General features: G+C 64.9%; 52 protein-coding genes and 1 pseudogene (1 of these 53 cut by a window edge). 27 read left to right on the forward strand and 26 right to left on the reverse strand.

Going from position 1 to position 57,671, the window contains the following annotated elements; all coding sequences use genetic code 11:
- Positions 1–19: 19 nt before the first annotated feature.
- The 9 genes and pseudogenes from W823_RS42600 to W823_RS42640 all read right to left on the reverse strand — a co-directional run bounded on the left by W823_RS42600 (position 20) and on the right by W823_RS42640 (position 10,916).
- The gene (locus W823_RS42600; protein ID WP_023958055.1) at positions 20–622 is read right to left on the reverse strand and encodes a hypothetical protein; all 603 of its coding nucleotides are present in this window, start codon (positions 620–622) and stop codon (positions 20–22) included.
- A gap of 100 nt (positions 623–722) precedes the next feature.
- Entirely contained in the window at positions 723–2,906 is a 2,184-nt protein-coding gene (locus W823_RS42605) for a malate synthase G (protein ID WP_023958057.1), read from the reverse strand.
- Between the two features lie 46 nt (positions 2,907–2,952).
- Positions 2,953–3,870, reverse strand: a complete 918-nt coding sequence (locus tag W823_RS42610; RefSeq protein ID WP_023958059.1) for a hypothetical protein — start codon at positions 3,868–3,870, stop codon at positions 2,953–2,955.
- Positions 3,867–4,943 (reverse strand): hemolysin family protein, encoded by a 1,077-nt coding sequence (locus W823_RS42615; protein ID WP_023958061.1) that lies wholly within the window; start codon positions 4,941–4,943, stop codon positions 3,867–3,869. The genes W823_RS42610 and W823_RS42615 overlap by 4 nt, the downstream gene beginning before the upstream one ends.
- On the reverse strand, positions 4,936–6,324 hold the full coding sequence (locus W823_RS42620) for a hemolysin family protein (protein WP_023958062.1): 1,389 nt from the start codon (positions 6,322–6,324) through the stop codon (positions 4,936–4,938). Before W823_RS42620 ends, W823_RS42615 begins: the two co-directional genes overlap by 8 nt.
- A gap of 170 nt (positions 6,325–6,494) precedes the next feature.
- Positions 6,495–7,937, reverse strand: a complete 1,443-nt coding sequence (locus W823_RS42625) for a GuaB1 family IMP dehydrogenase-related protein (protein WP_023958064.1) — start codon at positions 7,935–7,937, stop codon at positions 6,495–6,497.
- Positions 7,938–8,057: 120 nt separating this feature from the next.
- Positions 8,058–9,501: pseudogene (gene gndA / locus W823_RS42630) on the reverse strand (NADP-dependent phosphogluconate dehydrogenase).
- 42 nt (positions 9,502–9,543) lie between these two features.
- Entirely contained in the window at positions 9,544–10,491 is a 948-nt protein-coding gene (locus tag W823_RS42635) for a M56 family metallopeptidase (RefSeq protein WP_023958070.1), read from the reverse strand.
- Positions 10,492–10,499: 8 nt separating this feature from the next.
- On the reverse strand, positions 10,500–10,916 hold the full coding sequence (locus tag W823_RS42640; RefSeq protein ID WP_023958072.1) for a BlaI/MecI/CopY family transcriptional regulator: 417 nt from the start codon (positions 10,914–10,916) through the stop codon (positions 10,500–10,502).
- Between the two features lie 337 nt (positions 10,917–11,253).
- Between W823_RS42640 and W823_RS42645 the strand changes: the two genes are divergently transcribed.
- From W823_RS42645 to W823_RS42680, 8 genes are all read left to right on the forward strand, one after another.
- On the forward strand, positions 11,254–11,652 hold the full coding sequence (locus W823_RS42645; protein ID WP_031332262.1) for a PaaI family thioesterase: 399 nt from the start codon (positions 11,254–11,256) through the stop codon (positions 11,650–11,652).
- 11 nt (positions 11,653–11,663) lie between these two features.
- Positions 11,664–12,920 carry an aldolase/citrate lyase family protein gene (locus W823_RS42650; protein WP_023958076.1) on the forward strand — a complete coding sequence of 419 codons (1,257 nt, stop codon included), beginning with the start codon at positions 11,664–11,666 and terminating at the stop codon, positions 12,918–12,920.
- A 105-nt stretch (positions 12,921–13,025) separates the two neighbouring features.
- Positions 13,026–13,328, forward strand: coding sequence for an urease subunit gamma (locus W823_RS42655; protein WP_031332263.1), 303 nt, complete (start codon positions 13,026–13,028; stop codon positions 13,326–13,328).
- 10 nt (positions 13,329–13,338) lie between these two features.
- Entirely contained in the window at positions 13,339–13,665 is a 327-nt protein-coding gene (locus tag W823_RS42660) for an urease subunit beta (protein ID WP_023958082.1), read from the forward strand.
- Complete coding sequence (locus W823_RS42665; RefSeq protein WP_023958084.1) at positions 13,666–15,387, forward strand: urease subunit alpha; 1,722 nt, start codon at positions 13,666–13,668, stop codon at positions 15,385–15,387.
- Positions 15,387–16,073: an urease accessory protein UreF gene (locus W823_RS42670; protein WP_023958085.1), complete on the forward strand. Its 687-nt coding sequence runs from the start codon at positions 15,387–15,389 to the stop codon at positions 16,071–16,073. Before W823_RS42665 ends, W823_RS42670 begins: the two co-directional genes overlap by 1 nt.
- A 66-nt stretch (positions 16,074–16,139) precedes the next feature.
- Positions 16,140–16,838: an urease accessory protein UreG gene (gene ureG / locus W823_RS42675; protein ID WP_023958086.1), complete on the forward strand. Its 699-nt coding sequence runs from the start codon at positions 16,140–16,142 to the stop codon at positions 16,836–16,838.
- Between the two features lie 16 nt (positions 16,839–16,854).
- A complete protein-coding gene (locus tag W823_RS42680; protein ID WP_023958087.1) occupies positions 16,855–17,532 on the forward strand; it encodes an urease accessory protein UreD in 678 nt (225 codons plus the stop codon).
- A gap of 7 nt (positions 17,533–17,539) precedes the next feature.
- On the opposite strand, the gene W823_RS42685 is transcribed toward W823_RS42680, so the two are convergent.
- Together W823_RS42685 and W823_RS42690 are read right to left on the reverse strand one after the other, a co-directional pair.
- Complete coding sequence (locus W823_RS42685; protein WP_023958088.1) at positions 17,540–19,042, reverse strand: NAD(P)/FAD-dependent oxidoreductase; 1,503 nt, start codon at positions 19,040–19,042, stop codon at positions 17,540–17,542.
- A gap of 132 nt (positions 19,043–19,174) precedes the next feature.
- Positions 19,175–19,828, reverse strand: a complete 654-nt coding sequence (locus tag W823_RS42690; RefSeq protein ID WP_023958091.1) for a GNAT family N-acetyltransferase — start codon at positions 19,826–19,828, stop codon at positions 19,175–19,177.
- 353 nt (positions 19,829–20,181) lie between these two features.
- On the opposite strand from W823_RS42690, the gene W823_RS42695 reads away from it, so the two are divergent.
- From W823_RS42695 to recD, 4 genes are all read left to right on the forward strand, one after another.
- A complete protein-coding gene (locus tag W823_RS42695) occupies positions 20,182–20,640 on the forward strand; it encodes a thioesterase family protein (RefSeq protein WP_235189519.1) in 459 nt (152 codons plus the stop codon).
- Positions 20,641–20,711: 71 nt separating this feature from the next.
- Entirely contained in the window at positions 20,712–24,047 is a 3,336-nt protein-coding gene (gene recC, locus W823_RS42700; RefSeq protein ID WP_023958095.1) for an exodeoxyribonuclease V subunit gamma, read from the forward strand.
- Between the two features lies 1 nt (position 24,048).
- Positions 24,049–27,348, forward strand: coding sequence for a UvrD-helicase domain-containing protein (locus tag W823_RS42705; protein ID WP_023958097.1), 3,300 nt, complete (start codon positions 24,049–24,051; stop codon positions 27,346–27,348).
- On the forward strand, positions 27,345–29,195 hold the full coding sequence (recD, locus tag W823_RS42710) for an exodeoxyribonuclease V subunit alpha (protein WP_081729741.1): 1,851 nt from the start codon (positions 27,345–27,347) through the stop codon (positions 29,193–29,195). Before W823_RS42705 ends, recD begins: the two co-directional genes overlap by 4 nt.
- 1 nt (position 29,196) lies before the next feature.
- Here the strand turns inward: recD and W823_RS42715 are convergent, their stop codons facing one another.
- Positions 29,197–29,973 carry a PIG-L family deacetylase gene (locus W823_RS42715; RefSeq protein WP_023958100.1) on the reverse strand — a complete coding sequence of 259 codons (777 nt, stop codon included), beginning with the start codon at positions 29,971–29,973 and terminating at the stop codon, positions 29,197–29,199.
- A gap of 160 nt (positions 29,974–30,133) precedes the next feature.
- On the opposite strand from W823_RS42715, the gene W823_RS42720 reads away from it, so the two are divergent.
- From W823_RS42720 to W823_RS0129105, 3 genes are read left to right on the forward strand one after another with little or no spacing between them, the layout of a single operon-like run.
- On the forward strand, positions 30,134–30,727 hold the full coding sequence (locus W823_RS42720) for a sulfite oxidase-like oxidoreductase (RefSeq protein WP_023958102.1): 594 nt from the start codon (positions 30,134–30,136) through the stop codon (positions 30,725–30,727).
- Positions 30,724–31,440 (forward strand): ferredoxin reductase, encoded by a 717-nt coding sequence (locus tag W823_RS0129100; RefSeq protein WP_255326152.1) that lies wholly within the window; start codon positions 30,724–30,726, stop codon positions 31,438–31,440. Before W823_RS42720 ends, W823_RS0129100 begins: the two co-directional genes overlap by 4 nt.
- 24 nt (positions 31,441–31,464) lie before the next feature.
- Positions 31,465–32,511: a low specificity L-threonine aldolase gene (locus W823_RS0129105; RefSeq protein WP_031332271.1), complete on the forward strand. Its 1,047-nt coding sequence runs from the start codon at positions 31,465–31,467 to the stop codon at positions 32,509–32,511.
- A gap of 18 nt (positions 32,512–32,529) precedes the next feature.
- Here the strand turns inward: W823_RS0129105 and W823_RS42725 are convergent, their stop codons facing one another.
- The 3 genes from W823_RS42725 to W823_RS42735 form a co-directional block, all read right to left on the reverse strand.
- On the reverse strand, positions 32,530–33,876 hold the full coding sequence (locus W823_RS42725; protein WP_023958105.1) for a TIGR01777 family oxidoreductase: 1,347 nt from the start codon (positions 33,874–33,876) through the stop codon (positions 32,530–32,532).
- A gap of 9 nt (positions 33,877–33,885) precedes the next feature.
- On the reverse strand, positions 33,886–34,632 hold the full coding sequence (locus W823_RS42730) for a class I SAM-dependent methyltransferase (RefSeq protein ID WP_023958106.1): 747 nt from the start codon (positions 34,630–34,632) through the stop codon (positions 33,886–33,888).
- A gap of 68 nt (positions 34,633–34,700) precedes the next feature.
- Positions 34,701–35,207, reverse strand: a complete 507-nt coding sequence (locus W823_RS42735; RefSeq protein ID WP_023958109.1) for a glyoxalase/bleomycin resistance/extradiol dioxygenase family protein — start codon at positions 35,205–35,207, stop codon at positions 34,701–34,703.
- A 35-nt stretch (positions 35,208–35,242) separates the two neighbouring features.
- Between W823_RS42735 and W823_RS42740 the strand changes: the two genes are divergently transcribed.
- Positions 35,243–36,091 (forward strand): helix-turn-helix transcriptional regulator, encoded by an 849-nt coding sequence (locus W823_RS42740; RefSeq protein ID WP_023958111.1) that lies wholly within the window; start codon positions 35,243–35,245, stop codon positions 36,089–36,091.
- A 14-nt stretch (positions 36,092–36,105) separates the two neighbouring features.
- Here the strand turns inward: W823_RS42740 and W823_RS42750 are convergent, their stop codons facing one another.
- Entirely contained in the window at positions 36,106–36,489 is a 384-nt protein-coding gene (locus W823_RS42750) for a hypothetical protein (RefSeq protein WP_023958113.1), read from the reverse strand.
- 147 nt (positions 36,490–36,636) lie between these two features.
- Between W823_RS42750 and W823_RS42755 the strand changes: the two genes are divergently transcribed.
- Positions 36,637–38,298: an FAD-binding dehydrogenase gene (locus tag W823_RS42755; protein WP_023958115.1), complete on the forward strand. Its 1,662-nt coding sequence runs from the start codon at positions 36,637–36,639 to the stop codon at positions 38,296–38,298.
- Positions 38,299–38,336: 38 nt separating this feature from the next.
- Here W823_RS42755 and W823_RS42760 read toward each other — a convergent pair whose 3' ends face one another.
- On the reverse strand, positions 38,337–39,440 hold the full coding sequence (locus tag W823_RS42760) for a hypothetical protein (RefSeq protein WP_031332274.1): 1,104 nt from the start codon (positions 39,438–39,440) through the stop codon (positions 38,337–38,339).
- A gap of 126 nt (positions 39,441–39,566) precedes the next feature.
- Between W823_RS42760 and W823_RS42765 the strand changes: the two genes are divergently transcribed.
- The 5 genes from W823_RS42765 to W823_RS42785 all read left to right on the forward strand — a co-directional run bounded on the left by W823_RS42765 (position 39,567) and on the right by W823_RS42785 (position 44,130).
- A complete protein-coding gene (locus W823_RS42765) occupies positions 39,567–40,031 on the forward strand; it encodes a cupin domain-containing protein (protein WP_023958119.1) in 465 nt (154 codons plus the stop codon).
- A 19-nt stretch (positions 40,032–40,050) separates the two neighbouring features.
- Entirely contained in the window at positions 40,051–40,869 is an 819-nt protein-coding gene (locus W823_RS42770) for an SDR family oxidoreductase (protein WP_023958121.1), read from the forward strand.
- A 76-nt stretch (positions 40,870–40,945) separates the two neighbouring features.
- Positions 40,946–42,169: an acyl-CoA dehydrogenase family protein gene (locus W823_RS42775; RefSeq protein ID WP_023958123.1), complete on the forward strand. Its 1,224-nt coding sequence runs from the start codon at positions 40,946–40,948 to the stop codon at positions 42,167–42,169.
- Positions 42,166–43,197: a phosphotransferase family protein gene (locus W823_RS42780; protein WP_023958125.1), complete on the forward strand. Its 1,032-nt coding sequence runs from the start codon at positions 42,166–42,168 to the stop codon at positions 43,195–43,197. The genes W823_RS42775 and W823_RS42780 overlap by 4 nt, the downstream gene beginning before the upstream one ends.
- A gap of 42 nt (positions 43,198–43,239) precedes the next feature.
- Positions 43,240–44,130, forward strand: a complete 891-nt coding sequence (locus tag W823_RS42785) for an SDR family oxidoreductase (RefSeq protein ID WP_023958127.1) — start codon at positions 43,240–43,242, stop codon at positions 44,128–44,130.
- Here W823_RS42785 and W823_RS42790 read toward each other — a convergent pair whose 3' ends face one another.
- Entirely contained in the window at positions 44,131–44,820 is a 690-nt protein-coding gene (locus tag W823_RS42790) for a helix-turn-helix domain-containing protein (RefSeq protein WP_023958129.1), read from the reverse strand.
- Positions 44,821–44,979: 159 nt separating this feature from the next.
- Between W823_RS42790 and W823_RS42795 the strand changes: the two genes are divergently transcribed.
- The gene (locus W823_RS42795) at positions 44,980–45,816 is read left to right on the forward strand and encodes a class I SAM-dependent methyltransferase (RefSeq protein WP_023958131.1); all 837 of its coding nucleotides are present in this window, start codon (positions 44,980–44,982) and stop codon (positions 45,814–45,816) included.
- A 7-nt stretch (positions 45,817–45,823) separates the two neighbouring features.
- Here the strand turns inward: W823_RS42795 and W823_RS42800 are convergent, their stop codons facing one another.
- Both W823_RS42800 and W823_RS42805 read right to left on the reverse strand, forming a co-directional pair.
- Positions 45,824–46,783 (reverse strand): S9 family peptidase, encoded by a 960-nt coding sequence (locus W823_RS42800; protein WP_023958133.1) that lies wholly within the window; start codon positions 46,781–46,783, stop codon positions 45,824–45,826.
- A gap of 38 nt (positions 46,784–46,821) precedes the next feature.
- Entirely contained in the window at positions 46,822–48,033 is a 1,212-nt protein-coding gene (locus W823_RS42805) for a hypothetical protein (RefSeq protein ID WP_023958135.1), read from the reverse strand.
- Between the two features lie 239 nt (positions 48,034–48,272).
- Here W823_RS42805 and W823_RS0129115 point away from each other — a divergent pair, with 239 nt between their 5' ends.
- Complete coding sequence (locus W823_RS0129115) at positions 48,273–48,713, forward strand: SRPBCC family protein (protein ID WP_031332278.1); 441 nt, start codon at positions 48,273–48,275, stop codon at positions 48,711–48,713.
- A gap of 73 nt (positions 48,714–48,786) precedes the next feature.
- Here the strand turns inward: W823_RS0129115 and W823_RS42810 are convergent, their stop codons facing one another.
- The 3 genes from W823_RS42810 to W823_RS0129120 form a co-directional block, all read right to left on the reverse strand.
- A complete protein-coding gene (locus tag W823_RS42810; protein ID WP_023958137.1) occupies positions 48,787–48,981 on the reverse strand; it encodes a hypothetical protein in 195 nt (64 codons plus the stop codon).
- Positions 48,982–49,086: 105 nt separating this feature from the next.
- Positions 49,087–49,770: an HAD family hydrolase gene (locus W823_RS42815; RefSeq protein ID WP_023958139.1), complete on the reverse strand. Its 684-nt coding sequence runs from the start codon at positions 49,768–49,770 to the stop codon at positions 49,087–49,089.
- A gap of 117 nt (positions 49,771–49,887) precedes the next feature.
- Positions 49,888–50,493, reverse strand: a complete 606-nt coding sequence (locus tag W823_RS0129120) for a QsdR family transcriptional regulator (protein WP_023958141.1) — start codon at positions 50,491–50,493, stop codon at positions 49,888–49,890.
- A gap of 60 nt (positions 50,494–50,553) precedes the next feature.
- On the opposite strand from W823_RS0129120, the gene W823_RS42820 reads away from it, so the two are divergent.
- Together W823_RS42820 and W823_RS42825 are read left to right on the forward strand one after the other, a co-directional pair.
- Positions 50,554–51,786 carry an acyl-CoA dehydrogenase family protein gene (locus W823_RS42820; RefSeq protein WP_023958143.1) on the forward strand — a complete coding sequence of 411 codons (1,233 nt, stop codon included), beginning with the start codon at positions 50,554–50,556 and terminating at the stop codon, positions 51,784–51,786.
- Positions 51,786–52,934, forward strand: coding sequence for an acyl-CoA dehydrogenase family protein (locus tag W823_RS42825; protein ID WP_023958145.1), 1,149 nt, complete (start codon positions 51,786–51,788; stop codon positions 52,932–52,934). Before W823_RS42820 ends, W823_RS42825 begins: the two co-directional genes overlap by 1 nt.
- A 113-nt stretch (positions 52,935–53,047) precedes the next feature.
- Here W823_RS42825 and W823_RS42830 read toward each other — a convergent pair whose 3' ends face one another.
- Entirely contained in the window at positions 53,048–53,332 is a 285-nt protein-coding gene (locus tag W823_RS42830; protein ID WP_023958147.1) for a 4a-hydroxytetrahydrobiopterin dehydratase, read from the reverse strand.
- A 68-nt stretch (positions 53,333–53,400) separates the two neighbouring features.
- The gene (locus W823_RS42835; RefSeq protein WP_023958149.1) at positions 53,401–54,855 is read right to left on the reverse strand and encodes an MFS transporter; all 1,455 of its coding nucleotides are present in this window, start codon (positions 54,853–54,855) and stop codon (positions 53,401–53,403) included.
- A gap of 130 nt (positions 54,856–54,985) precedes the next feature.
- On the opposite strand from W823_RS42835, the gene W823_RS42840 reads away from it, so the two are divergent.
- Positions 54,986–56,227, forward strand: coding sequence for an alpha/beta fold hydrolase (locus W823_RS42840; protein WP_031332283.1), 1,242 nt, complete (start codon positions 54,986–54,988; stop codon positions 56,225–56,227).
- Here W823_RS42840 and W823_RS42845 read toward each other — a convergent pair whose 3' ends face one another.
- Positions 56,228–57,671, reverse strand: partial view of an NAD(P)/FAD-dependent oxidoreductase gene (locus W823_RS42845; protein ID WP_023958153.1) — the 3' portion only. It continues 44 nt past the right edge of the window; only the last 1,444 of its 1,488 coding nucleotides appear in the window; the start codon falls outside the window, past its right edge; the stop codon is at positions 56,228–56,230.

A 57,671-nucleotide genomic window follows, 5' to 3' on the forward strand; every position in this document is an offset into this window, starting at 1 on the left:
GCATCAGCACGAACCCAGGTCAGGACAGTGCGACGGTGCAGACGATCTTTTTGCGTTCGTCGTAGGTGTAATAGGTCTCTGTCTCTGCGGGGCAGTCGGTCTCGTCCACGGTGTTGGGCAGGACCGCGAGGATGCGCGCGCCGGTGGACCCGGTACAGGGCACCTGGACGGTGCTGTCCGACGCGGTGCCCATCTCGAAGCACTTGCCGACAACCCAGTCGATGTCGAGACAGAGCACCCCGGTCGTGGAGCCGTTCAGCTCCTCGTAATACGTCTGATCGACGTCCGACGGGCAGCTGTTCTCATCGGCGACCTTCGCCACGACGGTGTAGTGGGAGTCGACGGCACCGCAGGTTGCCGGGGCGATCTTCGCGTCGAGCATCGTGCCCGTGAGGTTCACGCAGTCACCGACCTCGGCGTCGATCTCGGTGATCTCACCGCTGTCCTCCGAAGTGGTGGAGGGGACCTCGGACGTCTCCGAAGGGTCTGCGGTGGACACAACCGCAGAACTGGAAGCAGTTGTGGCTGTGCCGGTCTCGTCGCTGGTGCAGCCCGCGGCCGAGAAGGTGAGGGCTGCAGCGGCAACGGCCAGCAGGGCGAGTTTACGGACGTCGGAAAGCACGGTGCTCGACTTTCGGTGAGAAATGCCTTGTGGCCCGAGCACAGTGCTCGGGCCACAAGGAAATTATCAGACGGCGACGCCCTGCGCCGCGCTTCGGAGGTCAGGCGTTGGCGGCCTTGAACTCGCGCCGACGCCGGTGCAGGATCGGCTCGGTGTAGCCGTTGGGTTGCCGGCCGCCTTCGAGGATGAGTTCCTTGGCTGCCTGGAAGGCGATGGATGCCTCGAAGTCGGCGGCCATCGGCCGGTAGGTCGGGTCGCCGGCGTTCTGCTTGTCGACCACCGGTGCCATCCGCTCGAGAGCTGCAACGACGTCTGCTTCGGACACGATGCCGTGGCGGAGCCAGTTTGCCAGTAGTTGGCTCGAGATCCGAAGTGTCGCACGGTCTTCCATCAGTGCGACGTCGTGGATGTCGGGCACTTTGGAGCAGCCGACGCCGTGATCGATCCACCGCACCACGTACCCGAGGATGGACTGGCAGTTGTTGTCGAGTTCTTCACGCTTTTCCTCGTCGCTCCAGTCGGTGCGGGGAGCGAGGGGGATGGTGAGGATGTCCTCGACCGACGCCGGATCGCGTTTGGCGATCTCGTTCTGGCGTTCGAACACGTCGATCTGGTGGTAGTGCAGCGCGTGCAGGGTCGCGGCGGTGGGAGAGGGCACCCATGCGGTGTTCGCGCCGGCCTTGGGGTGACCGATCTTCTGCTCGAGCATGTCGGCCATCAGGTCGGGCATGGCCCACATCCCCTTACCGATCTGCGCTTTGTGCTGCAGGCCCGCGTGCAGGCCTGTGTCGACGTTGAAGTCTTCGTAGGCCTTGATCCAGGTCTGCGCCTTCATCTCTGCCTTGCGGACGACGGCTCCGGCTTCCATAGAGGTGTGGATTTCGTCGCCGGTGCGGTCGAGGAAACCGGTGTTGATGAACACAACGCGGTCGGCAGCTGCCTTGATGCAGGCCTTGAGGTTCACCGTGGTGCGGCGTTCCTCGTCCATGATCCCGACCTTGAGCGTGCCGGTGGGCAACCCCAGGACCTGCTCGACCCGGCCGAACAGCTCGACCGTGAAGGCGACCTCGTCCGGGCCGTGCATCTTCGGCTTCACGATGTAGATCGAACCGGTCCGCGAGTTCTGCAGCCCGTCGGCTTTGAGGCCGTGGCTACCGATCAACGAGGTGAACAGCGCATCGAGGATGCCCTCGGGGACCTCGCTGCCGTCCGCGGCGATGATCGCGTCGTTGGTCATCAGGTGGCCGACGTTGCGCACGAACAACAGCGACCGCCCGTGCAGGGTCAATTCCGACCCGTCAGGGGCGGTGTAGGTGCGGTCGGGATTGAGCACGCGGGTGAAGGTCTTACCGCCCTTGGTGACCTCTTCGGCCAGGTCGCCCTTGTTCAGGCCGAGCCAGTTGCGGTAGCCGGTGACCTTGTCCTCGGCGTCGACGGCGGCGACAGAATCCTCGAAGTCCATGATCGTGGTGACCGCAGACTCGACCAGCACATCTTTGACCCCGGCCGGGTCTGTCGACCCGATGGGGGAGTCCGCGTCGATCTGGATCTCCAGATGAAGTCCGTTGTGGCGCACGAGGATACCGCTGGGGGCAGCTGCGTCACCGGAGTATCCGGCGAACGCGGCGGGATCGGCGAAGCCGGTGGTGGAACCACCGGAGAGGGTGACCTGCACCTGCTGGTCGACGACGGCGTAACCGGTGGCGTCGGCGTGCTTGCCGGACTCCAGAGGTGCGGCAGTGTCGAGGAAGTCCTTGGCGAACGCGATGACCTTGTCGCCGCGGACCTTGTTGTACGACTTGCCCTTCTCGGCGCCGTCGGACTCGGGGATGACATCGGTCCCGTACAGCGCGTCGTAGAGCGATCCCCAACGGGCGTTCGACGCGTTCAGGGCGAACCGGGCGTTGAGGATGGGCACCACCAGCTGCGGTCCGGCGGTGCTGGTGATCTCGTCATCCACGCCTGATGTGGTGATCTGAAAATCGTCGGGGACCGGGGCGAGGTAACCGATGTCGGTCAGGAACGCCTTGTAGGCGTCGGAATCGAACGAAGCGGGGTCCGAGACCGGGTTGTCGCGGTGCCACTGGTCGACCTTGGCCTGAAGGTCGTCGCGGATGGCGAGCAGCTCACGGTTGCGTGGGGTGAGGTCGGTGATGACCGCCGCAGCGCCTGCCCAGAACGCATCCTGGTCTACGCCGGTGCCGGGCAACGCCTCGTTGTTGATGAAGTCGTAAAGAACGGACGCAACCTGCAAGCCGCCGTCGACGGTGACGCGCTGAGCCATAACCGGCCTCACTTTCTTTCGATCCAGGTCAATTTCGACCTCTATGTTACTCATGGGTAGGAAGAGGCTCTTGGCCGGTCAGCAGCGCACTGCATCGGTCGATGAGCCGGGTACGGACAATCTGGGCGTGATGGGTCAGGACCGACTGCGCCCGGACGTATTCGCTACGGCCTGCGGCCTCTTCGATGGCGATGGGTTCGAATCCGAAGGCCGTCAGGTCATAGGGGCTTGCCCGCATGTCGAGCTCGCGAAAGCGCAGTGCCATCTCGAATGCATCCACCACGAGCTCGGAAGGTAAAAGCGGCGACAGCTTGTACGCCCACTTGTACAGATCCATTCCGGCATGGATGCACCCTGGTTGTTCTGCGTCCTGTTGAGTCGTCCGGTCCAGCACCGTCAGGTTCAGTGGCCGAGCAGGTTCGGTGAAGAACCGGTACGCGTCGTAGTGGGTGCATCGCAGCGGCAGAGAACGGACCACTGCGTCGGTGTCGGCGGATGACAGTCGCAGAGGAACGCCCGCGTGCCTCATCTGCTCGGAAGGGGCGGCGTACACCATCGCCCACTCATGCAGACCGAAGCAGTTCAGCCGGGCGGGGCGCTCGCGGGTTGCCGACAGCAGGTCGTGCACGTACTGGACGGTCTCGCGTCGCTTGGCGAGGTGGCGTGAATCCACGGTGACCACCCCGCTGACCTCTGCGTATCCGGAGTAGTCGAGGTAGCGGCGAGCGGCGGGACCGCTGATCGGGTGTCCGAAACCGGGGTGCCAGCGGCGCAATTGAGCGGGGCGATAGCTGTAGTAGGTGAACAAGAATCCCCACACGGGATGAACGACCTCGCCCCGGGTGGCGTCTTGAAGTCGTGCCGGGTGCCGGCTCAGCAGGGAGTCAACCCGCTCACGATGTGCCTGCGCGGCAGCCTGCCAGTCCTGGGCGACAGGGGACTGGACGGCCACGATCCCACTCACACGCGGTGCGTTTCGTCGCGCACCGTTCCCACGAACTCCTCGACGAGATCCTCCAGGGCAACCACCGCAACCGTGCGACCGTTGTCGTCGACCACGGCGGCGAGGTGTGAACTGGTGCGCCGCATGGCCGAGGTGGCCTCGTCGAGCGCTGTGCGGTCCGCCAGGACCGGCAGGGGATGGATCTTGTCGACACCGATGATGCTGTCGGGACCCACCGATTCGTCGAGGATCTCGTCGAGGACATCCTTGAGGTGTAGGTAACCGGTGTAGGTGCCGTCGGTGCCGCGCACCGGGTAACGCGAGAAGCCGGTGTCGGTGACTGCTTGCTCGATCGAGCCGAGAGTTGGCCCGACACGGCCGGTCTCGGCGTCCTTGGTGACCTGCACGCTGCGCAGTTCGCTGAGCGGGATCGCCACTTCGAGTACCGTCCGACCAGAGGTCTGGAGTGCACGCGTGAGCCTGTCGTGCTCTTCTTCGTCGATGAGGCCTTCTTGCCGTGACTCGCCCAACATCTGCGACAGCTCGTTGGCCGAGACGGTCGCGTCCAGTTCGTCTTTCGGCTCCACCCGCATGATGCGCAGCGAGACGTTCGCCGACCAGTTGTAGAACGCGATCAGCGGTCGGGCGATCTTGATGAACAGCAGGTGCACCGGCACCAGGAGCATCGCCGAACGTTCCGGGCCGGCAAGCGCGATGTTCTTCGGGACCATCTCGCCGAGGAGGATGTGCAGGACGACCACCAGCGACAACGCGAGCGCAAAGGCGATCGGGTGCAGGAGGCCGTGAGGTACGTGGACGAGTTCCAATGGCTTTTCGATGAGGTGAGCGATCGCTGGTTCACCGACCCGTCCGAGCAGGATCGAACAGATCGTGATGCCGAGCTGGGCCGCGGCCAACATCAGCGACAGATGTTCGCCTGCCTCGATGACCGTGCGCGCCCGGCGCTTGCCTTGCTCCTCGAGTGCCTCGAGGCGGTCGCGACGAGCAGAGATCAGTGAGAACTCGGCAGCGACGAAAAAGGCGTTGCCGCCCAGGAGGAACACAGTCAGGACAACACCGAAGAGATCACCCATCGGAATGCTCCACATCTGACCCGGACAGCGGAGTCAATGCGACGACGTCGATCCGGCGACCTTCCATCCGGACCACGCGCGCCTGCCACCGTTGATCCGACTCCGTCTGCGGCGAATCCTCGTCGTCCTCGGATGCGGTTGTACGGACGGGGAGATCGATCACGTCACCTTCTCTGGCGATGCGGCCGAGCTGGAACATCAACAGCCCGCCCAAGGTGTCGTATTGGCCGTCCGGTGCCCGGTATCCGATCGCATCCAGCAACTCGTCGATACGCAGCAGTCCATTGCAGATGTATCCGTCCCCATCGCGCTGGACGTCGGCTTGCTCGTCGTCGTGTTCGTCGGTGACGTCGCCGACGATCTCTTCGATCAGGTCTTCGGTGGTGACGATCCCGGCTGTGCCGCCGTACTCGTCGACGACCACGGCCACCTGGAATCCGTCTGCCCGGATCTGCTGCATCAGTGCGTCACCGTCGAGACTTGCCGGAACCACGGGGACGTCCCGCGCCAGGGTGCCCAGTTGCGTGCTCGCGCGCGCGGTCAGAGGGACGGTGAACGCCTGCTTGATGTGGACGATACCGATGATGTTGTCGAGGTCGCCGCCATCGAGGATCGGGAAACGGGAGTAGCCGGTACGGGATGAGGCAAGGATCAGGTCGCGAACGGTGTCGTGGATGTCGAGCGACTCCACGGTCACCCGCGGGGTCATCAGTTCCTCGGCCGTACGCTCTCCGAACTGCAGGGAGCGGTCGACGAGAGCAGCGGTGCCGGGGTCCAGGGCGCCTTGCCGGGCCGAATTGCGAACCAGGCTGCCGAGTTCCTGGGGGGAACGCGCCGACCGTAGTTCCTCGGCGGGCTCGACGCCGAGGCGCCTGACCACCCAGTTCGCTGTGCCGTTGAGAGCGTTGATCAGCCACCGGAAGGTTGCCGAGAACAAACTCATCGGGCCGGCGGTGGCCCGGGCTGTGGGCAGTGGCTTGGAGATCGCCAGGTTCTTCGGGATCAACTCACCCAGAACCATCGACAACGATGTGGCGATGACAAGGGCGAGGATGAGCGAGACGGCCGTTGTGGCGCCGTCCGGGAGCCCTACCGCTTCGAAAGCCGGCTCGAAGAGCTGGGCCAAGACCGGCTCGGCGATGTAACCGGTGACAAGCGTGGTGATCGTGATGCCGAGTTGGGCACCGGACAGCTGGAACGAGAGCGATCGGTGCGCCTTGCTGACCTGCCTCGCCCGCAGATCACCCCGAGTCCGTACGTCGTTCTCGACCGTGGACCGCTCGAGAGCGGTCAGCGAGAACTCGGCCGCGACGAACAGAGCCGTTCCCAAGGTCAGTGCGAGGAAACCGAGAAGGCTGCCGGCCAGGATGAGCGCTTGCATCAACGATCACCACGGCCGTCTACGGGTTCCGATGACACAGCGAGGCGGAGTTCGCGCGGTGACTGTCGAGACAAGAGAACTTCGCTCCGCTCCCGGTGGAGGCGCAACAATCCAGCCTCCAGATGTAGGGCAGTGAAATGTGATGCCGGAATATCAACGATCTTAACGGGTCACCAACCCGTCGGTAATGGCCGTCCCTCCGCGAAGCCCGCTGCCGACTGCACCCCCAGGACAGCTTTGTCGTGCAATTCGTCGAGCGACCGCGCGCCCGCGTACGTCGCCGTCGAGCGAACTCCTGCGCAGATGTGGTCGATGAGGTCTTCGACGCCGGGACGTTCGGGGTCCAGGGCGATCCGTGAGCTCGAAATCCCTTCCTCGAACAGCGCCTTGCGTGCGCGGTCGAACGCACTGTCGGTGGCTGTCCGTGCCGCGACCGCTCGTTTGGACGCCATACCGAAGCTCTCCTTGTACGGTTTGCCGTCGCGGTCCCACTTCAGGTCACCCGGACTCTCGTACGTTCCGGCGAACCAGGAACCGATCATCACGTTCGAGGCGCCCGCGGCAATGGCCAGGGCCACGTCGCGGGGATGCCTCACGCCACCGTCTGCCCAGACGTGGGCGCCCGAACCCCTTGCTGCCGAGGCGCATTCGGCAACAGCGGAGAACTGGGGCCGACCCACGCCGGTCATCATCCGAGTGGTGCACATGGCGCCCGGCCCCACCCCGACTTTGACGATCGAGGCGCCCGCGGAGATAAGGTCCTTGGTGCCCTGCGCCGAGACCACGTTGCCGGCGCACAGGGGCACGCCGAGATCGGCGTCGGCGATCTGCCCCAGCACCGCCAGCATGCGTTCTTGGTGACCGTGCGCGGTGTCGACGACGAGCAGATCGGCACCGGCCTCGACCAGCGCAGTGGCCCTGGCCGTCACGTCGCCGTTGATGCCCACCGCAGCGGCGACGCGCAGTCGCCCGGCGCCGTCGACATTGGGTTGGTAGATGCCTGCACGTAGAGCACCCACGCGGGTCAACACTCCCGCCAGGCTTCCGTCCGGCTCGGTGAGCACGGCCAGGTCGGTGTGGGCTCCCTCGAGCAGCTCGAAGATCTCTCGCGGCGGCGTTCCCACGGGGGCGGTGACGAAGTCGGGGTCGAGCACTTCGGTGAGCCGCGCGAACCGGTCCACGTCGACACAGGCCCGCTCGGTCACCACTCCGATGGGCGTCGCCGCATCGGTGTCGAGGACGACCACTGCACCGTGGGCACGCTTGGGCAGAAGGGCCAGGGCATCTGACACAGCTGCGTCACCACCGAGGACCACAGGGGTGTCGGCGACAAGGCGCCGTCCCTTGACGAACGAGATCATGTCGGCGGCCGCGCTGATGGGAAGGTCCTGCGGTAACACCACGAGTCCACCACGCCGCGCCACGGTCTCGGCCATCCGCCGTCCTGCGACAGCGGTCATGTTGGCGACGACCAGGGGAATGGTGGTTCCCGAGCCGTCCGAGGTGGACAGGTCGACATCGAATCGGGAGGTGACGTCGGTTCGACCGGGGACGAGGAAGACATCGTCGTAGGTCAGGTCATGGCTCGGGAAATGATCGTCAAGGAAGCGCACGTGAGGCAATTCTACCCGGGAAGCCCGAAACCCCCGACCTTGTGCCGTTGTGACAGACCAACCTGCAGGTGGGAGGTGTCACAGCAACACAAGACCGGGGGCCGGTCGTCCAATCTGGGATCAGGCCTCGATCTCCGTGCGGTCTTCGCTCCACAGCGTGTGGAACGTGCCTTCTTTGTCGACGCGCTGGTACGTGTGCGCGCCGAAGAAGTCACGCAACCCCTGGGTCAGAGCAGCCGGCAGTCGCTCGGCGCGCAGTGCGTCGTAGTACGAGAGCGACGATGCGAACGCCGGAACGGGGATACCCATCGTGGTCGCGGTGGCGACGACGCGGCGCCAGCTGTCCACAGCGTTCTCGACCGCGTCGCGGAAGTACGGAGCGAGGAGCAGGCTGGGCAGCTCCGGGTTCTCCGAGTAGGCGTCCCGGATACGGTTGAGGAACTTGGCCCGGATGATGCAGCCGCCCCGCCAGATGGTGGCGAGGTCGCCGGGATGCAGGTTCCAGTCGTATTCCTTGCTGCCGGCCGCGATCTGGTCGAAGCCCTGTGCATACGCGACCACCTTGGACGCGTAGAGCGCCTTGTTGATGTCGTCTATGAAGGTCGCCTTGTCCGATGGTGCCGCCGCCAGCGTGCCCGACGCCAGGCGCTTGTGCCTGCTTTCGCTGATCGGTTGCGCTCGACAACGCCCGGGCGAAGACCGCCTCGGCGATGCCGGTGGTGGGGATGCCCAGATCGAGAGCGGACTTCACGGTCCAGCGGCCGGTGCCCTTCTGACCCGCCGCATCGACGATGACGTCGACGAGTGGCTTGCCTGTCTCGGCATCCACCTGGCTGAGGACCTCGGCGGTGATCTCGACGAGGTAGCTGTCGAGGTCTCCCGAGTTCCACTCGCGGAAGACGTCGGCGATCTCTGCGACAGGGAGGTCCAGGGCCTTGCGCATCAGGTCGTAGGCCTCGCCGATGAGCTGCATGTCGGCGTACTCGATGCCGTTGTGGACCATTTTCACGAAGTGTCCGGCACCGTTGGGGCCGATGTGGGTGCAGCAGGGCTCCCCGTCGACGTGGGCCGAGATCGACTCGAGCAACGGGCCGAGGGACTCGTAGGACTTGGCCGGTCCGCCCGGCATGATCGACGGTCCGTTGAGCGCACCCTCTTCGCCGCCGGAGATACCCGCGCCGACGAAGTTCAGGCCACGCTCGGACATCGCGGCTTCGCGGCGGATGGTGTCCGTGTAGAGCGAATTGCCGCCGTCGATGATGATGTCGCCTTCCTCCATCTCGGCGGCGAGCTCCTCGATTACCGCATCGGTCGGGGCGCCGGCTTTCACCATGATCAGGACACGACGGGGCTTCTCGAGCGCCGCGACGAATTCGGCGACTGTCTCGGTTCGCACGAAGTCTCCCTCGTGGCCGTGCTTTTCGATCAGTGCGTCGGTCTTCGCGATACTGCGGTTGTGCAGTGCGACGGTGTGGCCGTGACGGGCGAAGTTTCGGGCGATGTTGGAGCCCATCACCGCCAAGCCGGTGACACCGATCTGGGCGCGGGCAGCTGTTTCAGTCATGCGTACACCCTATGACTAAGCTCACCGGACCTCGCGTCGAGATCAGTTGTCGATCAGGCGATGCAGCTCGGTGAGCCAGGGAACGGCCACGGCGACCGTCGGGATCACCAGGATCGCGGCGGCGGCGACGTAGGCGAACGCCGAGATGGCTGTGGCCGGACGGGTGTCGACGAGCCGCTGAACTCGGGTGAGGGTGCTGGGTCCGCCGATGGCCATCGCGCCGCGGGGCGCCACCGAATCGGCGCACGCGACCAGGGCACGGCCGAGTTGCTTGCGCCCGGCACAGCGGATGGCGGTGTCGTCGGCGAGCAGCTCGACGAGCAACTGCACGGCACCCAGCGCTGAACGGCTCCGGACGAAGCGGGGAAAGGCTTCATGAACGGCGATGAAGGCTTCGAGTATCAGGTCGTGTCGGGCGCGTAGATGTGCACGCTCGTGACTGATCACGGCGTCGAGTTCATCCCGGCGCAATCGGGCAACGGTGCCCTCGCTGACGACGACACGCTGTCGCAGGCCGGGGAGGCAGTACGCCATGGGCTGATCGACCTCGAGCATGCGCACGTCGCGCGCACTGAGCGGATCGCCGGGGACGGTGCGATCCATCCGGTCGAGCAGATCGATGAGTTCACGGTGGGCCGACCGGCGCGCCCTGGTACGCATGGCGACCCGGATCACGGTGTAGAACAGCCGCGCACCGATGAGGAGTGTGATCAAGAACACGCTGATGTAGACCGTCCAGAGCACCAAGCCGAGGCTTTCGATCTCGTCGAACGGGTTCGTCGTGGGTCGTCCCTGCGCGTCGGGGACAAGAAGATTTGCGGCGATGGCGAGGCCGCAGCTGAACGCGGAGAGCACTGCCGCGATGGCGATCGACTGCCACAGGGCCATGGCCGCACGCGGGGCGCGGAGTGGCCACTGCGCGCGCGCGAGCCACGACGGGGCCGGGCCCACGAGAACGAGAGCCACGATCCCGAACACCAACGCGGTCAAAGTAGGTCCTAGGGCTCAGAAGATCGATATGACTCGCCGTGGGCTCCGCGGGCCGATTCCAGTTCATCCAGTGCACGTCGAAGCGCTTCCGCCTCGTCGGCGCCGACCCGGCCCACAAAGGAGACCAGGGCGGCCTGCCGTGATCCAGCCTCGTCCGCTTCGCTCAGCGCGTCAACCATCAAGCTCGCCACGAGGTGCTCACGCGGATGGGTGGCCGAGTAGCGGTGGGCGCGGTCATCGCGCAGTTGCGTGACGAGATTCTTCTTTGCCAGTCGCTGGAGCACTGTCATCACAGTCGTGTATGCGAGTTCGCGATCCGCCGACAGAGCTGCGTGTACCTGACGCACCGTCTGCGGTTCGGCGGACGACCACAAATTGTCCATGACTGCCCGCTCGAGCTCACCCAACCCGTTCATTCTTCTCACTTTACGTTTCTTCTCATCAAACAGCTCAACGCGTGGTGCCATCAATTTTCTTCCGTCGCGGTTGACAGGTTGGTAAGGCTAGCCTACATTCATTCTTACGTGGGACCGAGCGAGTGTCCTGAGGGCTGCAGAGACCCCCGGTCCGCGCCACAGCAGGCCCCACCGAAAGGTGGGGCCTGCTGATTCTTTTGTCGTCCCCATCCGGTCGAGAGGGTCACCGCGGGCGGACCCGTCATCTGGGTTTTGACAGACTGTCTGTCACGCGGCGCGTAGTCCCAGAGCGCGGCCTCAGGCAAGGAGAACCACGGTGGCAGACAACATCGATCTGGCCGAGACGATGGGCACGTTGCCCAAGGGCTTCGACAACGAGCTCGGTTTACAGCCGCAATCGGCAACAGCTGACGAGCTCACCGCGACGTTCGAGATCACTCCCAAACTGCTGCAACCCTGGGGCATCGTCCACGGCGGTGTGTACTGCTCGGTGATCGAATCGGTCGCGAGCATGTCAGGTCAGGTCTGGCTGAACAGCAAGGGGATCACCGACTCCCACGTGGTCGGGGTGAACAACAGCACCGATTTCCTCCGGGCCGTGAGCACGGGGACCATGACTGCTCGTTCGAAGCCGATTCATCGGGGCCGCCGTCAGCAGCTGTGGGAGGTCGACATCACCGACGAGTCGGGCACGTTGATCGCGCAGGGCCGGGTGCGGCTGCAGAACATCGCCGCCGAGAACTGATCTGCGTCGGTATGGGACACGATGCGGCACCGGCCGCGACACGCTTGTCCGACCCGGCGCGAGCCCGCATCGATGCGGTCCTCTCTGCCGTCGATGTTGAACTCGACCGGGCGTATCCCGGCGATCGCGCCGAGAAGCAGCCTGCCCACACCGTCTATGTGAGTGCCGCCGACGTGGACGCGGACACCCCCAGCGACTGGGGGCAACGGGCGTCGGCGATCGCTGACGAGGCCGCCGCCGTGGTTGCCGACCTCGATCGCACCGGCGTCGCCTCGCTGGTCCAGGCCCGGTTGCGCAGCCAGCCGATCGAAGACCTCCGGATAGACCTCGAGGACGGTTACGGCTGGCGGCCGGATGTGGTCGAGGACCGCGACGCTCGAGCGGCCGGTCGCACGATCGCCACATGGTCTGCCCGACCTGAGCGGGCGCCCAGCGCCTTCGGTGTTCGCTGCAAGGGGCTCGGTGCGACTGAACGGGCGCGCGGCTTGCGGTCACTGGAGCTTGTGCTCGATGCTGCCGGCGGGGTGCCGGACGGGTTTGTGTTCACCGTCCCCAAACTGCGCGCGGTAGCCCAGGTGGATGCGGTGGTGATGATCTGCGAAGAGCTCGAACGCGCGCACGGCGTGCCCGAAGGCGCGTTACGTTTCGAACTGCAGATCGAGAGTCCCCAGGCGGTGCTCGGTGCCGACGGGCGGGCCACGGTAGCCGAAGCGATCCATCGTGGCGGGCCGCGTCTGACCGGATTGCATTACGGGACATACGATTACAGTGCCGCCTGCGGCATCGTGTCGTCCCAGCAGTCGCTGGAACATCCGGTCGCCGACCACGCCAAGTCGGTGATGCTCGTCGCGGCAGCGCAGACCGGGGTCTGGGTGTCGGACGGGTCCACCCAGGTGTCCCCGGTCGGTTCCGTCGAGGTCGTCGAAGCGGCGCTACGCCGTCATCACCGACTCGTCACCCGCAGCCTGGAGCGTGGCTTCTATCAGGGGTGGGACATGCACCCGGGTCATCTCGTGACTCGATGGCTGGCGGTGTACGGCTTCTTCCGGTCGGCGATGTCACCGGCCGTGACGCGGTTACAGTCGTACTTCGACCGCCAGAGTTCGGAGTTCGTGGACGAGCCCGCGACCGCTCAATCACTGGCCCTCGTGGTGCTGCGTGGACTGTCGGTGGGTGCGTTCGCCGAGGCGGATGTGCTGGCCGTCGGACCTCGGTGTTCGGCAGCGGCTCTGGGTGAACTGCGCGCGAGTGGGGGCGTGCTCGGCTGACCCCGCGGGTCGATGGCGTCTTCCACCGCGCCGACGCGGGCTGTGCGTGGCAGTATGAGTCGGTCGATGCGTGTTCATCGGCTGTTCACAATCGAGGAGGACATCGTGCATCTGTCGCCGCATGAGCAAGAGCGACTGATGATCTCGTACGCTGCGGAATTGGCACGTCGTCGGCAGGGGCGTGGGTTGCTGCTCAATCACCCCGAGGCCGTCGCGGTCATCACCGACCACATCCTCGAGGGGGCACGCGACGGACGGAACGTGGCCGAACTGATGTCCACGGGGCGCGAAGTGCTCAGCCGCGAACAGGTCATGGACGGGGTCCCCGAGATGTTGCACGACGTGCAGGTGGAGGCAACCTTTCCGGACGGCACCAAGCTTGTGACCGTGCACAACCCGATCTCCTAGAGGAGTCACGATGGCAGAGCCTGCTCCCATCCCCGGCGAGGTACTTTGTGCGCCAGGAGAAATCGTCATCAACGAGGGTGCCGAGATCACCGAGGTCGTGGTGACCAATGCCGGCGACCGCCCCGTTCAGGTGGGCAGCCACGTGCATTTTCCCCAATCGAATGCTGCCCTCGACTTCGACCGTCAGGCCGCACACGGAAAGCGCCTGAACATCCCGGCGGGCACCGCCGTTCGGTTCGAACCAGGCATCGAGGCCACCGTGGAGCTGGTGCCGATCGCCGGTACCCGTGAGGTGCACGGTATTTCGCTGAACCCACCCGGAAAGTTGGATTCGTAGATGGCATCGTTGAGCCGTGCGCGTTACGCCGATCTGTTCGGTCCCACCGTGGGGGACCGGATCCGTCTGGCAGACACCAACCTGCTGATCGAGGTCACCGAGGACAGGTCGGGCGGACCGGGTCTCGCGGGTGAGGAGGCTGTCTTCGGCGGTGGCAAGGTCATCCGCGAATCGATGGGCCAAGGCCGCGCAACCCGGGCCGACGGTTCTCCCGACACCATCATCACCGGTGTCGTGGTGCTCGATCACTGGGGGATCATCAAGGCGGACCTGGGTATTCGTGACGGCCGGATCGTAGCCCTCGGGAAGGCCGGCAACCCGGACACCATGGACGGGGTACATCCGGATCTCGTGATCGGCCCGTCCACCGAGGTAATCGCGGGCAACGGCAAGATCGTCACGGCGGGCGGCATCGATTGCCATGTGCATTTCATCTGCCCGCAGATCATGGACGAGGCACTGGGAAACGGGATCACCACGCTCATCGGCGGGGGGACGGGTCCGGCGGAGGGCAGCAAGGCGACCACGGTCACACCCGGTGCCTGGCACCTCGCCTCGATGCTGCAGGCCACCGACCACTGGCCGATGAACATCGCCCTGCTGGGTAAGGGCAACACGGTCAGCGCCGACTCGATGCGCGAGCAATTACGCGCCGGCGCTTCGGGATTCAAACTCCACGAGGACTGGGGCAGTACACCGGCAGCCATCGATGCGTGTCTGCGGATCGCCGATGAGTCTGGGGTGCAGGTGGCGTTGCACTCGGACACCCTGAACGAGGCCGGATTCGTCGAACAGACACTCGGAGCCATCGCCGGGCGTGGCATCCACGCGTACCACACCGAAGGCGCAGGCGGCGGGCACGCACCCGACATCATCACGGTTGCGGCGTACCCGAATGTGCTGCCGAGCTCCACCAACCCGACCCGGCCGCACACGGTGAACACGTTGGACGAACACCTCGACATGCTGATGGTCTGTCATCACCTCAATCCCAGTGTGCCCGAGGATCTTGCGTTCGCCGAGAGCCGCATCCGGCCGTCGACCATCGCCGCCGAAGACCTGCTGCACGACATGGGCGCGATCTCGATGATCGGCTCGGACTCGCAGGCGATGGGTCGCATCGGCGAAGTGGTACTGCGAACGTGGCAGACCGCGCATGTGATGAAGGAACGTCGAGGTGCCCTTCCCGGCGACGGGGCCGCGGACAACACCCGCGCGCAGAGGTATGTGGCGAAGTACACCATCTGTCCTGCGATCGCTCACGGTCTGGACGACGAGATCGGATCGGTCGAGGTGGGCAAGCTCGCCGACCTCGTGCTGTGGGACCCGGCGTTCTTCGGCGTCCGCGCGCACGCCGTCATCAAGGGTGGGGCGATCGCGTGGGCGGCCATGGGCGACGCCAACGCGTCCATCCCGACCCCGCAGCCGGTGCTGCCCCGACCGATGTTCGGCGCGGCGCCCAAGCTCGCCGCGGCGACATCGCTGAGTTTTGTTGCGCCGCAAGCCATCGAGGACGGACTTCCCGACCGTTTGGGACTCGATCGACGCCTGGCGGTGGTGAAGGATGTGCGTCGGGTCGGCAAAGCGGACATGACGAACAATGACGCGCAGCCGGAGATCCGGGTGGACCCCGACACCTTCACGGTCACCATCGACGGCCAGGTCTGGGACCAGCAGCCGGCCGCATCACTGCCCATGGCCCAGCGGTACTTCCTGTTCTGATGACCGTGATCTCGACAGGGGAGGCAGCGCCACCGATCGGTGGGTCAGCCGCCAAGAACCTCGCAATGTTGCTGACTCTGGCGGACTCTCGGCTGCCGGTGGGTGCTCATGTCCACTCTGGGGGCCTGGAGGAGGCAGTCACCTCCGGTGTGGTCCGAGACGTCCCGTCGCTGCGATCGTTTCTCATCAGGCGGGTACGCACGACGGGTCTGGTCGCCGCGTCGATCACGGCCGCGGTGGTCGACCGCCGGCTCGAGGTGCCGGCTGCCGACGTCCAGGCCGACGCGCGAACACCGTCGGCCGCGGCGCGCACGGCGTCCCGATCGCAAGGCCGGGGCATGCTGCGTCTTGGGAAAAATATCTGGCCGCACCATGATTGGACCGAGCACTCGGCCAGGCCGCACCTACCCGTCGTGACGGGTTCGGTGGCACGTGCCGCCGGCCTCGACGGGTACCAGAGCGCACTGGTGCTCATCTACACGACCATGACCGGATCAGCCACTGCCGGCCAGCGGCTGCTGGCGTTGGACCCCGGCGACGTCGCACTGCTCGGGGTTCAGATGACCGAGCTCTGCGAAGAGACCGCGGCGATCGCCTGTACCGAACTCGCCGACTATTCCGATCCGCTGCTCGATGTGTTCGCGCAGCGGCACGAGCTGCGCGCCATGCCACTGTTCGCGTCCTGACAACTCAGGGCCGACGTCGACACGGGCGTTGCCACAACACGTCCCGCACAACCGAAGGAGAACAACATGCCCCCGCACCTCATCGACGGACAGCCGCACACGCATGATCACTCGCGGCCCAAGCGCGAGCGAGTCGCCGGTGAAGCACTCCGCATCGGAATCGGTGGTCCCGTCGGCTCTGGTAAAACCGCGTTGGTGGCCGCACTGTGCCGCCAACTCCGCGATGAACTGTCGGTCGCCGTGCTGACGAACGACATCTACACCACCGAGGATGCCGACTTCCTGCGCCGCAATGCCGTCTTGCCGGATGAGCGCATCACCGCCGTCCAGACGGGCGGGTGCCCCCACACCGCCATCCGCGACGACATCACCGCGAACCTCGATGCCATCGACGATCTCGTGGAGGCCAATCCGCCGCTTGACCTGATCCTGGTGGAGTCGGGCGGGGACAACCTCACGGCAACGTTCTCGACGGGGTTGATCGATGCGCAGATCTTCGTGGTCGATGTGGCAGGCGGCGACAAGGTGCCGCGCAAGGGAGGTCCCGGAGTGACCTTTTCCGACCTGCTCGTGGTGAACAAGACGGATCTGGCACCGATGGTGGGCGCCGACCTCCACGTCATGCGAAGCGATGCCGAGAAGGTGCGCGAGGGTCGTCCGACCGTGCTCATCTCTCTGACCGACGACCCCGCGGCGACCGACGTGCTGAGCTGGGTTCGTGACCAACTTGCGGCAGCGCGGACGCAACCGCTGAACACGGTGTGACGAGCCGGCACATCACATGCACACCGAGCTGTATCTCGAGGCGCACAAGGGGCGATCACCTCGGGTCCGGGCAAGCGGCGGTCTGGCGGTTCGTCAGACCGGCCGCGACGTCCTGCATTTGATCTCCAGCGCAGCGACCCCCCTCGGTGGAGACCGGATCGACATCCATGTCGATGTGAGATCCGGTGCTGCACTGACTCTGCGCAGCGTCGCTGCCGCCATTGCGCTGCCGGGCCGCAGCGACACTGTCTCGGACATGTCATGGCATATCACCGTTGCCGACGGGGCCACTTTGATCGTCGATCCACAGCCCACGATCGTCGCGGGCGACGCGGTGCATCACACGCAGTGCACGGTGGAGATCGCCGGGTCGGGGGAGTTCCGGTTCTGTGAACGGGTGCAGGTCGGCCGTCGCGGCGAGGATGCCGGACGGTGGTCGGGTCGTATGAGCGTCGACATCGCGGGCACGGCTGCGTTGCGTCACCAACTGCGCCTCGGCCTGCCCGACACCGACAGCCTCAGCGCACCTTCGGTACTGCTGAGTGAGTACCGCTATCCGGACAACCGGCCCGACACCGTGCACCCGACCGCGACAGCGGCACGCCTGGGGCTGGTGGCAGGCGGCAGCATGACAACCGTTCTCGCGAACACGCTGACCGCGGCGGACCGGACGGCAGCCGAACTGGTCGGCTGAGGTCGGATCAGCTGGCGGCCGGCTTGGACTGATCCGAGCTTCGCTCGGATGTGAACGACTTGGCGGGGTCGGAGAGAACCGGCTTGTCGCCGGGAGTCTGGTCGCGGTCCGCAGGCACGGCGTCGCCGCCACCGTCCTTGAGTCTGTCGAGCTCGATCTGAGCCAACTGGTCCATGGCATTGCGCGCCAGCACCTGCTGCTCGGTGATGGTGAGCTGCGAGCGACCTCGGGTCAGGAATGCGAACGACCAGTCGACGATCGTGGTGAGACGGTTCCTGAACCCGACGATGTACACCAGGTGCAGCAGCAACCATCCAAGCCACGCGAAGAAGCCCTCGGTCTCGAAGTTCTTCTTCAAGCCCGGCACCGGCACCGACATGACGGCACTGAACTTGGAGATGGTGGCCATCGAGCCCTTGTCCCAGTACTTGAACGGCTCACGATCTTCGGGTTTGCCACCTTTGAGCTCGGCCTTGATCGCGTCGGCAGCATAGCGCCCACCCTGGATCGCACCCTGGGCCTGGCCAGGCACGTTCTCAACCGACATCATGTCGCCGACGACAAACACATTGGGGTGGCCGGGGATGGACAGATCGGGTTGCACCTTGACGCGGCCGGCGCGGTCGAGTTCCACGGCGCTCTGCTCGGCGAGTTGCTTGCCGAGCGGGCTGGCGGCCACACCTGCCGACCACACCTTGCACTGCGATTCGATCCGTCTGGTGCTGCCGTCCTTGTCCTTCACCACGAGGCCGTCGTAGTCGAGGTCGACGACCATCGCGTTGAGCTGGATCTCGACGCCCATCTCCTCGAGACGCTTTGCTGCCTTGGTGCCGAGATTCTTGCCCATCGGCGGAAGAACCGCGGGCGCCGCGTCGAGCAGGATGACGCGGGACTCGGTGGGATCGATGTTGCGGAAGGTGCCCTTGAGGGTCTTGTCGCTCATCTCGGCAATCTGGCCTGCCAGTTCGACGCCGGTAGGACCGGCGCCGACGACCACGAAGGTGAGCAGTCGGGCCCGTTCTTCGTGGTCTTCGGACAACTCGGCCTGTTCGAACGCTCCCAGGATGCGACCACGCAGCTCCAGCGCGTCGTCGATGGTCTTCATGCCGGGCGCGAACTGCGCGAAGTGGTCGTTGCCGAAGTAGGACTGATCGGCACCCGCGGCGATGATCAGGCTGTCATAGGGGGTTTCGGTGATGCGCTCGAGGAGCCGTGACGTCACGATCTTCTTCTCGAGGTCGATGCCCTCCACATTGCCCATCAAGACCTGCGCGTTGGCCTGCTTGCGCAGGATGACACGGGTCGCGGGAGCGATCTCACCTTCGGAGATGATGCCGGTGGCCACCTGGTAGAGCATCGGCTGGAAGAGGTGATGCGTGGTCCGTGCGATCAAGGTGACATCGACGTCGGCTTTTCGCAGGCGCTGGGTCGCGAACAGCCCCCCGAAGCCGGAACCGATGACCACTACCCGGTGCCGGGTCGAACCTGCAGTCTCGTCGCTCATGACCATCTCCTGTCGGTTGGCGGTGTGCGGCGGGATCTCAGGGCTGGTCAAAACCCGCTCATTGGCTAACGGTAGTCAATGAGCTCGCGTTGGTCGCGGCAAGGGCCGGATTCACCTGAAGGTGTGCAGGTGAGCGGTTCAGGCGATCATGCTCGTTGCGATTCGGGCGGATTGTGCCCACGGGAAACTGCTTGATTCCCAATGTGTTTTGAGGATCTCGTACTCGACTTCGCCGCGTTCGGAACCTGCGATCGAGGTGTCAGCGCAGTCGTGTAACCGGGCCAGGCGCAGACCCGACTTCTCCATCACGCGGCGCGAAGCAGCGTTGACTGCCATGGTGCCTGCGAAGATGCGGCTGATGCTCAGCTCGGTGAAAGACAGCTGCACCAGTGCTCGAGCTCCCTCGGTGGCCAATCCGCGTCCCCAGGCCCGGCGGCGCAACCGGTAGCTCAGTTCGAACTCCGATTGCGACGAATGGCGAGGCGCCCGCAAACCGAACCAGCCGACGAACCCGCTTGTTTCTGCGTGGGGGTCGCCGACGGAGCGCGCTGCGACGACGTCGAGCCGATCGAGTGCAACCCACACGCCGGCACCGCCGCGGTGGCTCGCCTCGGCCAGCGCTCGCGGGATCACCCAGTCCTCGATGACCTCCCGAGGGGTGGCGGTCCCACCGGTGACATAACGCATTACGGCCGGGTCGCTGTCGAGTTCGACGAGGTGGTCGGTATCGACAATCGACACCGGCCGCAAAACCAGGCGATCGGTCTCGATGATCAACTCTTCATTCCCCATTCCACTGACGTGATGTCGGCATCCTACGGTCTCGTGCGACGCAAGTGGTAGACCTCGCCGGAGAGTGTCGGAGCAGACCATTCAACCAGGGCATCGGTGCTGGTGAGAGGTGAGATTCGCGCTTGCGACAGCTTGCGGGTGGGTGGTGATCGTCAAATCGCGAGTCGGCGAGGATCTCCGCTGGTGGTGGAGGTCGGCCGACCCTCCGGGCGCCTGGGTGGCCGAGACATGCGGGTGAGCGGAGTTGCGTGAAATCCGTTCGGTGAGTGCACAAGTCACGAGCCGCCGTTGTCGGCATCGCGGCGATGGACCCGTCCCCGGATCTCTGCGGCCCTGCCACTACGCTGGCACCGGTGAAAGACACCTCCTCCGGTTCAATCCCCACCGACCTGGACACGGTCGAGCTGCAGTTGCGTTGGGGCGACCTGGACACCAACCACCACGTGAACAATGTGCAGTTTGCACGGTTGTTCGAAGAAGCCCGGGTGCGCGCCGTCAGCCGATGGTTCGCCACCCAGGGTCGCAGTACCGGCGCCTTCCATCTCGCCCGGCAGGAGATCGAGTTCGTGGCACCGCTGTATTACAGCCCTGAGCCCGCGACGGCCAAGGTCTGGATCAGTCGGATCGGTACATCGTCCTTCGAATTCGGCAGCGAATTGCGCGATGGGAAAGGCAAACTGGTCGGGCTGTGCGAGACGACCGGGGTGATGATCGACCCCGAGACCGGCGACAGCAGACCCGTACCCGACGCCGTACGTGATCTCCTCGAATCAAAGATGGCGGATCCGGTTCCTTTCCGCCGCCGTGCTTGACCGCACTGTGACGATCGATGTCGGCGAGCGGTGATATACCGGCCTGACAACCGCGGACGAGGGGGCGTGCAGTGCTGAGACTTCATCGTGCCGAACGCACCAGCACTCTGGTCGCGGCGTTGGCCGGCATCCTGTCGGAGCCGCCCGGCGATCCGTTCGCCGGTGAGGTCGTCGCGGTGCCTGCGCAGGGTGTCGAGCGCTGGCTGACCCAGCAGTTGTCGTTGACCCTCGGAACGAGCCGGGCTCCGGGTGGTGACCATCAAGGCGACGGAATTGCGGCGAACATCGCGTTCCCCTCGCCGTCGGCGCTGGTCGACGATGTTGTCGCTCAGGTCAGTGGTACCGCCGTCGCAGGCAGGCCCGACGACGATCCATGGGCGCCCGCGCGCATGCAGTGGACGCTGCTCGGGGTGATCGACGATGCCGTCGACGACCCCGCGTGCGCAATCCTAGCCCGGCATCTCGGGCATCGGAGCGCCGTCGGGACCGGCCAGGGCGCAACCTCGGGTGCGGGGACCACGTCACCAGCACCCGGTTTCCGTGTCGGACGCCGGTTCGGGACAGCAGAGCACCTGACGCAACTGTTCCGCAGCTACGCCACCCACCGGCCCCAGATGATCCTCGACTGGGTCGCCGGTTCGGACACCGACGGAGTGGGCGATCAGCTCGACGAAGACGTGCGGTGGCAGCCGCATCTCTGGCGGATGTTGCGTGAGCGCATCGACGCACCCAGCCCGCCGGAACGTCTCGATGACGTCTGCACGGCACTGCGGCAACGGGCCTCCGCGGTCGACCTGCCTGAGCGTATTGCCCTCTTCGGGGCCACCCGCCTCACCACCCAGCAGTTGGCAATCTTGTCAGCACTCGGCGTCCACCGCGACGTCAACCTCTTTCTGCCGCATGCGAGTCCGGCTCTGTGGGAGAAGATGCCGCGATTCGGTGGGCAAGTGCGCCGCAGCGACATCGACGCCCGGTTCATCGAGCACCCTCTGGTGGCGTCGCTCTCGCGAGAAGTGCGTGAACTCCAGGTCCGGCTGAGTGACGTCGCGGACGAAGATGTCCACCACCGCGCTGACGAACCAGTCGACACGCACCTGCGGCGGCTGCAGCACGCGATGCGCACCGATGCGGTCCTGCCCGCCGTCGGTGTGGCCGATGGCAGCGTCGAGGTCCATTCCTGTCACGGGCCGGCCCGTCAGGTGGAGGTGCTCCGGGAACTGGTCTTGCACATGTTCCAGGAAGATCCGGACCTGGACCCGCGTGACGTCATCGTCATGTGCCCCGACGTGGAGACCTACGCCCCGTTGATCCGTGCGTCATTCGGGCAATCGATCAATGTGCACCCTGGTCATCAATTGCGTGTGCGACTCGCGGATCGGGCTCTGCGGCAGACCAATTTACTGCTTGAGGTCATGTCGGATCTGCTCGAGCTCGCAGGGGGGCGCGTCAAGGCCAGCGAGGTGCTGGGGCTGGCGGAGAGCGAACCGGTGCGCACCAGGTTCGATTTCAGCGACGACGACCTGGAACGACTGCGGCAGTGGACCGCCGAATCAGGCGCGCGCTGGGGTATCAACGACAACCAGCGCAAGCCGTTCGGGCTCGGCGGATTCGGGCAGAACACCTTCGGCGCAGGGCTGGACCGGATCCTGCTCGGGGTGGCGGCCGACGAAAGTGAACTCGGCTGGCTCGACACCGCGCTGCCCCTCGACGACGTCGACAGCGCAGACGTCGACCTCGCCGGACGCTTCGCAGAGTTCATCAGTCGACTCGACGACTCACTCGCCACCCTTCGGGGCCCGCGGCCGGCAGTCGAGTGGTCCCAAAATCTCTCCAGGGCAATGGATCTGCTCACGGCGGTGAAGTCGGCAGATAGCTGGCAGCGCAGTCAGGCGCACCGCGAGCTGGCTGCCGCGACCGAACACGGCGGCCAGGCCGTCGTCCGGTTGGCCGACGTCCGCGCGATGCTCGCGCACCGTCTGGCCGGTCGGCCGACCAGGGCGAACTTCCGTACCGGAGAGCTGACCGTCTGCACCATGGTGCCCATGCGGGCCGTGCCACACCGGGTGGTGATCCTGCTCGGGCTCGATGACGAGAGCTTCCCGCGGGTAGGAAGTGTCAACGGCGACGACATCATGGGCCGCAATCCCTGTGTGGGAGAACGGGACATCCGTAGTGAGGACCGTCAGCTGCTCCTCGACGCCACCATGTCCGCCATCGACCGCCTGGTCATTCTGTTCACGGGGAACGATCCGGTCACCGGGCTTCGTCGCCCGCCCGCCGTTCCGGTGGGGGAGTTGATCGACTCGGCCGACGCAATGCTGGCCGACGGGTCGACGGTGGTGCGCGCGCACCCGCTACACGCGTTCGATCCCGTCAACTTCGATGCCGGTGCCCCGTTCAGCTTCGATCATTCTGCGTTGGCCGGTGCGCGCTCTGCCCAATCCATCCAGATCAGCGAGCCTGCGTTCCTGCCGGAACCATTGCCGGAGAAGCTCGGCGACGTCGAGTTGGCCGACCTCATCACGTTCGTGGAACATCCGATGCGGGCGTTCTGTCGCCAGCGGCTGGGTATGTATCTGCCCGGCGACGACGAAGAACTGAGCGATGTGTTCAGCGCGGACCTCGACGGCCTCGACCGGTGGGCCATCGGCGACCGGATGCTGCAGTCCCGACTGGCAGGTGTCGAGGGGGCCGCTCTACGCGCAGCCGAATTGCGGCGGGGTTCGCTTCCACCGTTCCGGCTCGGTGGTCAGGTGTTCCAACGTATTGCCGGCGACGTCGAGTCCCTGGTGACCGCTGCCGCCCCGCTGCACGAAAATCCCTCGGAATCAAGGGATGTCACGGTGGAGCTGGGCGGTGGTCGACGTCTGACCGGTACGGTGCCCGGTGTGCACGATGGTGTTGTCGTGCGCACGATCTTCTCGCGAGTGGCTCCGAAACACCGGGTGGCGGCCTGGGTGGCGTTGCTGGCGCTGGCGGCGAATGAGTCGGGTGATCGGTCGGCTGTGGTGCTGGGTCGGGGAAAGTACGGGGGCCGCCTTGCGCGATCGGACATCAAGAGTCCTCCCGATCCCGCGGCGACGCTCCGTGACCTGGTCGCGATGCGCGACGCCGGCCTGCGTGCGCCACTGCCGCTGCCGACCACCGCGGCCTGTGAATATGCGACCCGTCGCAACCGGGGCGACGGTGTCGAACTCGCCGTCGAGGCTGCCGAGGTGAGCTTCAAGAGTGACTTCGGGGGAGAGGGCCAAGACCTGTATGTGAAGTATCTGTACGGCACCGAGTTCGCGGCGATTCTGTCCGAGCCGCCGGCACCGGATACGGCGGTTCTCACCGAACCGTCCCGGTTCGGCGCCTTGGCGACCGGCCTGTGGGCTCCGCTGCTCGATGCCGAGAAGGTGCGCTGAGATGACCCAGAGCAGTCTTTCTCCCGTCACCTTCGACATCACCGGACCGCTGCCCGGCGGCACAACGGTATTGGAGGCCAGTGCCGGCACCGGGAAGACGTACGCGATCGTCGGTCTGGCCGCTCGGTACGTGGCGTCCGGGGTGCCGTTGTCCGAACTGCTCCTGGTCACCTTCAGCCGATTCGCAACAGCTGAACTTCGAGAACGAACCCGGCTGCGACTGGCCGATCTCGCACGGGCACTTGCCGATCCGCAACGTGCGGCGCAATCCGATGACCCTCTCGTGGCAATGCTCGCCCGCGGCAGCGGCGAGGAGGTGGGTGTTCGTCGCGAACGGTTGACCGCTGCGTTGTCGGACTTCGATGCGGCGACCATCGCGACCACGCACACATTCTGCAGCCGCATGCTGGACGGGCTCGGTCTTGCCGGCGACTTCGAGTACGACATCACTCTGGTGGAGGACGTAGGCGATCTCATCACCGAAGTCACCGACGACCTGTACCTGCGGCGTTTCAGTGGTACCGACGCGGTGCCGTTCAGTCTTCGTGACGCCCATGCCTTCTCGCGGGCGGCGGTGTTCGGGCGGCAGGCGCGGCTGGGGCCTGACGCCGAACCCGGGGCGGACGAGTACATGCGGGTGGAGTTCGCCACCCAGGTACGCAAAGAGGTGGAACGGCGTAAACGCCTCACCAATGTGCGTGACTATGACGACCTTCAGATGTTGCTGCGCGACACATTGGCCGACCCCGCACACGGGCCGGCGGCCTGCCGACGGATTCGAAGCCGTTTTCGGGTGGTGCTCGTCGACGAGTTCCAGGACACCGATCCGGTGCAGTGGGAGATCTTTCGCCTCGCGTTCCACGGGCACACGACGTTGGTGCTCGTCGGCGACCCGAAGCAATCGATCTACGCCTTCCGAGGCGCAGAGGTGTTCAGTTACCTCGATGCCGTACGCGCCGCAGACAACCATCAGGCTCTTCCGACGAACTGGCGAAGTGACGCCGGTCTGATCGAGGCGCTGGACCGGATCTACGCCGGAGCAGCTCTCGGCAGCCCGGACATCGTTGTGCACCAGGTGACCGCGAACAAGGACGGATCCCGGCTTCCCGGTCTGGTCCCGCTGCGGTTGCGCCATCTGAACCGCAAGGGACACGGGCCGCTGAACAAATCAGGGTTTCCAGTGCTCGACCGGCTGCGCCGGGCGGTGGCCGACGACGTCGCCGCGGACCTCACCGACCTGCTCAACTCCGGCACCGACCACGTCACCGGTGGGAAGACGAGGCCGGTCGAGCCGGGAGACGTCGCAGTCCTGGTTCGAAATCACAAGCACCTGAGCATGATTCAAGGTGCCCTGGACGATGCGGGGATACCGTCGGTGCTTGCGGGAGGTACCAGTGTCTACAGCACCCAGGGAGCGCTCGACTGGCTGTGGTTGTTGCAGGCCATGGAGCAGCCGAGTCGGACGGCCCGAATCCGGTTGGCTGCACTCACCCCGCTTCTGGGGTGGACTGCCACTGAACTCGATGCAGGCGGAGACGAGCTGACAGCGGACATCAGCGCGATGATCCGCGAGCTCGTGGCGGTCTATCAGGACGCCGGGTTTGCGGCGGTGTACGAGCATCTGTCCGGACGCCGCGACATCGCCGGTCGTCTGCTTGGTATCACCGGCGGTGAACGTCGACTCACCGACCTCACCCACGTCGCCCAGTTGTGCAACCGTGCCGTGGTGGAGCAGGGGCTGGGTCTCACCGCGCTCGTGCGCCGACTCGCCGAGTCGATCAAGGATCCGGTCGCAGGCAATCAGGGCGAGCAGAGCCGCCGTCTCGACAGCGACGCCGCGGCGGTTCAACTGCTGACCGTGCATCGCAGCAAGGGCCTCGAGTTCCCGATCGTCTACGTTCCCTACGGCTGGGACGCGGCGCGCCATCCGAACCCGGCAACTCTGTTGCTGCACAACGACTCAGGAGAGCGAATCCTTGACGTCGGAGGCAAGGACGCACCCGGGTACCGGGCCCGCCGGGACACCGCCGCTGCCGAGGAAGACGGGGAAGAGTTGCGATTGTTGTACGTGGCGCTCACACGCGCTGCCTCCGCCGTGGTGCTGTGGTGGGCGCCTGCGACTGCCACCCGCTCGTCGCCGCTTCACAGGCTGCTGTTCAGCCGCGACAAAACCAGCCTCGAACCACGTCCGGTGGTACCCGACGATGCACGGGTGGCCCGCTTCTTCACCGAATGGGGTGAGGCGGCAGGTGGCGTGGTCACCGTTCAGCCGGCGACGTTTGCGCCAATGGGCAGTCCACGTTGGCGGCAACCGAAGCCGTCGGCAGGCGACCTGGGGTCAGCGTCCTTCACCCGCGTCATCGATCGCACGTGGCGGCGCACCTCCTATTCGGCGCTGGTGGCGGGCACACATCAGCCGGACGTGGCGAGCGAGCCCGAGGTCACGGACAAGACAGACGAGCAGACGGTGGAACCTCTTGCCGAGGCGACCACGGAAGGTCCTGCCGAACTCAAGCACGTGTCGCTGATGAACTCGTTGCCTTTCGGAGCGGCCTTCGGAACGCTTGTCCACGAGGTACTCGAGACCGTCGACACCGATGTCACCGATCTGGCAGGCGAAGTGCGTCGGCGCTGTGTCGAGGCCGCGCTGGCGCGGATGGCCGAGGTCGACATCGATGTACTCGCCGAGGCGCTGACCGCGGTGATGCACACACCTCTGGGTTCTGATCGCGAACTCACCCTCGCGCGCATACCTTCGAGGGATCGCTTGTCAGAGCTGACCTTCGAGTTCCCGCTCGGATCGCAGACCGATCCGACCCTGCGAGACGTCAGCGACCTAATGGCGGATCATCTGTCGCCCGATGATCTGCTCGCCGACTATCCCGCCCTGCTGCGGCGGGTGCCCGCACCGCCGCTGCGCGGATTCCTCACCGGCAGCATCGACGCGGTTCTGCGGATCCCGGGGGACCGATTCGTGGTGGTGGACTACAAGACGAACCGGACCGCGCGCGGTGACCTCACCTGCCTGGACTACACACCGGAGTCGATGGCGCGGGAGATGATGCACTCGCACTATCCTCTGCAGGCGTTGCTGTATTCGGTTGCGTTGCACCGCTATCTACGATGGCGATTGCCGGGTTACGACCCGTCGGTGCACCTCGGTGGTGTTCAGTACCATTTCGTCCGCGCAATGATCGGGCCGCAGACGCCATCGGGCTGCGGCGTGTTCGAGTGGAGGCCGTCGTCGGCCCTCATCGCTGCCGTGTCCGACCTCATCGCCGGAAGGACGGTGGCCGCGTGACCGCCGATGTCGACGCACGGATCGTGTTGAACGCCGCTGCGCCACTGGTGCCCTTCAATCAGGCAGGCGTGCTCAGCGCCGCTGATGTCCATGTGGCTCAACGACTTGCTGCACTGTCCAAGACCGACATCGAGCCGGCGGTGTTGATCGCCACCGCGCTGGCAGTGCGCGCGGTCCGGTTGGGGTCGGTATGTGTGGAGGTCAACCGGCTCTCCGAGATCGCCATCGACGACGAGGAGTCGGGGATCGATCCGGACACGTTGCCGTGGCCGGACCCGGCCGACGTCGTCAGAGCGCTCGAGTCGAGTCCTCTGCTGACGGGTGCGGCATCGGGACCGTTGCGGCCGCTCCACCTCGCACACACGCCCGAGGGTCCACTGCTCTACCTCCGTCGCTACTTCCAGCAGGAACAGCGGATCCGTGAGCTCCTCGACAACAGGGCCCGCACGCACCCGGATCTCGACGCCGGCCGATTGTCGGAGGGGCTTCACCGGCATTTCCCCGATGCCGGCCCCGACCGACAGCGGATTGCTGCTGCCCTGGCGACAGCCGGGTGGACAACGGTCATCGCAGGGGGGCCGGGCACCGGTAAAACGCACACCGTTGCGCGGGTACTGGCCCTCATGTTCGACGAGTACGGACCGGGTCTTCGCGTTGCGCTGGCTGCCCCGACGGGCCGGGCAGCAGCCCAACTCGAGGTATCGGTGCGCGCTCAGGCGCCCGAACTCGGGCTCCCGGAGCATCTGACCGCAACCACCCTTCACCGACTACTCGGATGGCGGCCGGGAAACCGCAGCAGATTCGCACACGACAGCACGAACCGGCTGCCTCACGAGCTGGTGGTCGTCGATGAGACGTCGATGGTGTCCTTGACGATGATGTCGCGACTGCTCGATGCGTTGCGCCCCCAATCCAGACTTGTCCTGGTGGGAGATCCCGATCAACTGGCCTCTGTGGATGCCGGGGCTGTGCTCGCCGATCTGGTCGCGAGGCCCGTCACCGAGCAGACCAATCCGGTGCTGAGCAGTCTGGTCGCCGATGACCTCGAACCCGACGCCGACAACGTCGACGCGCTGTCGGCCGAGGAGCGTGAACAGTTGGGCGGAGGGGTGATCCGTCTCACGCGGGTGCGCCGGTTCGGGGAGAGGATCGAACAGTTGGCGGCGGCTGTGCGCCGGGGCGACGCCGATGAGGTGATCGATCTCCTCGGTGCCGGCCATGACGAGTTCGAACTCGTCGGGTTCGACACCCTCGAATCGGTGCGGCGCGACGTCGTCGACTCCGCCACCGCGGTGCGGGTGGCCGCGGAGGCCGGGGATGCTGCGGCGGCCCTGGCCGGTCTGAGCTCACATCGACTGCTGTGTGCTCATCGGGAAGGTATGTCGGGCGTCGAATACTGGTCGCGATTGGCGACCGAGTGGATCGACGCACCGGAGGAGGCTTTCGACACGGGCCGGTGGTTCGCCGGACAACCACTGCTGGTGACCGCAAACGATTACGACACAGGCATCTACAACGGAGATACCGGGGTGGTGGTGAACATCGACGGCAGGCCGATGGTGGCGTTCGCGCGCGGCCAGTCGATCAAGATGCTGCATCCGTCTCAGCTGGTGTCGGCAACGTCGGTGTATGCCATGACAATTCACCGCAGCCAAGGCTCACAGTACGAGTCCGTGTCCGTGGTGATCCCTCCGGAGCGGTCGTCCCTGCTGACCCGCGAACTGCTCTACACGGCCATCACCCGGGCCAGTGCTCGCGTGCGGCTCGTCGGCACCGAAGAGGCCATCAGGGCCGGTGTGAATCGGAAAGTGCTGCGCGCAAGCGGCTTACGGACCAGGCTCGAGTGAGCTAGGCCGGAAAGCGTAGGGCGTCGAACGCTTCCGCGTCGGGCTGGAGCGCCATTCGCTGAAACCACTCGGTTCGCAGGACATCCCAGCGAACGTCCTCTGCCAGGGCAGCGAGCATGGTCATCGCGCCACCTCTGGCGATCTCGCTCTTGTGTGCGGACAAGGCGTCCCACTTGGTCTGCAGCCACGCGGTCACGTCGACGAAGAGATCTATCTCTTCGTCGGGCACCCCGGGCAGCGGCCCCACCGGGCGGTTCGCCTGCTTTCTCACCGCAGGCCAGAGAAGCTGGGCAGCCGAGAACGGCATGGTCGCCTGGTAGAGAAGTTTCGGCCGCCAGGGTGGGCCCGCCTCGGGGTACAGCTGCGGGTATCCGGCTGCTCCGATCGCAGCAACCGCAACGCGATGTGTCTGGATGTGGTCGGGATGCCCGTACACACCCATCGGGTCATACGTCAGCACCGTGTCCGGCCGGAATGCGCGGATGTGGGCGACCACCGACTCGACCAATTCATCAAACGGGGCATCGCAGAACGAGCGATAGTCCTCTGTGGTGTCGGTGACACCGAGATCTGCATACCCCAACAGCCTCGGGGCACCGGCATTCAATATCTGAAGGGATCGCTGTAATTCGCCGGCCCGTTCGGAGCCCGGCGGCCACGTACACGTCACAACCGACGTACGACCGCCGAGTTCTGCGCATCGGAGGAGGACACCCCCTGTCCAGAGCGCTTCGTCATCGGGATGCGCGTGGATGCAGAGCAGGCTCGGATGCGACACGGGTTCAGCGTAGTCCGCGCCATCCCCGGTGCGGACCGAGATGGTGGCCGAGTATCGGCGTAGCTGCGAACTCGACCGCGAGACAGCTCACGAGGCGCTGCGACGAGCGAGTCCGGGCCTGTCGATGCACGATCGGTGAGCACAGCGCACAATTGCACCCATGGCCATCATCAACAAGGGCTTCGGGGCCCGCCGCCGGCAGAAGGACGATCGGCTACCGCCAGGGCAATACCTGACCCGCGACTTCCCCGTCCTGACCGCTGGACCCACCCCGGCGATCCGACAAGAGCAGTGGGGCTTCGACGTCAAAGGGCGAGACGGCGAGCTGCAGAGCTGGACGTGGGACGAGTTCATGGCGCTGCCCCAGGAGGACGTCACCGTCGACATCCACTGCGTGACGGCGTGGTCGAAGCTCGACACGACGTGGCGCGGGGTTTCGCTGGATGTGCTCCTCGGCGACGACGTCGATCCCGACGGTTTCATCCTGGCCCACTGTTACGGCGGGTACACCACCAATGTGCCGCTGGAAGATGTCCTCGACGGCAAGGCGTGGGTTGCGCACACCTACGACGGTGAGCCACTGGCGGCTGAACACGGTGGGCCGGCACGACTGTTGATCCCGCACCTGTACTTCTGGAAGTCAGCCAAGTGGGTCAACGGTCTGACGATCATGGACGACGACGTGCCGGGCTTCTGGGAGACCAACGGATACCACAACCACGGAGACCCGTGGAAAGAAGAGCGGTATTGGTGAACGGCTGGCGGCCCGCGACAGTGGTCGCGGCCGAGATGGAGACACAAACCGCACGCACCCTGCGCTTACGGCTGCCCGATCGCGGTCGGGTGCTACCGGGTCAACACATCGACATCCGCTTGACCGCCGAGGATGGGTATCAGGCGGTGAGGTCCTATTCGATTGCCGCGGCAACCGGTGACGACCTGCTCGAGACCACCGTCGAGGAGCTCGAGGACGGAGAGGTCTCGCCTTACCTGGTGTACGACCTGCAGGTGGGTGACCAGGTGGAGGTCCGCGGGCCGATCGGTCGCTGGTTCGTCTGGCGGCCGAACGAGCAGAATCCGGTGCAGCTGATCGCAGGTGGTTCAGGCGTGGTGCCACTCATGTCGATGATCCGGGAACACGAACACACGTCCTCCCAGGCGCCTTTCCGGCTCTTCTATTCCCTGCGCACACCCGCAAGTCGCTACTACGCCCAGGAACTGGAAAGCCTGGTCGCTTCGGAACGACTGCGTGTGGACTATGTGTACACCCGGCAGGCGCCTGAACTGTCGACGCGACCGGCTGGTCGGCCGGACATCGACGAGTTCAGGTCAGCACTGATCCCGGTGGACCTCGACCCGCAGGTACGAGTCTGCGGGCCAACGGCTTTCGTCGAACAGTATGCGCAGTGGCTACTCGATCTGGGTTATCCCGCTGCGAACATCCGTACCGAGCGTTTCGGAGGGTGAGACCCCACATGGAAAGCGAAATCCTTGAGACGACATGACCCCGAGTGGCGTGCCTTCGCGTCCGACAACTACGCCGGAGTGTTGCCAGAGGTGTTGACTGCCATCGCCGAGGCGAATGGTGGCCATCAGGTCTCTTATGGCGAAGACGACTACACCGACGCGCTGCGGGCGGTCATCCGCAACGAATTCGGTTCTCGCGCCGAGGTTTTTCCTGTTTTCAACGGTACCGGCGCCAATGTGGTGGCACTGACATCGCTCATGCCGCGTTGGGGCGCTGCGATTGTCACGGAGTCTGCGCACGTCCACACCGACGAAGGCGGTGCGCCCGAACGCGTCAGTGGTATCAAGCTGCTGACGGTGCCCACCCCGGACGGCAAGCTGACGCCGGAATTGATCGCGACGGAGGCCTATGGCTGGGGATTCGAGCATCGGGCACAGCCTGCTGTGGTCAGCCTGACCCAGGTCACCGAGCTCGGGACGCTCTACACCCCGACAGAGATCGAGGCCAACGCCGACTTCGCTCACCGGAACAACATGGCGTTGCACGTGGACGGAGCCAGGCTGTGGAATGCGGCTGCGGCCCTGCAGATGCCGATGGGGCGGTTCACCACCGACGTCGGTGTGGACATCGTCAGTCTCGGCGCCACCAAGGTCGGTGCACTCGGTGCCGAGGCGATCGTGGTGATCAATCCTGACCGGGTCGACGGCTTGATCTATCTACGCAAACTGAGCATGCAGCTGGCCAGCAAGATGCGCTTCATCTCGGCGCAGCTGTTGGCTCTGTTCGAGGACGGCAACGGTATTCGCGCTGCCGCGCACGCCAATGCGATGGCTGCGCGTCTGCGAGCCGGTCTCGAAGGTGTTCCGGGGCTTCGTTTCGCGCAGTCCACCGAGTCGAACGCCGTGTTCGCCGTCCTCGATCGCGCAGCGGCCGAACGGGTCCGTGAGTCGTGGCGCTTCTACGACTGGGATGAGTCGGGGGGAACGGTGCGATGGATGTGCTCGTTCGACACCACCGACGAGGACGTGGACCGCTTCATCGAAACCATCCGAAAAGAGCTCGCACGCTGATCGTGTGCGCTGCCCGACCTACGTCCGGCCGGTGGCACCGCCGAGTTGATGGCGCAGCGCGTCCGATACTTCTGGCCACCGGAAGCGATGTCCGATCGCGGTGAGCCGGGACGGCACCACATGCTGGTTGGCCAACGCGAGTTCGCGAGCGCCTTGCGCGCCGAGGATCAGTTGTGGACCCAAGCTGGGAACGGGCAGGATCGCCGGCCGGTGGACCGCCCGGGCCAAGGCTGCGGTGTAGTCGCGGTTACGCACGGCATTCGGTGCCACCGCATTGATCGGTCCCTGCAATGTCTCGTCGACGATGGCGCGATGGTAGATGTCCACCAGATCGTCGATCGCGATCCACGGCAGCCACTGCTTGCCGTCCCCGATTCGCCCGCCGAACCCCACGGTGAACAGTGGGCGTAACAGCCGTAATGTGCCACCGGCCGCAGCCTGCACGATGCCGGTGCGGACGTTGACGACCCGGACGCCGGAGTCGCCTGCGGCTACGGTCGCCGCCTCCCAGTCGGCGACAACGTCGGCAAGGAATCCCTCGCCACGCGAGGCCTTTTCGTCGAGCTGCTCGTCGCCGCGGTCATAGCCGTAAAGGCCCACGGCCGAGGCGCAGATGAGCGCGGGCTGCGGTGTGGTGGCCGCGATCACCGACGACAACTTCGCCGTCGGGTCGATGCGGCTGTCCCGGACCGCTCGTTTGTGGCTGTCACTGAATCGGCCCGCGATGGATTCACCGGCCAGATGGACCACTGCGTCGACGCCGTCCACCAGGTCTGGTGCCGGTTTGTCCGGATCCCAGCGCCGCTCGTCTGCGTGGGAGGGATCGCGGCGCACGAGTGAGATCACCCGGTGCCCGCCGGTGGTCAAGAAGGCCTTGAGTGCGGTACCCACCAGGCCGGAGGAGCCGGTCATCGCAATGGTCATCGGTCCGAGCCCGAACTCGCTCGCCCATGCGTGGGCTGCCAGGTCGTCGGCGAGCTGGCGATGCCGGTAGCGAAACATCGGCCGTAGCAACGCAGTCGGGACGGGTGTGTCGACAGTGTCGGTGACCATTGTGGAGTTCGCGTCGACGGCAGAGAATCCGTGGTGGTGCGTCCACGTCAGCACGGACTTCAGAGGCCACGAGTCCAACTTGTCCACGAACTGATTTGGTGGGTGGTACCTCGATGGCTGATGCTGCGCGACCCATTTCAGTCCACCTGGGAACCCCAACACCGCAGTTCCGTCACTGAGCGACTCGGCTTCTTTGATCAACGACGGTGGTCCCCACGGTGGGGCCAGCCGCGTGAAGGCGCCCGGCCGTCCGTGCCAGGCGAACACCTCGTCTACAGGAGTGGGGACGGTACTCGAATGCGTGATGCCCATGGGCCCACGCTACGCATCGGTGATCGTCTGCGCGGGACGCAGCACGTACCCGACGTAGCCGTACTCTGCACCGAACCGGCGACGGATGTGTATTTCCTTCTCGACGATGTCGAGGGCTTCGTCGTCGGCGCGCTGTTCATGGCGCAGGCGGTTGATGCTTGCCGCTAGAGGGCCGTACAGCTCGTCCCAGTCGCTGTCGGGTAGCAGGTATGTCGCTGCCACCACCCAGCCCAGCGCCTGGGCCGCATCGATGCTCTGGGCGACGGTCCGCATTTCGGGAGCAGCGGATAGCCAAAAATCGGCCGCTTCGCGACTCGGAGCGGTGGTCAGCCAGTTGGCGTCGGTCAGTACGACCGCACCACCGGGTGCAAGCAGCCGTCGCCACCGCCTGAGCGCGTTGTCGACGCCCATGATGTACGCCGAACCCTCCGCCCAGATGAGGTCGAAACGGTGGTCGGGATAGTCGAGTGCCTCCATCGTGACCTCATCGACGGAGATCGAATCCGCCACCCCTGCGGTGATCGCGTTGGACAGCAGGTCGTCCAAAAAGGGCCGATGAGTGTCCACGGCCGTGACCCGAGCCCCCAGCTTCGCCAAAACGATTGTGGCAGGACCCGTTCCGGCGCCGACATCGAGGACGTGAGGAACGGGTGTCTTCACGTCGGCCAACCTGAACAGCAATTGAGTCGTCGCGACCGACCCCGGTGCCTCGCGGGGCAGTCCCCGGTGAGCGGCGAAGAACACGTCATCGAGCATTCGGTGATGCTCTCAGGCGGGCACGAGACCGGGCAAGGCAATTGATCGATCACCGGGTCGACGCTTCGTCAGCCCTGCTGCTTGGCCCACTCCTCGATTCTCGAGGCGCTCTCGGCGGGGGAGAGGTCTTCGATCCGGGTCATCACCGACCATCGGACCCCGAAAGGGTCGCGCACCGAGCCGAAGCGATCACCGGAGACAAAGGTCTGTACCTCCTCGCGGATGATCGCACCCGCATCGACTGCCCGCTGCACCACGGCATCCACGTCGGTGACGTAGATGGCCATCGAGTAACAGTCGGAGTCCCCGTCTGGCCTCGGCACCAATCCATACTGAGGGTTGGGGTCGCCCAGTTGCAGCCGCCCCGTCCCGAAGTCGAGGTCGGCATGCGCGACAATCGGTTGACCTTCGGGACCGGGGAAGTCGGTGCGCTGTTCAACGCGTGCCCCGAAGACGTTGCTGTAGAACTCGATTGCATCGGCAGCAGGCGTGACGACGATGAATGGTGTGAGGGAGGTATAGCCGTGGGGGATTCCGTGATCGGTGAATTGCCCGTTGGCGGCGTGGGTACTCATGAAGGCGATAATCCACCGACGCAGGGTGTGAGCGCTTGAAGAAACGCGACAGTTCCCACCATGGGCCCGCCGGGCCTCGTGGCGACCTGCGCCCAGGCGCCGGTGGCGTACACATCTCACGCCTCCCGGTCCCTCCCGAACATCGGGCCGGGAGCCTTCTACGACATGTCTGGATCGCATCCTGGGACCTGTCGGCACCGATCGTTCAACCGGTCCTCGAACACCCCGGCGGGAACGTGGTCGTCGAGCCGGACAAGGCGGCGCTGTACTGCGTCAGTCAGGGGACCAGTGAGCAGAAGCTCGAAGGAATGAGCTGGGCCGCGGCAGTTCTCCTGCGACCCGCTGCGATCACTCTGATGACAGGCAGATCGATGGCGGGTGCGACGGCCGGCGGACCGGTGTTGCCGATCGGTGAGCCTCTGCCCATCCCCGGCCGGGGTGATGTCGCGGGAGTGGTGCGGACGGCGATGCGCTCACGTTCGGAATCGGATCAGCGCGCCTACGGGGAGGTCCTGTCCGTATATCTCGACTGGGCCACGGAGTGGGAGATCGATGACGAAGGCGAGTTGATCAACCGGGTCGTCGATGTGGTCGAAGACGATGACGGGCCGCGCCGCGTCGCCGAACTCGCAGATGCGGTGAACATGTCCACGCGCGCCCTTCAGCGGTTGTGTGTACATCGAACGGGACTGAGCCCCAAGTGGTTGATCCAACGTCGCCGGTTGCAAGACGCTGCACTTGCCCTGCGTGAAGGCCAGATGTCGGTAGCGGATGTGGCAGCGTCACTCGGATACTCCGATCAGGCGCACCTGGCCCGCGAGTTCAAGGCTGTTGTCGGTTGGACACCCAGCGACTACGTGCGGTCTGCCGCCCGGCGGGAATGAGGTCGCGGTGACCGTCAGCGCCGCCGCCCGATTCCCAGCAGGTCACGCACCATCGCCTCGGCAGATGCCACCGGTGCGATCAGCCTTTCGGTGATATCGACGATGTTCTCCACCCGTCCGACAACACGTTCGATCCGTTCGACCACCGCAACCATTTTCGTGACCGTGCTGTCCACCCGCGCAAGGGTCGCCGAGAAGTCGTCCATGGCTGCGCCGAAACTGCCAAGGGTCCTGTCGAATTCGCCCATCGCCCTGTCGAAGTCGGTGAGGGCCCCGCCGAGGTCGCCGATGATCGTGTCCAGTTGCCCGACAGTGACGTCTGCGTTCATCGCCGCCTGCGCCAGCTTCCGGAAACGCTGCCGTTCGTGGCCGTCTTCTCCACTGTCCGTTGTCACCACGCCCCAAGTATCTTCTCTGCGCCTCGACGGTGCGGGCAATTCGCAAAGCCGCCGTAGCTCGGACTGCCGCCCGCGTAGTTCTTTATGCTCTGTTCGGATGCGCCGGGTGAACGTCATGCCGGGTATTGGACGCGAGGAGGCGCCGTGATGGCCGACAGGTTTGACGTCATTGTGGTCGGGGGCGGGCTGGCCGGGCTGGTCGCAACCCATGAACTGGTGAAGGCCGGCAAGCGCGTGGCCGTGCTGGAACAGGAGAACGAACAGAACCTGGGTGGGCAGGCTTTCTGGTCTCTGGGTGGTCTGTTCTTCGTCGATTCGCCCGAGCAGCGCAGACTCGGTATCAAGGATTCGGTCGAACTGGCCCGGCAGGACTGGTCCGGTTCCGCCGGATTCGACCGTGACCGTGAGGACCACTGGCCGCGGCAATGGGCCGAGGCCTACGTGAACTTCGCCGCCGGCGAAAAGCGTTCGTATCTACACGATCTGGGCCTGCGGGTGATGGCGACCGTCGGTTGGGCCGAGCGTGGCTCCGGTCTCGCTGCCGGCCACGGCAACTCTGTCCCGCGATTCCACATCACCTGGGGGACGGGCCCGGAGGTGGTCCGGGTGTTCCGCGAACCGGTTCTCGACGGTGCTGCCAAGGGTCTGGTCACCATCAAGTACCGGCATCAGGTGGACGAGCTCATCGTGGAGAACGGGGCGGCAGTCGGCGTCCGGGGATCTGTCCTGGTGCCCTCGACCCAGCGGCGAGGGGTGTCGTCGAGTCGTGAAGTCGCCGCCGAGTTCGAACTCCGTGCCGAAGCTGTGGTCGTCACTTCAGGAGGCATCGGCGGCAACTTCGACCTCGTGAAGAAGAACTGGCCGGTAGACCGTCTCGGGCCTGCCCCAGCACACATGATCACCGGCGTACCCGCGCACGTGGACGGTCGAATGCTCGAGATCACCCAGAACGCCGGCGGCAACATCGTCAACAGCGACCGCATGTGGCACTACCCCGAGGGAATCAAGAACTGGGACCCGATCTGGCCCAACCACGCCATTCGGATCATCCCGGGCCCGTCGTCACTGTGGCTCGACGCCACGGGCAAACGGCTACCGGTTCCGAACTTCCCCGGTTTCGACTCGTTGGGCACACTGGGAACGATCACTCGCGGCGGCCACGACTTCACCTGGTTCATCCTGACCCAGGCGATCATCGAAAAAGAGTTTGCCCTGTCGGGTTCGGAGCAGAACCCGGACTTCACCGGAAAAGACATCAAGCTTCTCCTTCAGCGCGTCCGCAAAGGCGCAACGGGTCCGGTCGAGGCCTTCAAGGAGCACGGCATCGACTTTGTCGTCCGCGACAATCTCCGCGATCTGGTGGCCGGGATGAACGAGATCACCACAGGTCCGCAGCTCGACTTCGCGAGCATCGAAGCCGAAGTGGTGGCCCGCGACCGCGAACTGGACAACAAATACACCAAGGACATGCAGATCATGGCGATCCGCAATGCCCGAAACTATCTCAGTGACAAGATCATCCGGGTGGCACGGCCTCACAAGTTGCAAGACCCGAAATACGGCCCGTTGATTGCCGTCCGCCTGCATCTGGTGACCCGAAAGACGTTGGGTGGGCTGGAGACCGATCTCGATGCGAAGGTGATCCGGCCGTCCGGTGAGCCGTTCGAAGGTCTGTATGCAGCCGGCGAGGTCGCGGGTTTCGGTGGCGGCGGGGTACACGGCTACAACGCGCTGGAGGGCACTTTCCTCGGTGGCTGCATCTTCTCCGGCCGGGCGGCCGGACGCGCACTCGCCCGCGACCTCGGCTGAGGCCCCGCTACCTCGGTTGGGGCGGAGTACCGAGCGGCTCAGTCGCCCACGGGAGTGCTTGCCGCCAACGCTTCCTCGTGTGCCCGAGGCCGGGCCACCCTGGCACGGACATCGATCCGGTAAGAGATGATGGCCAGGGTGAACAGCCCGACAGACAGGTTCACCAGAGCGGCGAATCCTTCGGTAGCAAAATCGACCAACGCATTGAGCATCGTGAAGGTGAGTGCGCCGTACCGCAGGAAATGCAGCGGCCACATCTTGTCGGTTCTACGCAGCATCACCATCGCCGGGAGTGAAAAAGCGAGCGTGACGGTCGAACTCAGGAGAAGGATGGCGGTGGCCATGCTCATGCCCGCCAACTCGAACGTCACGTTGTCGTCGTCCAGGTAGATCCCGTTCATCGCGATGCCGAGAAGCCCGAAGCCGAACGCCAGCGCCGCGGTCACGGTCATCAGCCAACCGACGATCGGCAGCCATCGCGGACTTCGGAACCACGATGGGATCAAGCGGGGAGCCCACTGCGACAGCGCATACAACCGCGCAGATGCGATGCCCGATGTCAGCAGAAGGCTACGAATGTGTTCCGCCGCAACCTTGTCGTAGCCCATCTCCTCGGCTTCTTCGACCAGGCGCAGCGCGAGCTCCCGCCGGTGCGGGGCCAGACCTCGGGCAACGCCGTCGGCCGCGATGGAAGCTGCTGACGACACCTTCTCGTGAGCGCTCAGAGGTCGAACCTCTCGTAGGACCCGACCGACGATCAGAACGAAAACGACCAGTACATACATGATCTCGGCGGAAGGTCCGTAAAAGTAGTCGTTGTCCTTGGTGACGAACTTGCCCACCTCGTCGAGGAACAGACCGAAGCCGATACCGCCGAGGACAACACAGAACAATCGGGCGCCGAACCCCAGCAGCCACCAACTGATCAGCAGCGACAGCATCATGAACGCTCCGCCGTAGAGCGCGTGGGCGATGTGTAGATTCCCGCCCCCGACTTGCGGATAGTCGGTGATCCACAAGTAGCCCCGGGTGAGAAGAATGGTGGTGATCGCGATGATCATGAACGCCTCTGCCGAACTGAAACCCACGGCGTTCCGAGTGAAGAAGCCGAGGCGGGACGATCGGTTGGATGAACGTGTCACGTCGCTCCTCGTGGTTAAACCGGGCAATCCGGCTGTGCGCAAGAATTGTACGGCGGCCGGTTCTCGGAGGATCGGGTTCGTATCGAACACCGCGTGAGGCGGCTCGATCGCCGTTACGCTCAGCAAATGAAACAACTCATCCGGTCTGTGACCGCAGTTCTGCTGGTGACGGCGGCATTGTTCGTCGGCGCGGCCACTGCCACGGCGACGCCCAGCAAAGACATTTCGGCGAAGACTTTCGCCGATTTCGAGATTCCCGCCGAATTGATCCCGTTCATCCCGGCCGGTGTCCACGTGGTGGCACGTGAGATCACCATCGCTCCGGGCGGGACCACCGGGTGGCACTACCACGACGGACCGGTTGTCGGATTCGTCGGTGCGGGCACCCTGACACATCCGGGTCCCGATTGTGTTCCCCACATCTTCCGTACGGGCGATTTCATCAACGAACCCAGTGGGGTCGCCAACACCCACGTCGGACGTAACCTCGGCACTGTTCCCGTGGTCCTGTACGTCGCCTATCTGGAGCCCTTGGGTGACCCGCTCTTCGAGGACGCGCCCGCCCCCGCGTGTGACGTCGCCGCCGGGTGACTCGCCTACGATCGCAGAGATGGACGTAGCCCAGAAAGTTGCTGTTGTCACCGGCGGTGGAGCCGGAATCGGCGCGGCCCTCAGTCGTGCTCTGGCAGAGGCCGGTAGCCGGGTTGTGGTCGCAGACCTCAACGCGGGCAAGGCAGAGGCCGTTGCCGACGAGATCAACGCTTCGCATGATGGTCGTGCTGTCGCGGAGGGCGGAGATGTCGCGGATGAAGGTGTGCTCCAGCGGATTGTCGACCGCGCCGAGAGTGAGTTCGGGCCGGTGGACATCTTCTTCGCGAACGCCGGGACCACCGCCGGACTGGGCCTGGACACTCCCGACGACCTGTGGGACATCGCCCTCGAGGTGAACGTCATGGCCCACGTCCGCGCCGCGCGGTTGCTCGTTCCGCGATGGATCGAGCGTGGCGGCGGATATTTCGTGTCGACGGCGTCTGCGGCAGGTCTGCTGACACAGATCGGTTCGGCCACGTACTCGGTCTCCAAGCACGCTGCAGTGGGCTTTGCCGAGTGGCTCTCGGTCACCTACGGCGACCAGGGTGTGAAAGTGAGTTGTCTGTGCCCGATGGGAGTGGAGACCGAGTTGCTCCGCTCAGGGTTCGAGACCGACCAGCCGGGCGCCTCGGTCGCCGCCAGCGCGGTGACCGGCGCGGGTGCGGTACTTCAACCGGCAGACGTGGCGGTCCAGGTTCTCGCCGCGGTCGACCAGGAAAACTTCTTGATTCTCCCGCATCCGGAAGTACTGGACTTCTACCGTAACAAGGGGTCGGATTACGACCGTTGGATTTCCGGGATGCGTCGTTATCAGCGTCATCTGCTCTCGGATTCCTGACGATCCGAACCAGCCGGCCTTCGACTCGGGCGATCAGGTCCGCCCGAGACATCTCACTCGAAACAGGACTCATCACATGGATTTCGCTTACTCCGACCGATGCCTCGAATACCGAGATCGCCTTCTCGATTTCATGACGGGGCACGTGTATCCGGCGGAGGAGATCTACGCCAAGCAGATGGCCGAATCCGGCAATCCGCATTTCGACCCGCCGATCATCGAAGAACTCAAGACCGAGGCGAAAGAACGCGGGCTGTGGAATCTCTTCCATCCCGATCCCCGCTACGGCGCAGGTCTGACCAACTCGGAGTACGCGCCACTCGCCGAGATCATGGGTCGAAGTGCTGCACTGGCACCGGAGGCAACCAACTGTTCGGCTCCGGACACCGGGAACATGGAAGTGCTGTCACTGTTCGGCAGTGATGAACACAAAGAGCGCTGGCTGACGCCACTCCTCGAGGGCACGATCCGGTCCGCGTTTGCGATGACCGAACCGGCGGTCGCCAGCTCCGACGCGACAAACATCCAGATGAGCATGACCCGGTCGGGGGACGAGTGGATCCTCAACGGCCGAAAGTGGTGGACGTCGAACGCATTACATCCCAACTGCAAGGTCCTGATCGTGATGGGGAAGACCGATCCCGACGCGGCAGCTCACGCGCAGCAATCGATGATGGTGGTCCCGATCGACGCTCCAGGTGTCAGCGTGATCCGCAACCTGCCGGTGTTCGGTTACCAGGACAGGGAGGGACACGCCGAAGTTCTCTTCGAGGACGTGCGCGTGCCCGACAGCGATGTCCTGGCCGGGGCCGGCGCAGGTTTCATGATCGGGCAGGCCCGCCTCGGTCCGGGACGGATACACCACTGCATGCGAGCGATCGGGATGGCCGAACGCGCACTGGAGTTGATGTGTGAGCGGGCTTCCTCGCGTATCGCATTCGGTAAGCCGCTCGCCGCCCAGGCGAACATCCAGGATTGGATCGCCGAGGCACGCATCGACATCGAGATGAATCGTTTGCTCACCCTCAAAGCGGCGTGGTTGATGGACACGGTGGGGAACAAACAAGCGCGCACCGAGATCGCTGCCATCAAGGTCGCCGCACCAAACATGGCGCTCAAGATCGTCGACCGGGCGATACAGGTCCACGGAGGGGGAGGGGTGTCCGACGACTTCCCACTCGCCAGCATGTACGCGCACCTGCGCGCGCTTCGTCTGGCCGACGGTCCCGACGAGGTGCACAAGCGGACCATCGCGCGCCAGGAGCTCGGGCCTTACCGTAAGACGGAGGCGAAGGCATGAGTACGGCCGTCGGGATCGACACCGATCTCGTCACCGAATGGATCGTCGGTCTCGACATCGGAGCTGTTGCCCCGCTGTCGTTTTCGCGTATCGGCAATGGTCAATCGAATCTGACGTACCGCGTCGGGGACGCCGGTGGCCGCCACTGGGTTCTCCGCCGCCCGCCATTGGGAGCGCTCCTGGCATCGGCACATGACGTGCTGCGCGAACACCGGATCATGTCTGCACTGCAGGACACCCCGGTGCCGGTGCCGAAGATGATCGCCACCACCAGTGATCCGGCTGTCACTGACGCCCCGCTTGTGTTGATGGGTTATGTCGACGGGGTTGTGGTCGACGATGTGGCGGTGGCTTCGGAACTGTCGCCCGAACGGCGGCGAGCCATCGGGTTGAGTCTGCCGCGGGCACTGGGCACCGTTCATTCGGTCGACCTCGCCAAGGTCGGTCTCGACGATTTGGCGAGCAAGAAGCCGTTTGCGGCCCGACAACTCAAGCGCTGGTCGGCGCAATGGGAACACTCCAAGACCCAGGACATCGCCGAGATCACCGAGGTCGCCCAGGCGCTTGCCGCGCAGGCCCCTGATCAGTCCGAGGTGACACTCGTGCACGGCGACTACTACATGAGCAACGTGATCACCGGGGCCGACAACGGTGAAGTGATCGGCATCGTGGACTGGGAGCTGTGCACGCTCGGTGAACCGCTCGCCGACCTGGGCAACCTGTTGGCGTTCTGGCCGGAAGCCGGAGATGGGGTGGCCGGGCCCTTCACCGCGCCGACACTTCCGGGGTTCCCGCGGCGGGCCGACCTGATCGCCGGCTATGCCGAGGCGACGGGTCGGAACGTGACCGATGTCGGCTACTGGCACACCCTTGCCCTGTGGCGGTTGACCATCATCGCCGAGGGCGTTCGACGACGACTGATCAACGATCCACGAAATGCTTCGCGCGACGGCGGACCCACGAACAAGGTCATCGACGATCTTGTTGTCCGCACTGTGCAGGTGGGGCGCGAATCCGGAATCCTGTGATGGCAGAGACGAACCCGGCCACCGGCCAACAGGGAGGGAACCATGACGCAGAGGCATGAGCTCGCGGGTAAGACTGTTGTCGTCACGGGGGCCACATCGGGGCTGGGCAAGGAAACCGCACGGCAGTTGTATGCGCAGGGCGCCGACGTCGTCCTCGTGGCCCGAGACGAGGTGAAGGCCGCAGAAGTGGCCGGCGAGCTCGGATCGGGATCACCGGGTCAATCGCCGACCGGCAGTGTCAGTACAGCACTGGCAGACTTGTCCGATCTGGCGGATGTGCGTGCGCTGGCGACCGATCTGCAACAGCGATTCGAGCGGATCGATGTGCTGATCAACAACGCCGGCATCGACATCGGTGAGCAACGTGAGTCCAAGGACGGGTTCGAACTCACCTTTGCGGTCAACTACCTGGCGCCGTTTGTACTCAGTACGTCGCTGGCGCCCGTCATGGCGGACGCAGCCGCTGCCGGAGAGCCGTCGCGGATAGTGAACATCAGTTCGTCGGGACACCGCGGCGGTCACATCGACATCGAGGATTTGCAGGAGAAGGGCCGTAAGTTCAGTGGTCAACGCGTGTACAACAATTCGAAGTTGGCGCTGACGCTGTTCACGGCCGAACTCGCGCGCCGCAACGACCCAGCTCGATTGGTGGCGAATTGTGCCGATCCGGGATTCGTCAAGGGCACCACTCTCGGGCGTGATCTGCCGTTCGGATATCAGGTGATCGGCGTGTTGCTCACGCCGTTCATGGCGACGGTCGACAAAGGTGCTCGGTCAGCGGTGTGGGCGGCATCCGCACCCGAGGCGGGTGCCTTCACCGGCCGCTACGTCAAAGGCGGCAAGCAGATCGAGCCCAGCAAGGAGGCTCAGGCCACCGAGCTGGCCGCCCGGTTGTGGGACGCCACCGAAGGACTCATCTCCGGCACGCGATGATCATGTCCGGTCTGCCGTGACAGGCCTGGGGATCGCGGCCATCTGCCCCTGCCCGATCCAGCCGGGCACACGACGGCGGACGTCGGCGGGACCGACGATCTGGACTGTGCCGACGGAACACGCTGTCTCCCAGGAGCGGTCGCCCCGCCAGACGGCGGTGAGGTCACGGAGCTCGGCCACAACCGTGGCGGTGGTTTCGAAGCCAGGGTCGTAGTCGCAGATGTCCACCTGGCCTTGCGTCACGACCAGCCACCAGCGGTGGGCGTTGGCAGCCACGCCGCCGAGCCGGAAGGCTATCACCGTGCGGCTCGTCGGCCACACGTCTGTGGGTACTGTCCGGCGCATGTCCCACATCAGCAGGTGGGGGTCGAGGTCCTCGTCTCCGAGCTCGCCGATCCAGCGGATGCCCCAGGCGCCCAGGGCCTCGACCACCGACGACAGCTCCCTTCCGCTTGCAGTCATCGCGTAGCTCGTCCGCCCGCCGGCAACGTGGCGTTCGACGACGCCCGCGTGCTCGAGCGTACGCAACCGCTTGGAGAGCAGTGCAGGTGACATCCGCGGTACACCGCGCCGCAATTCATTGAAATGTGTACTGCCGGCGAGTAACTCACGGACAACGAGCAGAGTCCATCGTTCGTCGAGTACTTCCATCGCCTTCGCGACAGGACAGAACTGGCCGTATCCGGACATCAACCCTCCTCTGGATCACTCCAGCCAGTACACACCTCGTCTCGGCCACTGACCAGTACAAACTCTGTACTGGATCGGTTCAGATCCAGCACTGGACTGCTGGTGGGCCACGGTCGGACTCTGAGATGAACCGATCCCGCAAGAGATGAGGAACATGCCATGGCCACCGACACCACCAGAACCACGTCAGGCTCCACCACAGACGAGCTCAAGATGCGGCACCGCGCGATGTGGGCGTCGGGTGACTACCCGGCGGTCGCCACGGAGGTGATCTCCGCTCTCGGTGAGATCCTGGTGGCCGAACTCCACCTGCAGCGCGGCGACCGTGTGCTCGACGTAGCGGCCGGCTCGGGCAACGCGTCCGTACCGGCAGCCCGGACCGGAGCCGAGGTGATGGCGGCGGACCTTGCCCCCGAGCTGTTCGACGCCGGTCGTGCGTTTGCCGCCGAGCAGGGCGTACAGCTGTCCTGGCAGGAAGCCGACGCCGAGGCTCTTCCCTTTGCCGACAACAGTTTTGACGTGGTTATGTCGTGCGTGGGCGTGATGTTCGCTCCTGATCACCAGCGATCTGCCGCTGAACTGATCCGGGTCTGCCGCTCGGGAGGGCGTATCGGGTTGATCAGCTGGACGCCCGGCGGGTTCGTCGGCCGGATGTTCGCGACCATGAAGCCGTACGCACCCGCGCCACAACCGGGGGCGCAGCCTCCACCGCTGTGGGGCGACGAAACCCACGTCCGCGAACTGTTCGGCGACCATGCGGACATCACTGCCGAGCGGAGGACACTCTCCGTCGACCGCTTTGAGAGTCCTGAAGAGTTCCGCCGCTTCTTCAAGACGACGTACGGACCCACCATCGCGGTGTACAACGCGAACGCGGGGGACCCCGCGGCCGTCGCAGCACTCGACGACGGTCTGGACGATCTCGCCCGCGCTGCGATGAACCACGACGGCGTGATGGAGTGGGAATACCTGTTGGTCACAGCAACTGTGAGATGACCGTTGGTCACTCGCTCAGTTGGTCGACAGTCTTGGTTGATCCCTCGGTGATGATGTCGAGTATCTGGCGATAGGCGGCGGAGTTCGAGCTCACGATCGAACCGTGATCCTCGCCGTCGATCAACACCACACGACCACTGCCGTTCTCGTTCTTCAGCGCAGTGACGTACCGCTGCGACAGCGAGGGGAGTACCACTGTGTCCCGGGTGCCGTGGACCGCGATCACCGGAGTTCCGGGATCCAGATTCTGGATCGGGTCCACCGACGCGTAACGCTCCGGTACCTGCCCGGGAGTTCCGCCGAGGGCCGCGACGATCCGGTCATCGCCGTTGCGAACTGCCTGCACCATGTCCAGCGGACCGGCCAAGGAGACCACCCTGGTGGGCCGGAACTTCGGATTGCCACCGACCTCGGTGGGATCCAGTTTGTGTCGTGTCCCGCCCCAGACCGCCAGCTGGGCTCCGGCGCTGTGTCCGACTACCAGTGCGTCGGTGGTCTCCAATTGGGGGAACCTCTTGTCGATCGCGATGACATTGTCGAGGGCCTGCGAAACGTCCTCGAATGTGGTCGGCCAACCCCCGCCTGAACCCAGCCGGCGATATTCGATGTTGTACACCGCCATTCCCCGTGCAGCGAGGTCACGGGCGAAGGGATCAAAGAGATCAGCACCCAGTTGGGACTGCCATGCGCCGCCGTGGATCAAGACGACCAGCCGGGTCGAATCCACCGCCTGCGGTCCGGCGGGCAGATAGAGATCACCCCAGTTCTGCTCCGGGTCCGTTCCGTCCAGAGTCGGGTAGTCGATCCGGGTCACCGTGACCTCGTCGGAGACCGAGGGCCCGGCGCTCGCGGCGGACGACTGGGCAACCACTGGTCCGGCGTCGCCCCCATCGTCCGAACAGCCGGCGATCAGGCCGGTCAAGGCGGCCAGTGAACCGAGCAGGGCAAAAATGCGGTGTCGTCGCATCGGGAGACCTTCCTTGGTGTTCAGGCAGTGGGGTGCAGTCAGCTGTCGGCGTCGACGGCAACCGGTGCCATCTTTCGCCATGGCGCCAACACTGCCGGATCCTGCAGTTCCATCCACGCGATCACGTCTTGATAGGTGGCACAGATCGTTTCGGGTTTCACACATGCCTCGCGCATGAAATCAGCTGTTGCGGGGTTGAACGCGTTCCCGCTCCAATCATTGAAGTGATTGGCGATGACCAACGGGGCCCGGTTGCCTTCATAGGCGCGCCGGAACATGTAGTCGTAGGACTCCTTGACGATACGGCGGATCTTCGGTGCGCTCGCGGGGCTGTCCTTGGCCTGGTTGAACGTGAACCAGTAGTTGTAGTCGAGCGCGGTCTGTCTGTGATTGAGCGGTGGTGACCACGTGTACGGGATGGGGAACTCCCAGATGCTGCCGACCTTCGTCGGCCAGTAGATGCCCGGTTGCCGGGCCGCCTTCGACGAATCCCACGTCATGTCGTGCGCTCCCAAGGCCGGGAACAGTTGCCCCATACCGCCTTCGAGGCAGGGCGTACGCCCGCCTTTGACGGCGTCGGGCCCGAAAGCGAGATCGGGTGTGTTCCGGATGTTGTTGAGCGACTTCCACTCGGTCATCAGCCGGAAGAACTGATCGAGTTCGTGGTTCCATTCCGCGGTGGTCCAATCGCGGCCGGGGTTCTTTGTGCCGGCACAGAAATGGCCGACGTAATGGGTGCCCATCTCATGACCGGCGAACCACGTGCGATTGAGATAATCGACCTGCTCGATGACTTCCTTCTCGGTGCCTCCGAAAGCCAACGACGACTCTCCGGCCGCGTAACCGGGGCCGGTGTATTTCTTCTTGTTCTTGTCGGTGAGGAAGTACAAGCCGGTCATCAAGGCCGTGAAGCGTGCATCGACCTCGCTCGCGGTGTCCAGGAACAGATCCCAGTTTTCTGATACGCCGACACCGTCGAAGGAAAACAACACGAACTGGGGCGGTTTGGCGTTCGGCGAAAGTCGTTCCATCGCAACGTTGCTCTCGAGTCGAGCCGGAGCGGGCGGAGGCGTCGAGACGGGTTCGGAGGTGGAGTCGACCGGTCGCACGGCGACACTTGCGGGCCCGTCCCCATCACCCCCGGTTCCACAGGCGGCCAGGATCACAGCGGCGACAGCCAGAGAGAGCGATCGACGGACGTGATGCTCTATGCGCCGCAACTGCAACGTATTCACCTTTCGCGCGGCCATCGGCCGCCCGAGCGCTGCCTTGACTCGCGCGGAGCTTAACAGTTCGGCAGGCCAACGGCCTGACGAATCGCCGTCGGCCGCAGCGGCGTCCGTACCCCGGGAACCATGGTCACGTGTGAGATCGCCGCAGGTGGGTACATCGGATCCGTAAGATCGACAACCGGCCGAGACAGCGGCACTGCCGCTTCGCGCGGGTCGAGTCCCGACCCGCAGGCCTGCCGAGAGCACTGGAGGGGTTCGTGGCTACAACGCATGAAACAACCGCGTCGACGGAAGATGTGTGGCGTGTACTCGCAGACGGCTGGTCGTATGCCAATTGGGTTGTCGGGTCGTCACGGATACGTGCCGTCGATGCGAACTGGCCGCAACCGGGAAGCAACATCGCTCATTCGGTTGGGCTGTGGCCCGTCCTGCTCAACGACCGGACGGAGTCGGTGGGTATGGAGGAAGGGCGCGAGCTGCGATTGATCGCGCGGGCTCTGCCCTTCGGCAAGGCCGAGATCATCCTGCGCCTGCACGAGATCCCGCAAGGATGCCGCATCGAGATGATCGAGCACGCGGCGAACCCGCCGTGGTCACTGATGCCCGACCAGATCCAGCACTTGGCGGTTCATCCGAGGAACTCGGAAGCTCTGCGGCGTCTGGCGTTGCTCGCCGAGCGGTCGCGAAAAGCGGAGTAGCAGAAAAAAGCTGCATCCAACGGTGTGTCCGTTGGATGCAGCAAGGTCCGCCGGCCGTTTCGGCCGCGCGAGGTCAGTCGCGTGACCTGGTCCCGTCGGTCTGGTCGAAGAATCGCCAGTCTCCGTCGACGTTGACCTCCATACGGAAACCGAGCTGTCCTGATGGCACCTCGCGATTCTTGAACCACTCGTAGGCGTCTTCGGCGTTGTTGAATTCGACCTTGTCGACAACATCCTCGTCTGGATTGAGAACTCGATACTCCGCCATGTCTCCCTCTCGTCGCCGTACTCGCCCGAGGCTGCTGCCCGGGCCGTCAGCCGGATACCCGCCAGTTCGCAGCGCTACACATCGCGGTGCGTGACGTTCGACTCCTCACGAGCGCGCCGCGGCGGCGGTACCGACTGCGGCGACGACCTCGGTCAGCCGGCTCAGGTCGGGGATCACCGCATCGGCGATCGACGGGTCGTCCCTCTGGCCGAGCCTGTTGATCCACACCCGGGGGATGCCGAGAGCATGAGCCGGGATGATGTCGTGGAAGTAGCCCTGCGCGACGTGGACCCACTGACCGGGTCCGGGGGCGAAGGTCTGGGCGAACCTTTCGAAGTGCGGATGGGCCGGCTTGTACGAACCCACGTCCTCGGCGGTGATGACCGCATCGACAGGAGTCCCGAGGCGGCGCTGCGCTGCGCCGATGATGTCGCGGTCGCAATTGGTCAGCAGGGCCAGGCGCCACCCCGATGCCCGCAGGCGGGCCAGCTCGGATGCTGTGTCGTGAAAGGGCGGCCAGTAGGCGATACCCGTGGCCAGCACGTCGGCGTCGTCGGCCCTGAGGACAAGTCCGGCTTCGTCGGCGGTCCGACGAAACGCCTCGGTCAACACATCGCGGTAGCGCATCTCCGGGTACTGGGCCTGGACCTGCGGTTCGTGCCGGTTGAATGTGTCGAGGAGGTCCGCGCCGCGGCCCGGGAAGACCAGCTCCATCCCGGTCGAGATCCCGTGACGCCAGTCGATCAACGTGCCGTAACAGTCGAACGTCGCCCAGCGGATGTCAGTCATGGCCGGCAGCTCGATGGTGTGTTCGCAACGGCATGAGGGAATGTTATCCGCGCGTCGCTGCCGGGGTCGGGTGCAGCCGGACCAGTATCCGTGGAAGCTGTACGGCCACGGCGCAGATCAGGCTCGACCAGAAGAGTTCGCGCATGCGCCCGCGATCAACATGCCCACCATCTCGGTGGCCTTGTCGGGTTGCGGAGGGTCGCCGGTGATCATGTCACTCCAGATGAACGATTCACCCAGGCGGACGACTGCATACGCGAGACCGGAAGTGTCCGGGTACCGCGAGAGTTCGGGCATGGCGGCCAGCTTGCCGACAGTCCATTCGATCAACCTGCCCTGCACCACGCTGTACCGCGAGGTGAGGACCCGCAGCGCATATTCGGGGTCATCCGCGACGAACCGTTCGAGCGGTTGGTAATTACGAACGGTCTCGGCGAGAAAACCGAAGTTGCTGACGAACCTGTCGGCATCGAGCTCTCCACCTCGCGCCTCGACTCGTTCGATGGCGTCGATGAGTATTCGCCACACCACTTCGCCGAGAACCACTTCCCGGCCCGCGAACCATCGGTAGATCGTTGCACGGCCGATCTTCAGATCGCGGGACAGCGCCTGTATGTCGACCCGCCTGCCGGCGAGGAACCAGTCGTGAGCGAGGTCGATCACGTCGTCGCGGTGGACGCGCGACGGTCGGGGTGACCGGCTGTTGACGGCCTGGTGAGACATAAGTAGATTTTGTCTCCGACCGGTCCTCCGGTCAATCAGCACACCGCTTCAGGAGCGCACATGGATTTGCAATGGTCGGCCGCCGATTCGGAGTTTCGAGACGAGGTGCGCGCTTTCCTCGATGAGAAGTTGACCCCGGACCTGCGCCGGGCCGGTCGTCTGATGACCAGCGTCTACTCCGACCACGAGGCGAGCATGGAGTGGCAGCGAATCCTGCACGAGCGGGGCTGGGCGGCGCCTGCGTGGCCGGTCGAGTACGGCGGCTGCGACTGGACCCTCACCCAGCACTACATCTTCAGTCGCGAGTCCATCATCGCCGGGGCACCGTCGTTGTCTCCCATGGGGATTCGAATGGTTGCCCACGCCATTATCGCCTTCGGCACCCAGGAACAGAAAGACTACTATCTGCCAGGGATCCTCACCGGCGAGGTCTTCTTCTGCCAGGGATATTCTGAACCCGAGGCCGGTTCGGATCTTGCGTCCCTCTCGATGGCGGCGAAGGACGACGGCGATGACCTGGTCTGCACCGGTAGCAAGATCTGGACAACCCATGCCACCGAGGCGAACTGGATGTTCTGCCTCGTTCGCACATCCCGGCAGCAGAAGAAGCAGCAGGGCATCACCTTCGTGTTGATCGACATGAACTCGCCGGGCATCGAAGTACGGCCGCTCGTGATGACATCGGGCGAGCAGGTCCAGAACCAGGTGTTCTTCGACAATGTGCGGGTGCCCAAGGCAAACGTGCTCGGAAAGATCGATGACGGCTGGACCGTGGCGAAGTATCTCCTCGTGTTCGAACGAGGCGGGGGTGCCGCCGCCCCGGCGTTGCAGGTGATGGCGGAGTCGCTGGCCACCTCGGCGGCGTCGCAGCCGGGGCCCGGCGGACGCCCGCTCATCGACGATCCCGCGTTCTCTGCCAAGCTGACCGAAGCCCGCATTCGCACAAAGGTCCTCGAGATCCTGGAATACCGAACGCTGTCGGCGATGGCGTCGGGCAAAGATCCGGGCCCTGCCTCGTCGATGCTCAAAGTGCTTGCGACCGAGCTCAGCCAGAAGCTCACCGAACTCACCCTGGAGGCCACCGGTACACGCGGACGGGTCTACCAACCGCACGCGACCAAGCCTGGTGGTCCGATCTCCGAGTTCACCGAGCCCGCGGACGGTTACGTCAGCGGTGAACCGTGGGAGGCTGTCGCGCCACTGCGTTACTTCAACGACCGCGCAGGCTCGATCTACGCCGGTAGCAACGAAATCCAGCGAAACATTCTCGCAAAAGCAGCATTGGGGCTCTGATGGACTTCAACTTGACCAAAGAGCAAGAACTGCTCCGCGATGGCCTCGCCAAGTTCCTGGCCAACCGTTACGACCTGGAGAAGAGTCGGGCGGCCGCCAAGACCGGGGCAGGATGGCAGCCGTCGATCTGGCGAGCCTTCGCCGACGAACTCGGAATCCTCGGTGCGACCCTTCCGGAGGAAGCCGGTGGAATCGGCGGTGGGCCGGTCGAATTGATGATCGTCACCGAAGCACTCGGCCAGGCGCTTGTTGTCGAGCCCTTCGTGGACACCGTTGTCTTCGGCGGCGGTCTGTTGCAACGGGCGGGCGGGGAGCGCGCCACGGCCGTTCTCGAGAAACTCGTCGCGGGCGATGCGATCACGGCGTTCGCTGCCACCGAACCCACATCGGGTCCTGACTTCTATGACGTGTCGACGATCGCCCGTAGACACGGCGACGAGTGGGTGCTCGACGGCACGAAAGTGGTTGTCAGCAGTGCGCCCCTCGCCGGTCATCTGCTTGTCACGGCCCGGACTGCGGGCGGGCGACGCGACACCTCGGGGATCTCGTTGTTCCTGGTCGATGTCGATGTCGACAACCCTCCTGAAGGTTTGGCCGTTCACGCCTACCGCACCATCGATGACCGACGTGCGGCGGATCTCGTGTTCTCCGGGGTGCGTTTACCCGCCGATGCCCTTCTGGGCGGCGAAGGCGATGCATGGGCGTCGATCGACCGTGCAGTGGACGAGGCCACGGCTGCGGTGGCGTCCGAGGCTGTCGGGCTGATGCGAAAAGTGTTGGGAGACACTGTCGAATACGCCAAGCAGCGTCAGCAGTTCGGTCAGGCGATCGGCAGTTTTCAGGCGTTGCAGCATCGGATGGTCGACATGTACATGGAGCTCGAACAGTCGATTGCCGCGGTGTACCTCGCCATGTTGAATCTGGAGGCCGAGCCCACCGAACGCGCGCTGGCGGTGTCGGCGGCGAAAGCGACCATCGGTCGGGCGGCGCGATTCATCGGGCAGAACGCCGTTCAGTTGCACGGCGGGATGGGCATGACCGAGGAACTCGCGATCGGTCACTACTTCAAACGGCTCACGGCCATCGAGTACGAGTTCGGTTCCGCGGATATGCACATAGCGCGATACGCGGCGCTCACCAAGCCCTGACACTGCATCACTGTTCTCATCCGCACGGGGGCGCAACACCCGCCGGGCGGGCCGCGCAGGCTCGCCCGGCGGTGTCTTCGATACGGACTCGCTCGTCGGGACCGCCGACCGGGTCAGGGAGCCAGGTTGTCTATTCGCTGTGCCAACATCACGTCGAGGCTCGTGATTCCGCCCGCCGAATGCGTGCTGAGGGTAAAAGTCACTGTGCGCCAACGGATATCCATATCGGGGTGATGGTTGGCCTCTTCCGCGGCCTCGGCCACCCGATTGACCAATGCGATCGCCGCCGGAAAGTCCGGGCAATCGATCGTCTGAGTCAACGATTGGCCCTTACGTTGCCATTTGGGTAGATCGGCGAGTGCGGCGGTGATGTTGGATTCCGTCAGCAATGCGGTCATTGTCCCGATGTTCCCACCATCAGGCCATCGCTACAATCGTCATCGGCGCATCGGTGGATATCCGCCGGTCACCGGCCGACGACCGGCCGGACGTCAGGGGGAGTGGTCGAGCGATCACAGCACTGTGCGGCCGCTGTCACCGCGACCTGTTCGGGATGGTGTCCGTGATTGCGGATACCGATGCCCGCCACCACGCCGCCGACGATGAACAGGGCCGCGGTCACCACCAGAACACGGTGGAATGACGCGGTGTCCAGCGTGCCGCCCACGATGATCCCGGTGCAGGCAACAGCGATCAGTCCGGCGATCCGTGAGATCGCGTTGTTCAACGCCGAGCCGATCCCGCTGTGTTGCCGATCGATCGATGCGAGGACGGCCGAGGTCAGCGGCGTGACGGTGATCGACAGGCCGAGCCCGAAGAGCACGAGCCCGGGGAGCATCTGTGTCCAGAAATCGAAATCGTCGACAGTGGTGAGCATGAGCAGGTAACCGCATCCGGCGACGATCGGTCCGGACGCCATGAACACGCGGGGCCCGTATCGTGCCGACAGCGCTCCCACCGGCCGGGCGATGAAGAACGAGAGCAGCGGGACCGGCAACGTCGCGAGCCCGGCCATCAATGCCGAGAAGCCCGCGACCTCTTGCAGGAACAGAGCCGTCACCAGCGTGCCCATCGACAATCCGGCGTAGATGAACGTCGTCGAGAGATTGCCGATACCGAAGTTCCTGACCGCGAACATTTTCGCTGGGATCATCGGATGGTCGGTGTGCGTTTCGCGCCAGCCCAGCCCGGCCAGGCACAACAGTCCGAGTGCCAAGGCTGCAGCCACGGCGGGGTTGCTCAGACCGAGACGTTGCTGCTCGATGAGGGCGTAGACGGTTCCGGCGAGACCCCCGGCCGTCAGCACTGCGCCTGGTACGTCGATGCGTTCGCGCGGCGTCGTCCGAGCCGGTTCGACGAGCCGCATCGACAGCACCAGGGTGATCGCCACCGGCACGACGTTGACGGCAAAGATCCACCGCCAGTTCAACGTGTCGACGAGTACACCACCGAGGAGTGGACCGATCACAAAGGCCGTGCCCGTCCATGCGGTCCATGTACCGATCGCCTTGGGCTGGTCGTCCGGGGTGAACGCCGAGTTGATCAGTGCGAGCGAACTGGGCACCAGAAGGGCCGCTCCCACACCTTGCAGCCCGCGGGCGATGATCAGGACGAGGTCGGTCGGCGCAGCCGCGCACGCGACGGATGCCAGGCCGAAGATCACGAGCCCGATCCGGAGCATCGGCAAGCGCCCGAACGCATCAGAGATCGCGCCGGCCACCAGTATCAGTGCGCCCAGGGTGAGGAGGTATGAGTCGACCACCCACTGCTGTGTGCTCAGCCCACCTCCCAGGTCGTCCGAGATGGCGGGAAGGGCGAGGTTCACCACCGATCCGTCGAGGAACGCGACAAAAGACGCGAGGATCGCGACAACCAGGACGGGACCGGGCGTGGGCCTGGAGGTGGGCGTCGCGGCGCTCACCTCCATCGCCACCCTCGAGTCGGTGCGGAACGGTGCAATCCCATGGTCGGACGGTAGCCGGTGTGCACGGCGGTGTCAGAAAGCAGTCGCCGCAGTCGCACGTCTCAGTGCACGGTTGTACACTGAATGCATGATCGATGTGGATGGCTCGCGGCAAGACGAGGTTCGCGCCCTGGCGGAACTCGCCTTCGAAGAGGTGGGGAAGGCGGTGACCGGCGTGGGTACCGTGCACCGGGCGATCTCCGACCGCGTGTTCTCGGGGGTGCAGCTCGGTGTCGGCCCCTGGGCGGCACCGTCGCGAATCATTCACAATGCGATCGCCGATGGGACATATCGATCCATCGCCGTTGCCTGTGAGGTGGCAGCGCAGGTGGCATCACGGACGGTCGACGGACGTGGGCGGGTGCCCTCGGAGACGAGACGCGGTGCGATCGCGCTCGGTGCGCTTACCGGTTTGATCGGCGACGCGCTCGCCGAACAGGATTCGCCACTGGCCACGCCGACGTCGCTTCGGGTCGACGGGCGAATTCAGCACGCGGACAAGGAATCCCTGTCGAAAGCGTATCCTCATGCGACGCCCAAGCTGGTCTTCTTCACGCACGGACTGATGGAGACCGAAGTCGCCTGGGGTATCGGCGGCAGGCCGACGTATGGGGCCAGATTGTCCGCGGAGCTCGGCTTCAGCGAACTGCAGGTGCGTTACAACACGGGTAGGCACATCTCCGAGAACGGCCGTGAATTCGCCGCGCTCATCGAGGACGTGGTGAGGAACTGGCCTGTACCCGTGGAGGAGATCGTGCTGGTCGGCCACTCGATGGGTGGTCTCGTGGCACGTAGCGCCTGTCACGGGGCCTCCCTCGTCGGGGCTGAGTGGGCCGGAAAGGTCCGCCACATCGTCTGTCTCGGATCTCCGCACCTGGGGGCCCCGTTGGCGAGGTCCGTACACACCGCCACCGCGCTGTTGCAGCTGCTGCCCGAGTCCCGTCCGATCGGCAGGCTGCTACACAGGCGCAGCGCCGGGATCCGGGACCTGTACGCCGGTTCGCTGGTGGACGAGGACTGGACGGGCCGAGACCTCGATGCCTTGCGCCAGGCAGCCATCGCGGAGGTTCCGTTGCTCGCCGATGCCGAGCACAGTTTTGTCTCGGCCTCGATCACCCGAGACCCAGAACACCTGCTCGGTCGCTACCTCGGTGACGGTTTGGTGTTGCATGTCAGTGCCCGCGGCCGGGACAAGCTGCGCGACATCGGTTTTCGTGACGACGACGGGATGCATCTCGGGTCGGCCCACCACTTCACCCTGCTCAACAACGAAGCCGTCTACGAGTGGCTGGCGACGCGGCTACGGGAGAAGTCGACACCGGTCGGCTGATCAGCCGGCCGACGTCAGGGAAGCGCTGCGCTCCCGGAACCTCATCGGGGCGTCCGCAACCGTGCCGTGGCGCAAGGTGAGGACATCGCGGTAGTAGTTCATCCGCAGCCTCCAGGGAGCACGTGAACCCTGGTGTGGAAACGAGTCGACCGAACGCAGAACGTATCCGGCAGCGAAATCGAGGAACGGTTCCTCCTGTACGGACGGGTCCTTCACCGGCACGCTTTCGCCGTATCCGTTGGCGTCCATGTGTTGGAGCAGGCGACACATGTACTCGCACACCAGGTCTGCCTTCAAGGTCCACGATGCGTTCGTGTACCCGACAACGTAGAAGAAGTTGGGGATGCCGCTGAGCATCATGCCCTTGTAGGTCATCGTGTCGGTGAGGTCGACTTCCTCCCCGTCGACCACGAACGTGAGCCCGCCCAGGGCGAGCAGATTGAGGCCGGTGGCCGTGACGATGATGTCGGCGTCGAGATGGTCGCCGGATTCCAGCTCGATGCCGCTTTCGGTGAACGTGGCGATCCGGTCGGTGGCCATGGACACCGACCCTTTTCTGATGGCGCGGAACAGGTCGCTGTCGGGCACGAGGCACAAGCGCTGATCCCAGGGGTTGTAGCGCGGGGCGAAGTGGGTGTCGATGTCGAAATCTGGCAGTTGCCGCTCTTGCCATGACCGGATCTGCTTCTTCATGAACTGTGGATAACGTTGACACAGTTGATAGATGGCGGTGGAGACGGCGATTCCCTTGCCGCGCGCGGCAGCGTAGGCCCATTTCGCGGGAAGTAGTTTGCGCAGTCTGTTCGCAATGGCATCCTGCTTGGGAATGGAGATGACGTAGGACGGCGAGCGCTGGAGCATGGTGACGTGGGCGGCTTCGGGGGCCATCGACGGCGCCAAGGTGACTGCGGTGGCCCCGCTGCCGATGATCACCACCCGCTTGTCGGTGTAGTCGAGGTCGGTTGGCCAATGCTGCGGATGCACGATGGTCCCGGCGAACTTCTCGATCGCGGGGAAGTCTGGTGTGTAGCCCTCGTCGTAGCGGTAGTAGCCGCTACAGGACATCAGGAAGTTGGCGGAGATGGTCTCGGTCTGGGTTTCGGCGCCCACGTCGGTGCGCTCGATGTGAACCCTCCAGAGCTGTTCGCTGCTCGACCATTCCGCACGCACGGCCCGGCGGTTGAACCGGATCGTCTCATCGATCCCGTATTCGGCGGCTGTTGCCCGGACGTATTCCAGGATGGAGGGGCCGTCTGCGATCGCGTTGTCACCCACCCAGGGCCGGAACTTGTATCCGAGGGTGAACATGTCCGAATCGGACCGGATCCCGGGGTACTTGAACAGGTCCCATGTACCGCCGATGCGGGGCCGGCTCTCCAGGATCGCGATGCTCCGGTCGGGGAACTTCTCCCGCACGTGGCAGGCGGCGCCGACTCCTGAGAGT

The sequence above is a fragment of the Williamsia sp. D3 genome (genome assembly GCF_000506245.1).
GTDB lineage: Bacteria > Actinomycetota > Actinomycetes > Mycobacteriales > Mycobacteriaceae > Williamsia > Williamsia muralis.

Bases quoted from the DNA above. Each gene is read 5' to 3' on its own strand.
- W823_RS42605 (WP_023958057.1), bottom strand. From the start codon at position 2,906: ATGGCTCAGCGCGTCACCGTCGACGGCGGCTTGCAGGTTGCGTCCGTT.
- W823_RS42615 (WP_023958061.1), bottom strand. From the start codon at position 4,943: ATGGGTGATCTCTTCGGTGTTGTCCTGACTGTGTTCCTCCTGGGCGGC.
- W823_RS42620 (WP_023958062.1), bottom strand. From the start codon at position 6,324: ATGCAAGCGCTCATCCTGGCCGGCAGCCTTCTCGGTTTCCTCGCACTG.
- W823_RS42645 (WP_031332262.1), top strand. From the start codon at position 11,254: ATGGGCACGTTGCCCAAGGGCTTCGACAACGAGCTCGGTTTACAGCCG.
- W823_RS42650 (WP_023958076.1), top strand. From the start codon at position 11,664: ATGGGACACGATGCGGCACCGGCCGCGACACGCTTGTCCGACCCGGCG.
- W823_RS42660 (WP_023958082.1), top strand. From the start codon at position 13,339: ATGGCAGAGCCTGCTCCCATCCCCGGCGAGGTACTTTGTGCGCCAGGA.
- W823_RS42665 (WP_023958084.1), top strand. From the start codon at position 13,666: ATGGCATCGTTGAGCCGTGCGCGTTACGCCGATCTGTTCGGTCCCACC.
- W823_RS42670 (WP_023958085.1), top strand. From the start codon at position 15,387: ATGACCGTGATCTCGACAGGGGAGGCAGCGCCACCGATCGGTGGGTCA.
- ureG (WP_023958086.1), top strand. From the start codon at position 16,140: ATGCCCCCGCACCTCATCGACGGACAGCCGCACACGCATGATCACTCG.
- W823_RS42680 (WP_023958087.1), top strand. From the start codon at position 16,855: ATGCACACCGAGCTGTATCTCGAGGCGCACAAGGGGCGATCACCTCGG.
- W823_RS42685 (WP_023958088.1), bottom strand. From the start codon at position 19,042: ATGGTCATGAGCGACGAGACTGCAGGTTCGACCCGGCACCGGGTAGTG.
- W823_RS42690 (WP_023958091.1), bottom strand. From the start codon at position 19,828: ATGGGGAATGAAGAGTTGATCATCGAGACCGATCGCCTGGTTTTGCGG.
- W823_RS42705 (WP_023958097.1), top strand. From the start codon at position 24,049: ATGACCCAGAGCAGTCTTTCTCCCGTCACCTTCGACATCACCGGACCG.
- W823_RS42720 (WP_023958102.1), top strand. From the start codon at position 30,134: ATGGCCATCATCAACAAGGGCTTCGGGGCCCGCCGCCGGCAGAAGGAC.
- W823_RS42725 (WP_023958105.1), bottom strand. From the start codon at position 33,876: ATGGGCATCACGCATTCGAGTACCGTCCCCACTCCTGTAGACGAGGTG.
- W823_RS42730 (WP_023958106.1), bottom strand. From the start codon at position 34,632: ATGCTCGATGACGTGTTCTTCGCCGCTCACCGGGGACTGCCCCGCGAG.
- W823_RS42735 (WP_023958109.1), bottom strand. From the start codon at position 35,207: ATGAGTACCCACGCCGCCAACGGGCAATTCACCGATCACGGAATCCCC.
- W823_RS42755 (WP_023958115.1), top strand. From the start codon at position 36,637: ATGGCCGACAGGTTTGACGTCATTGTGGTCGGGGGCGGGCTGGCCGGG.
- W823_RS42765 (WP_023958119.1), top strand. From the start codon at position 39,567: ATGAAACAACTCATCCGGTCTGTGACCGCAGTTCTGCTGGTGACGGCG.
- W823_RS42770 (WP_023958121.1), top strand. From the start codon at position 40,051: ATGGACGTAGCCCAGAAAGTTGCTGTTGTCACCGGCGGTGGAGCCGGA.
- W823_RS42775 (WP_023958123.1), top strand. From the start codon at position 40,946: ATGGATTTCGCTTACTCCGACCGATGCCTCGAATACCGAGATCGCCTT.
- W823_RS42780 (WP_023958125.1), top strand. From the start codon at position 42,166: ATGAGTACGGCCGTCGGGATCGACACCGATCTCGTCACCGAATGGATC.
- W823_RS42785 (WP_023958127.1), top strand. From the start codon at position 43,240: ATGACGCAGAGGCATGAGCTCGCGGGTAAGACTGTTGTCGTCACGGGG.
- W823_RS42790 (WP_023958129.1), bottom strand. From the start codon at position 44,820: ATGTCCGGATACGGCCAGTTCTGTCCTGTCGCGAAGGCGATGGAAGTA.
- W823_RS42795 (WP_023958131.1), top strand. From the start codon at position 44,980: ATGGCCACCGACACCACCAGAACCACGTCAGGCTCCACCACAGACGAG.
- W823_RS42800 (WP_023958133.1), bottom strand. From the start codon at position 46,783: ATGCGACGACACCGCATTTTTGCCCTGCTCGGTTCACTGGCCGCCTTG.
- W823_RS42805 (WP_023958135.1), bottom strand. From the start codon at position 48,033: ATGGCCGCGCGAAAGGTGAATACGTTGCAGTTGCGGCGCATAGAGCAT.
- W823_RS42810 (WP_023958137.1), bottom strand. From the start codon at position 48,981: ATGGCGGAGTATCGAGTTCTCAATCCAGACGAGGATGTTGTCGACAAG.
- W823_RS42815 (WP_023958139.1), bottom strand. From the start codon at position 49,770: ATGACTGACATCCGCTGGGCGACGTTCGACTGTTACGGCACGTTGATC.
- W823_RS0129120 (WP_023958141.1), bottom strand. From the start codon at position 50,493: ATGTCTCACCAGGCCGTCAACAGCCGGTCACCCCGACCGTCGCGCGTC.
- W823_RS42820 (WP_023958143.1), top strand. From the start codon at position 50,554: ATGGATTTGCAATGGTCGGCCGCCGATTCGGAGTTTCGAGACGAGGTG.
- W823_RS42825 (WP_023958145.1), top strand. From the start codon at position 51,786: ATGGACTTCAACTTGACCAAAGAGCAAGAACTGCTCCGCGATGGCCTC.
- W823_RS42830 (WP_023958147.1), bottom strand. From the start codon at position 53,332: ATGACCGCATTGCTGACGGAATCCAACATCACCGCCGCACTCGCCGAT.
- W823_RS42840 (WP_031332283.1), top strand. From the start codon at position 54,986: ATGATCGATGTGGATGGCTCGCGGCAAGACGAGGTTCGCGCCCTGGCG.